The sequence below is a fragment of the Prevotella sp. E15-22 genome (genome assembly GCF_023204875.1).
Taxonomy (GTDB): Bacteria; Bacteroidota; Bacteroidia; order Bacteroidales; family Bacteroidaceae; genus Prevotella.
Genome location: NZ_CP096247.1, coordinates 2,364,248 through 2,421,918, shown reverse-complemented (window position 1 = coordinate 2,421,918; position 57,671 = coordinate 2,364,248). Strand labels below are relative to the sequence as shown.

The window sequence follows — 57,671 nt, the reverse complement described above, 5'->3', positions numbered from 1 at the left end:
AGCCATGTGCTTCCCATGGCATTAGCCAGTTTTTCCAACTGATCTTCTTTCTGAGTTGATTTGTCATTCTCAATATATACGACCTTTCCTCGCGAGATTCCTGCGAGTCTGCCGAGTGAAGCCTGATCATAATTGTGGGCTTCACGGTATTTCTTGATGATATATCCTATTCTGATTTTCATTTGTTTTGCAAAGTTACACTTGTTTGACTGTTTGATTGTGCGCACAAAATCGACACTTGTCGGTATTTTCGACTTTCGTGTCTTTTACCGAAAATCAGGATAGAAGGTGAGTGGTTATGCAAAAAAGAAAAGACTTCCATAGCATGACTGCCATAGAAGTCTCTTCTTATTGTTTGATTATTCTTATCAATACCGTTATATACTACATAAGTTTCTTTTTTTATTGGATTATGGTATGAAGCTGAACTGGAAGTGTAATTGTATGTCTATGCAGGAGATTAAGTATATAAGTCTTCCTGGCAGACTTCGTTTTGGATATCTACAACGTATGCTTGGAGTACTCTGAACATATGGCATGTACACGAATGGAAATGGCAAAAAGTTTTACATTTCATCAATGAATTTTAGCAGAAAATCCTCCAGGCCAATGTAATAGATGCCGTTCTCATCATAGTAAGGTAGGTGCAAATCACGCTGAACGACAATCCGCTGGTATGAGTCACCTATACGCCTGAGCGAGTTTGTTTCCTGCTCGCGTTTCTCGTTATCGGGAATGGCGAACGCCGATTGGATGTAGTAACGCAGGTTGGTCTTGTTGACGACGAAATCCACCTCCACTTGTCTGCGCTTACTTTTGCCCTCCTCATCTTTATAGTTGTATTCCACAATACCTACATCGACACTGAAGCCGCGAACGCACAGTTCGTTGAAGATGATGTTCTCCATCAGGTGATTCTCTTCGCTTTGACGAAAATTCAGCAGAGCATTTCTCAGGCCGACATCGGTGAAGTAATACTTCAGTGGCGTACCGATGTATTTCCTACCTTTAATGTCATACCTGAAGGCTTTCTTTATCAGATAAGCTTCCTCACAATAGTCAAGATAGCGACTGATGGTGTCATCGGTGAGCTTCTGCTGCCTCACACTCTGGAAGGTCTGCTCCAGTTTTTTGGGATTAGTCAACGACCCCACACTGCTTGCCACTACAAGTAGCATCTCCCTGAGCAGCGACTCGTCTTTCTGTATCTTGTTCCTCTCCACGACATCGCGCAGGTAGGTTCTCGCCATCAGGTCTTGCAGATAGGCGGTTCGGTCTTCATCTGTGGCCTCTGTTGCAACTTTGGGTAGTCCGCCAAAAGTGCAGAATGCTCCCCATGCGTCTCTCCTCTCGCCTTGATATGAGCTATAGAATTCCCTATAGGTCAAGGGATTCACATGTATTTCATCGCCACGGTCTCTGAACTGCGTCATGACATCCTTTGAAAGCATCCTCGAATTGCTGCCCGTCACATAGACATCCACGTTCTTCTTGTTCATCAGCCCAATCAGAACATCCACAAAGGTAATCTTCGCTTCCTTGTTGTCCGGCAGCCACGGATTCTGTATCGGCTCGACCTCCTGTATCTCGTCTATCAGCACATAGAGCTGTGACCTCTTCCTGCCAATTCTTTTATGCAGATAGTTATCTAGGTTCATGGGGTTTCGATACTCTGCATTGACCTTTTCATCCAGATGGACTTCTATAATCTGATTGTCTTTGATGCCCGTTTTCTTCAGGTACTCCTTGTAGATGTCGAAAAGCAATACGGACTTGCCACAACGGCGTATGCCGGTGATAACTTTTACACGACCATTGTCCCGCCGTGCAATCAATTTTTGTAAATATGAATTCCTTTCTATTAGCATGACTTTCGATATTTTTGTTTTAATACGCATTTTTGTCGAGTGCAAATATAGATATTTTTCTTTGTATAGCAAAATAATATCTCGATTTTTTTGCGTCTAACCGCAATTTTGTCGAAAATATCGACTTGGTTTAGTTTTGTATTCCATTAACATGTGCGGAATCCCATAATTAAGGTCTTACCCAAAAGTCTCAGAGACCAACTCGAAATGTGGGATAAACCATAAACCAGCGGAAACATTTGTTTTTTATGAGTTTCCGCATGTTTATGGTTAGTGATTGTCGGTTATTCCAAACTTGTGTTGATTGTATCATTGCTGTAATCAAGTGTAACACATGTAACACACATCTATTTCCGCTGAAGTCTCGAAAAACATACGTTCAGTCGGCTTCAAACCGTTAAAAATGCATGTTTCCCGCCATCGTTTGCGTTTTTTAAGCAATTTCTTTTGGTGGTCTGTTCATTTTTGTGTAATTTTGTACCCACGTAAGAAGACTACTGCGGTAGTCAAGTCGTGGTCAAAACGACTAACAGAAACGTGTTACATTTTGTGTTACGCAAGATATTGGCTGATTGCCAACTAAATGATAATGAGTGGGATTCAAAAACTGGTTCAAAAACCTCTCCCTCCGCTTAAAAATAATATAGTTGAATATCAGTTAGTTATAAGTCTCAAAAAAGACTCTTGGTGACAAAAGTGTTACAGAGATATTAAAGTAGAGATTAACGAGACTGGTAATCAACGTTTTAGGAGGATGGTTCACAATCCTCTCTCTCCGCTGAGAAACGCAATCGTTTGATATCAAATGGTTGCGTTTTCTTGTAAATGATAAGTACTTGAATTGGATGAGATCGACCTATTTTAGAATTCTCGTCGCGTTGCTGCTGACGTTTGTAGTGTCCTTTGACTGTTGGGCAGAGGATAGTACGGTGGTTGTCGCTGCCAACGTTGACATGAATTATTCTTCGAAAGATACTGTTTCGTCGGACTTGGTAGAACTTGACAGGATGAGGAAACAGAATGAGCAATTACAACAGCGTTCGCGGTTTACAACTGGTGGCGTGACTATGATTTTGGGTATCGTGGCGATGCTCGTGTTCCTTGTGGCTAATAACCGATGGCGCCATCGACTGGAGATAAAAAACCGACAACTGGAGCGCGAACGCAATGTGGTGGTGGCACAGAATAAACAACTGGCCATAGAACGTGACCGTGCCGAGTCGGCCTTAAAGGCGAAAACGGCTTTCTTGCGGGGTATCACTCATGAGGTGCGTACACCTCTGAATGCTATAGGTGGTTTTAGTCAGGTGCTTACTATGTCGGGGGTTGATTTGCCAGACTCGGAGCGCTTGGATTATAGTCAGCGTATTCAGGAGAATATTCGCTTGCTGACAAATATCCTTGACGACCTGATTCTGATTTCTAATGTGGAGAGTAGTACGGAACTGCCTCCTGCGGAAGAGTGTATTGCCTCTGGACTCCTGGAGGTGGCTAAAGAACAGGTGCGTCCGCAGTTGCCCTCGTCTGTGGCAATGACAACGCGATGTGATATTCCTGACAGTCGGGTACTCCTATCGTATCCGCGTATGATACAGCTTGTTCTCTCGCGACTTCTGGATAATGCGGCAAAGTTTACGAAGAAGGGAAGTGTTGTGCTGAGTCTCTGTCAGGAGGAAGATTGTTTACACTTCTCGGTTGTTGATTCTGGACCTGGTATACCTGAAGATAAGAGTGAGTTTATTTTTGAACGCTTTGCCAAACTGGATAGTTTTGTTCAGGGTGCAGGTCTGGGGTTAGCTATCGCACGTATGGTGGCAGAACGCCTGGGTGGAACACTGACTCTTGATACCAGCTATCATGGTGGAGCAAAGTTTGATTTTGTGATCCCTTTTAGTCAGCAAGCATGAAAGAACGTTTACTGTCACTCGTGGGCTTCTCGATGCAGCGAGATAGCTTGAAGACCGAAATAGAATCGGGTTTTACTACTTTTTTGACGATGGTTTATATCCTGGCGTTGATGCCGGTGATGTTTGAACCTTTAAGAGAACAGGGCTTTCCTGTGGATTCGATTTTTACGGCAACAGCCTTGGCTGCAGCTGTAGGTACATTGCTCATGGCCTTTATCGCCAAGAAACCGTTTGGCCTGGCGCCAGGATTGACGCTTAATGCTTTCTTTGTTGAGACTGTTTGCGTGTCCTTGGGTTATCCGTGGCAGTTTGCGCTTACGGCCGTTCTTGTTGAGGGCTTGCTGTTTGTGTTTCTTTGTGTGACAAACATTCGACAGATGATCTTCGAGATGGTGCCAACATCGCTGAAGTATGCTTTTGCAGCTGGCATAGGATTCTTTATTGCGATGATTGGATTCAAGAATAACGGACTGTTGGCGGAAGGAACAGTCTTTAATCATATGGAGACGCTGGTGACGCCTAATTCATTGCTTTTCATTCTGGGAATGGTGCTGACAACGGTGTTTACTATTATGCGTTTGAAGGGTGGGCTGCTGTTGGGCATCCTTATTGTAACGGTAGTCGGTGTACCTTTGGGCGTGACTGTGATGCCGGACGATTTTATTAAAATGCCTTCCTCAGCGGCACCGCTATTCTGTCGGTTCTCTTTCGACTACCTTTTGTTGCCCGACTTCTGGGTTTGTGTGGTGACCATGTTGTTTTTTGATGTGCTCGATAGCCTAGGTACCGTTGTTGGTGTGATGGCTTGTTCTGGTATTATCAGAAAGGATGGTCGTATTCCTCATATGCGTCGTATCATGCTCAGTGATGCGCTTGCCACTGTGACGGGAGCTTGTCTGGGATGTAGTACGGTGACAACCTATGTTGAGAGTGCCACGGGCTTTGCGGAAGGTGGTCGCACGGGACTGTCATCCTTTGTCGTATCACTTTGTTTTATGGCAAGTCTTTTTCTGGCTCCTGTGTTCCTGGCAATACCAGCGGCTGCTACTGCCCCCGTCATGGTGATGGCCGGCTTCTATCTTTTGGGAGTGGTTCGACATATTAATCTTTCTGATCCCACTGAGGCCATGCCTGCATTCCTGACTATCTTGTTGATGCCTGTAACTGGGAGTATTACAGATGGCATCCTTGCAGGACTTTTCTCTTATATCGTTCTGTCTTTGTTGAAGGGACGTATAACAGCGAAAACCAACGTTTCTAATAAATGATAAAGAAAAAGGGCGAATCCTATGCGATTCGCCCTTTATTTGTTATATCACCTCGATGCCTTGCTGTTTGCAGAGCTCGAGACTCATTTCTTTCAGTTTGAATTTCTGAATCTTGCCAGAACCGGTAAGTGGGAACTGGTCGATGAAGAAGACGTACTTGGGGATCTTGTAGCGGGCAATCTTGCCGCGGCAGAACAACTGCACGTCTTCGGCAGTCATCTTGGCACCTTCCTCAAGAATGATGAAGGCACCAACGGCCTCGCCGTATTTCTTTGAGGGCACAGCGGCCACCTGTACGTCGCGGATGCCTGGCATGTGGTAGAGGAACTCCTCAATCTCGCGAGGATAGATATTCTCGCCACCACGGATAATCATGTCCTTGATACGTCCTGTTATCTTATAAAAGCCTTGCTCGTCTTTTACGCCCAAGTCGCCAGAATGGAGATAGCCGTTCTTGTCGATGACCTCAGCCGTTGCGGTGGGGTTCTTATAATAGCCCTTCATCACGTTGAAGCCCTTGCAGCACATTTCGCCCTGCACACCAACGGGACATTCCTCGCCGGTCTCTGGGTCGAGCACCTTGACATCTACGAATGGGAAGTCGCGACCAACAGTGGTGCAGCGCTGCTCGAAGGTGTCGTTCAAACAGGTCTGTGTCATGCCAGGTGAAGACTCGGTGAGTCCGTAAACGCTGGTGATGGTCATAAACATTTTCTCTGATACCTGCTTCATCAGTTCCACGGGACAGAGACTGCCTGCCATGATGCCTGTGCGCAGGCAGCTGAGGTCGAACATGTTGAACATGGGGTGGTTGAGCTCGGCAATGAACATGGTGGGCACTCCATATAGGGCCGTGCAGCGCTCTTTATGAATAGAGGCCAGTACCACCAGGGGATCGAACTTCTCGACCATGACCTCGGTACAACCGTGGGTCAGGCAGTTCATTGTGGCCAGCACCACGCCGAAACAGTGGAATAAGGGCACGCAGACGCACAGTTTGTCGTCGGCAGTGAAGCCCATGTTCTCGCCTGTGAAGTAGCCATCATTGGCGATTCCGTAGTGGGTTAACATGACGCCTTTAGGGAAGCCAGTGGTGCCACTGGTGTACTGCATGTTGCATACGTCGTAGCAGCTGACCTGTTTTTTCATCTCGTTCAGTGTCTCGTCTTCGATGTTCTGACCCAGAAGTAATAATTCGGCTGTATTGTACATGCCGCGATATTTCTCCATGCCGATGTAGACAACGTCCTTCAGATGTGGGAAACGTTCACTGTTCAGATGTCCGCGCTCACAGGTCTTCAGTTCGGGTAGCATGGTGTAGGTCATATCAACGTAGTTACAGTCCCAAGTACCATCGGTGATGCAGAGAACCTCCATATCGGAGTCTTTGCAAAGGTATTCTAGCTCGTTTTGCTTATAGTTGGTGTTAACGGTTACGAGTACGGCGCCAATCTTAGCGGTTGCATATAGAAACGTAAGCCAATCGGGTACGTTAGTGGCCCAGATGCCTACATTGGACCCTTTCTTGACGCCAATGGAGATGAGGCCTTTGGCTAAGTTGTCTACGCGTTCATTGAACTGGCTCCAGGTGAAGCGCAGGTCTCTGTCTGAGTATACGATATATTCTTTATCGGGCGTCGTCTCGGCCCAGTATTCGAGCCATTGTCCCAATGTGCGCTCCCACAAGTGGTAGCCTTCGCTTCCGGTCTCTGCGGGATATGTTCTGTTGGGCAATGGGCGGCCTGCCATATCAAGTTTTGCCATTCTTTCTTTTTTTTTCGTTATCACGTTTATTTAAAATGGAATATATACAACGGCAAGAATCTTGGCGGCCTTGCCTGGAGCACCGTGTACATGGTGATTCACAATGCTATCATAGAAAATGGAATCGCCCTCTTTCAGGTTGTATGTCTCCTTGCCATAGACAATCTCGACTTCGCCCTGCATCACATAGATAAACTCTTCGCCTTCGTGCGCTGAGAGTTGGAAATCGGGATTCTCTTCGGGGTTGATGTCGATGACGAATGGCTCCATGTGTCGACCTGCCTTCTGCTGTGCCAAAGGATGGTATTCCATGTGTTTGCGGGCATCGGATGCACCGTTGCTGAAACTGATGCTGCTGTCTTTCTCGCGGTCGGCTGCACGACAAACAATGGGACCGAGGGCATCGCTGTCGTCAAGGAATGTTCCCAAACGTACACCTAAGGCGCGTGCAATCTTAATCAGCGGTCCTAGTGAGGGGAGGTTCTGATCTGTTTCTATGGAGTTGATTTGCTCAGTGGAGAGGCCACTGCGCTCTGATACTTCTTCGATGGAGATGTTCTTTGATTCGCGGATTCCTTTGATTTTGGAACCAACAAATGAATGATGTGTTGTCATAATTGTTACAGTTTTTATCTTTTCGAGTCGCAAAAGTACGAAATTAAATCGAAATCATTGAAAAAAGTTATAAGATTAATACTTTTGAATGTTTTCTCATGATTTATATCAACTTTTATTTGCTTTTTTGCATGAAAGGTAGTATGGCAGCCTGCTCGTACATAATTTTTGCCATAGCCTTATTCTCGGTTTGACGACCATTGAGGGTATCGAAAATGAGTTGGATGCCTTCCTGACCTTCGCCTCGTTTAAGTGTCTCAACAATGCACAGGTTCTGCAGACCGATGCTCTCGGAGATAATGTCGATGTCGGTAAAGGCCAATTGTGACAAGGCCAGTTGGTAGGCTGCATCGCTGTTTTCCTCGATGAAATGTTGTACGTCTCCCAGCGTTTTCATTTCGAAATGTTCGAGTATGGGTAGGAACGACATGAGCGGATAGGGTAGTATCTCGGCCTGGTTGGAAGCGGCAATGCGCTGGTTGAGTTTTTTGAATGGTGTCATGTCCAGGTAGTTGCGGAAGGTACTGGGGTTAAGGGGAACCTCGGTCAGTTGGCCACTGGCTACAAGGGCTTGCATTTGGCGGCGATAATCAGTCATCGTGGTGCGCAGACGACTGAACTCGTCGTCGATAAGCTCCAGCATACCGGCCAGTCGACTGAACTGGCGTCTGTACTCGGGGAGTATCTTGATGCTGCCTTTATAGCCAATGTCGTGCTCAATGGTACTCCACACATGTTGCAGGGCTGTGCGCATTTGAATCTCAAAGCGGATTTCATTGAGCTGAGGTGTTTCAGGGTCGTTGGCAAGCGACTTGGGTAATCGGCAGATATAATGAAGTGAGTTGTAACCAAAACTGGTTAGTTCGTGTGCTTTTCGTTTGTCTACCGATTCGTCCCAGTCAACATCAAACGTGCGTTTGACGAGTGCTGCAACCTTGTCAACATCGTCTGTATAGAAGGTGATGATGCGCATGCCGAAGAGATCGGTGATATCGTTGATGGATGCGTATTTTCCACCTTTTAGTTCCAGTTTTCCTGCCAATGACTTCTCTGTTTTTATGCGATGCTCCATGCTGCTAAGAGAGATACCCAACTCTTTAATTACATGCTGGATGGCTTGCAAGGCTACTTCTTCTATCTTCTGATAGATGGGTAGGTTTTTTCGGTATTGTTCTAACAGCTCCTGACTGTGCGGATTTAAACTGTATTCCATATTATGCGTCTTGTTAATGATTGTCTCTTGCAAAGGTAAGAAATAATTTCTACATTCCGAAGCGAATTTTGGAAAAAATCAAATAATGCTAAAAGTTTTGGAGGTATCAGAAATAATGTGTACCTTTGCAGCTTGATTAATATTTTAATTAAATAAGGTAATGAATAACACATTTAAGACTGGAACGGACGGTGGCAGACTGGGCGTTATCCTCGCAGCAGGTATGGCTAAGCGCCTGCGCCCGTTGACAGATAAATGTCCTAAGTGCTTGCTTGAAGTGGGTGAGCGCACGCTTTTACAGCGCACTGTGGATGCTATGCTGCAGGCGGGTATCAATGAGTTGGTTGTTGTCACAGGCTATAAGGCCGAGATGATACGTGACTTCTTGACGGCGCATTATCCTTCACTGACCATCCACTTTATAGATAACTCCGACTATGCTCATAATAACAACATCTTCTCGTTGTGGCTTACTCGTCCCTTTACTGAAGGCCGTGAGTTCCTGCTGTCGGATAGTGATATCTTGTTTGATCCTCAGATTATTCCTGCTGTTTTAAATGTGGAAGGCAGTGCACTGGCTGTGAATCGTCATGAGTTGGGCGAGGAGGAGATGAAGGTCGTTGTGAACGAGAATAACAATATTGTAGAGATCAGTAAGGTTTGTTCTGTTGAGAAGGCTATTGGTGAGAGCGTTGGCTTTGAAAAAATGACAGCAGACTACAGTAAGGCACTTTTCAAGGAACTGGAGCAGATGATTGAACATGAGGGATTGATTGATATCTTCTATGAACGTGCTTTCGAACGACTCATTCCCCAAGGCTTTACCTTTACGGTGGTTGATACCACAAAGTACTTCTCGATAGAACTTGATACGCCTGAGGATTTCGAGAATGCTAAGAAATTGATTCCTGAAGAACTTTATTAACCGATAAATATAATAGCAGCTAATTATGAACTTTCTTGATAGAAATGAATTTAATTTTGAGCCCAGCCAGAAGGTGGTAGAGGCTATTAAGAATTTTGATCCGAAGGATCTGTGCTTCTATACTCGCATCTACGATCAGGGTAAGAAAAGTGTTATCAGCGTGCGCGTTGGTGAGATTTATGGTGTGCCTGAAGAACAGGTGCTGCTGACCTATGGCGGTGAGGATATGCTGAAGAATGCTATTCATTATTTCCTGTCAATCAACAGTCAGGAGGTGAATGGCACACCAAACACAAAGATTCTTATACCTGAGTTTTCTTGGTGGTATTACAATAAGGTGGCTCAGGAGTGTGGTGGTACCTTCGAGATGTATCCTCTGCACGAGAAGGAGGATACCTTTGCTTACGATATTGATGAGGTGATTGAATATACCAATCGTGTTCATCCTCGCATGCTGTTGCTGGCATCACCCAACAACCCCACGGGTAACGGTCTGACTCCCGAGGAGACTGCTCGTATCTTGGAAAATATTCCCTCAGATACAATCGTTCTGATTGACGAGGCATATGCTAGTTTTATTTCTAAGGATACGGCTTATATCGCTCCACTGGTAAACAAATACAGTAACCTGATTATCTCGCGTACTCTGTCTAAGTTCTATGGTTTGCCTGGCTTGCGTTGTGGTTTTGGCTTCATTGGTAAGGGACATGATCAGTTCCTGAGCTATGTGAACAAGTATCTGGGTTACAATCGCTTCTCTGAGGCTGTGGCTCTGGCCGCACTTGATAGTGATGAGCACTATCGCCATGTAGCTGATGATATGGAATGGGGACGTCAGTTGTATAAGAAGGAACTGGGTAGTTTGCCTGGCTTCAAGGTATATAAGAGTGTGGCTAACTTTATCCTGATTAAGTATCCTATTGAGATTAAGGATAAGCTGATGGAGGAACTGAAGGCTCAGGATTACAAGATTAAGTTCATGACCGATAAGGGACTGGAGTCGTGCCTGCGTATCACGCTGGGTCGTAAGGAACAGACACAGGTAGTATGCGATACTATCAAGCGTGTTTTTAATAACAAATAATAAGGTATGAACGAGAAATTCAGAGCAACACTGAAATCGTCTGAGACGGAAGACTGGCTTGACTTGCATGTCATCCGTCCTTTCTGCTATTACTGCGCAGTGTTCTTCGCAAAGTTTGACGTGCACCCAAATACCATTACTATCTGGTCGATGATTATTGGTGCTGCCAGTGCGTGGTTCTTTGCACAGGGCAGTTTCTTCTATGGTGGCACACTGGGACTGGTGTATAACATCGTAGCTATCTTCCTGCTGATGTGGGGTGATATTTTCGATTGTACAGATGGGCAGTTGGCGCGCATGACGGGCAAGAAGAGTCGTCTGGGACGTATCCTTGATGGTCTGGCTGGCTTTACTTGGTTCTTTCCTATCTATGTAGCTTTGGTATGGCGATTCTATCTGCATCATGACCGTGAGTTTGCATGGCTTGGTATAGATAACAACGAGCAGAATACGCTTATTGCCACTGGTGTGGTGTTTGTGTTGGCTCTGATTTCTGGTTTATGGGGGCTTCAAGGACAACAGCGCCTGGCTGACTATTATATTCAAGTACATTTGTTCTTCCTGAAGGGCGAGAAGGGGTCAGAGTTGGATAACTCTGTGCGTCAGAAAGAAATCTATGAGCAGATGCCCAAGGAAACGCCTTTCTATGAGCGCTGGTTCCAGAAATCGTATATCGAATATACGAAGAAACAGGAGGATGTGACGCCTGAGTTCCAGAGACTTCTGGCTGCGTTGCGTGAGAAATATGGTAGCTTGGATAATGTTCCTCAGGAGGTGCGTGATGATATTCATCGTGAGTCGTTGCCTTTGATGAAGTGGAATGGACTGCTGACCTTTAACTTCCGCGAGTTTTGGCTGTTCCTCTTTTGCTTGCTTGATTTCCCCGTGGGCAACTTCTTGTGGGAGATTGTAGGTATGGGACTTATCTATTGGTATGTCAACCATCGTCACGAATCATTCTGCAAGCGCATTGCACAAGGCCTGTAACTCATGAAATGGACTAAGCAACGCTTAAACAACCTGTTTTTTATAGTCGGTATTGTAGCTGTGGTGGCTATGATGCTGACTTTTGATGTGAGCTTTGTTGAACTATGGCAGCATCTGTGTAAGGCTGGTTATTGGCTGATACCTATATTGGGTATTTGGTTCCTAGTCTATGGACTGAATGCTTGGGCATGGCAAAGTATTATTAGTTATAATACGGAGGAGGATACGCAGAAGGTGAGCTTCTGGCGTATCTATCGACTCACTATTACGGGTTATGCGCTGAACTATGCAACGCCAGTGGGTGGACTTGGTGGCGAGCCTTATCGTATTATGGAGTTGTCGAAGAATATCGGTAATGAACGCGCTACTTCGTCGGTCATTCTATATGCTATGATGCACTTCTTTGCGCATTTCTGGCTGTGGTTTACCTCTATCTTTCTTTATCTGGCATTGGCTGTTATTGATTATGTGCCTCTTACGCCGGCTATTGGGGCTTGTATGGCTGCGGCCATTGTCTTCTGTCTGTTGGCTTTTTATGTATTCTCAAAAGGATATAAGAATGGCATGGTAGTGAAACTTATCCGTTGGATAGGTAAGATTCCTGGATTGAAAGGCTGGAGTGTGCGCTTTCAGGAGAAACATGCTGAGACGTTGAGGAATATTGATGCTCAGATTGCTTCGCTTCATAAGCAGGACAAACGTGCTTTCTACAGTAGTTTATTGTTAGAGTATGCATCGCGTATTGTTCAGGCACTGGAAATCCTGTTCATGCTCTTGCTCTTTGGTATTGACTGCGGTGGTGGCTTTCAAGGGCTTTTCTTTACCTTTCTTTATTCTGTTCTAATTCTGTCGTTTACCACGCTTTTTGCAAATCTGATAGGTTTCCTGCCTATGCAGTTGGGTGTGCAGGAGGGTGGCTTTATGTTGTCCATTGCACTTATTGGCATGTCGACAAAGCTGGGAAGCAATGTCGACTCGGCAGCACTTGGTATTTTCGTGAGTATTATCTGTCGTGTAAGAGAGATTCTGTGGATTTTTGCTGGTATCCTTCTGATGAAGATTGATGATTTCTGTCGCTCGTCTAAGGTGGCTATGCTCATGTTGCTTGTTGCAGTCGGCGTTTTCTCTTCTTGCAGTAAGGATGATGATGGTCAAAGCAGACCATGGAAAGAAAGTAGGGCTCAACGTACCGTGTTGGTGTATATGGCCGGTGAGAATGATTTGGGGCAGAGAGGATATATGCAAGAGGACTTGAAGGAGTTGATTCGCGGCTCCCGACAACTTTCCGACCATCAGCGCTTGCTGGTATTTGTCGATAGCGCAAGCTACGATGCTCAGAATAGTGCTCCGTATATCCTGGAGTTGCATGGTGGGTCGGCTGAGGTGGTGAAACGCTACGAGTCGAATTTCTTGTCCAGTGATCCTGATTGTTTTCGCGAGGTGTTGAAGACTATGATAGGGGCAGCCGAAGCTGATAGTTATGGCTTGGTGCTTTGGGGACATGCCAGCGGTTGGATAATTACGCCTGATAGCGTGGAAGAAAAAGGTGGTATGTTTCGCGCATATGGGATAGACAGAAGCTATGACGACAGCAGTATGGGAGAGAAATGGATGAATGTCACGCAGATGGCACGCGCCTTTTCGGATCTGCCTAAGTTCGCTTATATCATGGCAGACTGCTGTAACATGATGTGTGTGGAGGTTGGCTATGAGCTTCAGCATGCTACTGACTATCTGATAGGGTCGCCTGCGGAGATTCCTGGGGCGGGTGCTCCATATTCGCTTATTATGCCTTTTTTGTATAAGGATGATGCGGAGCTTTATCAAGGTTTGATAGATACCTATTATAATTATTATAAGGAGGCGTATAAGAATAATCAAAGTTTGGCGGGCTATAGTTTGCCTATGTCGGTGATTGATACCCGTTATGTGGGACAGTTGGCTGCGGCAACGCATGATATTATGGATGCTTTTATGATGGACTATGTCTATCCGGGAACAATCAATGTTCATAGGAATGGGACTTCTTCCGTGACGTTTTATTGGTATTATGGAGTACCAATATTCTATGATATGAGGGAGTTCTTGAAGACAAATTCGCCTGCTGCGGCTTTTAATGCGTGGGATGAGATATTTAAGAAAGCCGTTCCATATCATGTAACATCGGCGCAATGGATGACTTCAAGTCTGAATTTGGAGAATAGTTTTAGCTTGTTTGATGCAACGCAGGCAGATTGTGGTTGCGTCAGTATGTATATTCCTGTGCGAAAGGGTATTAGCGGTAAAACGGATTATCTGAGTTCTGCCTATATGAATATGGGGTGGGGGCGCGTGGTTGACTGGACTCGTTATGGTTGGCTTCTGCCGCAATATGAACCATACGCCAATATGACTCATATGCTTTCTTAAAAGAAAAGATTCTATCTCTTTAATTCTATGCGGAACGTGGTGCCGCGTCCTACTTCTGATTCCTTGACGTAGATGCGCCCCTTGTGGTATTCTTCAACAATACGTTTGGCCAATGATAAGCCTAAACCCCAGCCACGTTTTTTGGTGGTAAAGCCTGGGCGGAATACATTGCTGATATTCTTCTTCTTAATACCTTTACCCGTGTCAACCACCTCCACAGCCACGATGTCGTCTTCTTCTAAAAGCCATAAGTCAATCTTGCCGGCATCACCCTCCATGGCATCTACGGCATTCTTGCATAGGTTTTCAATAACCCATTCGAATAGTGACGCGTTGGTTTTTACCATTACAGCATGGTCAGGATAATGTCCTTTGATGCTGATTTTCTGTGATGTACGCTTGTCCATGTATTCTATAACACGGTCTAGGAGTTCTTTCATCTCGGTGTCAACGGGCTCGGGCATTGAGCCAATCTTAGAGAATCGCTCTGCAATTCGTTCCAGTCGCTTGACGTCCTTTTCCATCTCTGGAATGAGCTCATCGTCAGGGTGGGTCTCTTTGAGAACTTCTACCCATGCCATCAAACTTGAAATAGGGGTGCCTAACTGATGGGCTGTTTCCTTGGATAGGCCTACCCATACCTTGTTCTGTTCTGCTCGTTTGGCCGTGAGTATGGCAAATACGGCCACAATGGCAAAGATGAGAACAACGGCTAGCGCCCAGTAGGGATAGTAGGTAAGACGCTTTAGCATGATAGACTCGTCGTAGCATACTTGCTGGTAGTCGCCGCCAAGTTCAATTCTTATTACGTTACCCGCCTGTTTCATTCGCATGGCATACGTTGCAACGTTGGACGAGTCTTCAATATTACGATAGTCCATTACGTGGTCTTTTGAGTCAAGTACAATGACTGGAATCGTGTTGTTGCCCTCCATTACTTGGGCTACCAAGAGCAGGTATGACATCTCGTCCTCTTGGTTTAATGCCTCCATGGCCTTTGCCCAAACCTCCATCTTGTTGCGCTCTTCTGTTTGAAGATCGCGCACCAAATAATGTGAGGCCAGAAGCGCCGCTCCTGCAATGAGGATTGCTACTGCCACCAGCCATATTTTTACTTGTCTAATCTTATCAGTCCACTGCATTGTATAGACTATTTGTCGGCAAAAATACGTAATTATTCTGAAAAAATAGCAAGAAAGTGATGAAAAATTGAATGAATTAGAAAAAAATGTTGTACCTTTGCACCCGCTAAAAGAGTGTATATGTGTAACTTAGAGCGATTTGATATTGATTTAAAGGCACTTACGGACGAGAATACCTCTCTTTCGTGGGAGTTGGATAGTCAGTTTTTTCAGTCACTCGAGGGTGCTCAGGTGCAGGATGGTTCTTTGCACGTGTCGGGGTCTATACGCAAGGCCGTCGGCTTTTTTGAACTACAGCTGCATACTGACGGCACAGTTCGCATTCCCTGCGATCGCTGCTTAGAGATGATGGATCAGCCCATTGAGACCGACCTCCGCTTGGTGGTGAAACTGGGATGCGAATACCAAGAGAATGATGACATCATTACCATCGATGAGAATGAAGGCGTTCTTCATTTGGCATGGTTCATCTATGAGTCTATCATACTGGCGGTACCCATCCAGCACGTTCATCAACCTGGCGATTGTAACGATGCTATGATGCGGGTGCTCAACGAGCATTCGGCTGCCCGAAGCAGCGATGCGGACGCTAAGGAGATTGACCCTCGTTGGGAAGCTCTGAAAAATTTAAAGGTTTAAAAATTAAAAATATTAAAGAATTATGGCACATCCTAAAAGAAGACAATCAAACACTCGTACCGCTAAGCGTCGTACTCACGACAAGGCTGTAGCTCCTACGCTGGCAGTATGCCCCAATTGTGGCGCTTACTATGTGTATCACACCGTATGCCCCACTTGTGGTTACTATCGTGGCAAGGTTGCTATCAAGATGGACGAAGAGGTAGCTGAATAATGGGAAAGATTAACGCGATCATCACCGGCATTGGAGGTTATGTGCCCGACTATGTCCTCACTAATGAGGAACTGTCGCGCATGGTCGACACCAACGATGAATGGATTATGACGCGTGTCGGAATCAAGGAGCGCCGAATCCTCACAGAAGAGGGTCTCGGCACTTCTTATATGGCGCGCAAGGCAGCCAAGCAGTTGATGCAGAAAACGGGTGCTGACCCCGATTCTATCGATGCAGTTATCGTTGCTACATCAACGGCCGACTATCATTTTCCTTCAACAGCCAGCATCGTAATCGGCAAGTTAGGTCTGAAGAATGCTATGGCATTCGACTTCTGGGCTGCTTGCTGCGGATTCCTCTATTCGCTCGACGTTGCTTCGTCAATGATTCAAAGCGGTCGTTATAAGAGAATTATCCTGATTGGTGCTGACAAAATGTCGTCTGCAACAGACTATAAGGATCGTAATACTTGTCCGCTCTTTGGTGACGGTGCAGCAGCAGTAATGCTTGAGGGTACTGAGGAGGAGAACATCGGTTTGATGGATTCTTATCTGCGTACCGATGGTCAGGGACTTCCCTTCCTTCATATGAAGGCGGGTGGTTCAGTTAGTCCTGCTAGTCACTTCACCGTTGATCATCGTATGCACTACTGCTATCAAGAGGGTCGTACGGTGTTCCGTTATGCTGTGACAAATATGAGCGACGACTGTGCCCTTATTGCCGAACGCAATGGCTTGAGCAAGGATAACATCAATTGGGTGGTGCCTCATCAGGCAAATATGCGTATCATTGAGGCTGTGGCCAAGCGTTTGGAGTTGCCTATGGACCAGGTAATGGTTAATATTGAGCACTTCGGTAATACGTCGGCTGCAACTATTCCTTTGGCTCTCTGGGAGTATGAGTCCAGACTGAAGAAGGGTGACAATATCATTATGACTGCCTTCGGAGCAGGTTTCGTTCATGGAGCCAACTATCTCCGTTGGGCTTATGATGGCAAATAATTTTTATACAAATATTCTAAGGAGCGAAGCACTAGGATAAAGTGCTTCGCTTTTTTTATGTCTAAATGTTAATGTTGCTTAACAAGTGGCTGGCTCTGTTTTACTTTTATTCTTTCAAAACGTCAAAAGGTCGAAACATTTTTTAATAACTAAATAATAACCTATGAAACAGCTATTTTTGTTTGTGGCAGCAGCCCTTTTTTCAATGACGGCATCTGCTCAGTTTGGCGGTCAGAGAGGAAATCAGAAAGTTCCTTCTGTCGTTGCCGGTGTTGAGGATTTTAAACCTGCATCCAGTAACCAGGATAATAAACAGTATCCCATGGTTAACTCAGAGCGTATGGTTCGTGCCCAGATTTCGGCTCCCGATGCTAAGGAGGTCGGTCTCGATATTGGTGGCAAGATTTATTTGATGACAAAAGATGAGAATGGTGTGTGGACAGGCACTTCGGCTCCCCAGGATGAGGGCTTCCACTACTATCAGTTGAATATCGATGGAGCTTCTGTTCCCGATCCAGGTAGTCTTTACTATTATGGTGCCAGTCGTTGGGGTAGCGGTATTGAGATTCCTTCGGCTGATCAGGATTTTTGGCAAGTGAAGAATGTGCCTCAGGGTTCAGTGAGCGAAGTGTTCTATTGGTCAACCTATACTGAGAAGATGCGTCGTTGTCATGTATATCTGCCTGCTGAGTATTATACGAATCCCACTAAGAAGTTCCCTGTTCTGTATCTGCAGCATGGTATGGGAGAGAATGAGTATGGTTGGGCAGAGCAGGGCCATACTGCTCAGATTTTAGATAATCTGATTGCAGAGAAGAAGGCCGTTCCTTGTATCATCGTGATGGATAATGGACTGAACGCCAATCGTCCTGGTGAGCAAGGTGGATTCGGAAGCGGTCAACGTCCACAGCGTCCTCAGGGCGCTCAGGGTGCCGCACCTCGTGGCCAGCGTCCACAAGGAGCTCCTGGACAGGCTGGTCCCCGTCGTGGTGGATTTGGCGGTTTTGGTGGCTTCTCAGAGGGCTTTAAGAACGTGCTGTTCAATGATATTATCCCGATGGTCGAGAAGAATTATCGCGTGATTGCTGATCCTCAGCATCGTGCTTATGCAGGCCTTTCTATGGGTGGTATGCAGGCTCGTGAGATTACACTTGCTAACCCTGAGAAATTTGCTTATGTTGGTTCTTTCAGTAGTGGCGCGTGGAGCGTTGACCAGGTGAAGGAGTCTAATGGCTTTACCAAGAACGTTAAACTGCTCTTTATGAGTGGTGGTGGTAAGGAGAATATGGGCTGCGTTGAGGCAGCAAAGAATATCCATGACCAGCTTGGTATGAACGCTGTTGGTTATGAGTCTCCTGGAACAGCCCATGAATGGCACACCTGGCGTCGTAGCCTATATCAGTTTGCACAACTCATTTTTAAATAATTAATTGTTCTTAGTACTGGGAATCCGGATGGCTTGGGTCGTCCGGATTCTTTTTTTTGTTTCGTAAAAGTTTGGCAGTCTCAGGAAAAATACCGAAATTTGCAGCACAAATAAAAAACACATGAAACATAAAGCAGGATTCGTAAATATCGTGGGCAATCCCAATGTGGGAAAGTCTACATTGATGAACCAATTGGTGGGCGAGCGTATCTCTATTGCCACCTTCAAGGCTCAGACTACTCGTCATCGCATCATGGGTATTGTTAATACCGACGATATGCAAATTGTTTTTAGTGATACCCCAGGTGTACTGAAGCCTAATTATAAACTACAGGAATCGATGCTGGCATTCTCTGAGTCGGCACTGACAGATGCGGACGTTCTTCTTTATGTTACCGATGTTGTGGAGACCCCTGAGAAGAATATGGAGTTCTTGGAGAAGGTTCAGAGAATGACAATTCCAGTACTTCTCTTGATTAATAAGATTGACGAGAGTGACCAGAAAACGTTGGGGGATATTGTTGAAAAGTGGCATGCGCTTTTGCCAAAAGCAGAGATTCTGCCTATTTCTGCCAAGAATAAGTTTGGTACAGATATCTTGTTAAAACGTATTCAGGAACTGTTGCCCGAGAGCCCGGCATTTTTTGATAAGGATCAGTTGACAGACAAACCTGCTCGCTTCTTTGTTTCGGAGATTATCCGCGAGAAGATACTCCTTTTCTATGATAAAGAAATTCCTTATTCCGTAGAAGTAGTCGTGGAGCAATTTAAGGAAGATGATCGGCAGATTCATATCAACGCTGTTATCTATGTAGAACGCGACTCTCAGAAAGGTATCATTATTGGTCATCAGGGCGTGGCTTTGAAAAAGGTGTCTACAGAAGCTCGTAAAGCTCTTGAAAAATTTTTCGATAAGCATATTTATCTGGAGATTTTCGTCAAGGTTGACAAAGATTGGCGCTCGTCCCAGAAGGAACTGGATAACTTTGGATACAATCCTGATTGAGTATAAAAAAGAACTGAAACGTTGTTCGTTTCAGTTCTTTTTTGTAACTTTGCACCCAAATAATACGTATTATGGGTAATTTAGTAGCTATCGTGGGCCGCCCCAATGTGGGCAAGTCCACCTTATTCAACCGTCTGACAAACTCTCGTCAGGCTATTGTGAGCGACGAGGCTGGAACCACCCGTGACCGCCAATATGGCAAGTGTGAATGGTGTGGTAACGAGTTCTCGGTGGTCGATACTGGTGGCTGGGTAGTCAACAGTGACGATATCTTTGAGGAGGAAATTCGTAAGCAGGTGATTATTGCTACAGAGGAGGCTGACTTGGTTCTTTTTCTCTGCGATATTAAGAATGGTGTGACCGATTGGGATATGGATGTGGCGCAGATTCTGCGTCGTGCCAAACTGCCTGTGTTGTTGGTAGCTAATAAGGCTGACGATAACAAGGATACCTATGGGCAGTATGAGTTTTATAAACTTGGCCTAGGTGATCCTTTCTGTATCAGTGCAGCCACAGGAAGTGGTACGGGTGACCTGCTTGACAAGGTTGTTGAGACTCTGCCTAAGAAAGATAAAGATAATCTTGAGGATGGTATACCCCGTTTTGCAGTGGTAGGTCGTCCTAACGCTGGTAAGTCGAGCCTGATTAATGCTTTTATCGGTGAGGATCGTAACATCGTGACTGATATCGCTGGCACTACGCGTGATAGTATTTATACACGCTACGATAAGTTTGGCTTTGACTTCTATCTGGTCGACACTGCAGGTATCCGTCGTAAGAACAAGGTTTCAGAGGATCTGGAGTTCTATAGTGTGATGCGCTCTATCCGTGCTATCGAGAATAGTGATGTGTGTGTGCTGATGATTGACGCCACCCGTGGTATCGAGGCGCAGGATATGAATATCTTCCAACTGATTCAGAAGAACAATAAATCGCTGGTGGTAGTTGTGAACAAATGGGATCTGGTAGAGGATAAGTCGCAGATTGTCATTAAGACTTTCGAGGAAGCTATTCGCAAACGTATGGCTCCTTTTGTGGATTTCCCCATTATCTTCGCTTCAGCACTGACCAAACAGCGTATCTTTAAGGTGCTTGAGACTGCCAAGGAGGTGTATTTGAATCGTAAGGCTCGCATTGGCACTAATAAGCTTAACGAGGTGATGTTGCCTATCATTGAGGCTACACCGCCCCCCTCAATCAAGGGTAAGTATATTAAGATTAAATACGTCTCGCAGGTGCCTGACACGCAGATTCCTACATTTGTGTTCTATGCTAACCTGCCACAGTATATTAAGGAGCCTTATCGCCGTTTCCTGGAGAACCAGATTCGTCAGCATTGGACACTGACGGGTTCGCCAATCAACGTGTTTATTCGTCAGAAGTAATGAGGCGTATCCTACTTTTACTGATGGCTATTGGATTGGTGTCCTGTGGTGGTGCTGAATCACCAGAAGAGGCTGCCATGAAAGCTGCCGAGGAGTACTATAATGGTCTAAAGGATGGCGACTATGAGGCTTTCTTGGCAGGACGTGCTGATATGGAGGGCATGCCAGCCTCATTTAATGAACAGTTGTTGGTGGCTTATAAACAGTTTGTCCGTCAGCAGGAAGAGGCGCATGTTGGTATTACTTCTTTCACGGCCTCTCGTGCCCAAATGGACTCGGCTCTCCAAATGATGCAGGTTTTCCTAATGGTTAACTATGCTGATAGTACACAAGAGGAAATCGTTGTTCCAATGGTGGAATGTCAAGGTGAATGGAAAATGAAATAATAAAAAGAATGAGGTAGATGATAAGTCTGCCTCATTCTTTTTATGTTGTTATAGAAATTTATTTCCTGATTGCCTCACGCATCTCTTTTAATAAGTCGCTTGCAAAGATAAAGTCGGTGAGTCGTTGGTTGGTGCTGTTCATGATCTCTGATGAAACACCCTGCCATTCCTTATGACCTTCAAAGATAAAGATAATATTCTCACCAATGCCCATCACAGAGTTCATGTCGTGGGTGTTGATGATAGTGGTCATGTTAAATTCCTGTGTGATGCTGTGAAGCAATTCGTCAATGACAAGTGATGTCTTTGGGTCAAGACCTGAGTTTGGCTCGTCGCAGAATAGGTATTTGGGGTTTAGTGATATGGCACGGGCAATGGCCACACGCTTCTGCATGCCACCCGAAATCTCGCCAGGATACTTTTTTTCGGCACCCACCAGGTTCACTCTGTCCAAGCAGTACATGGCTCGTTCCTTGCGTTCTCGATAGGTCATGTTTGAGAACATGTCCAAGGGAAACATCACATTTTCAAGTACTGAGAGTGAATCAAAGAGAGCAGCGCTTTGGAAAATCATACCCATCTCACGGCGCATCATCACTTTCTCCTGCTTTGACATCTGTACAAAGTCGCGCCCGTCGTAAAGCACTTGTCCGCTTGTGGGCTCAAAGAGTCCTACGAGGTTCTTCATCAGTACGGTCTTTCCTGATCCGCTTTGTCCGATAATCAAGTTGGTCTTGCCGTCTTCAAACACGGTGGAGATACCCTTTAGCACCTCTCTGTCGTCAAAACTTTTATGTAGGTCTTTTACTTCAATCATGACAATAACTGTGTTAGGAAGACATCAGAGAATAGAATAAGCACACTTGATGATACAACGGCATCTGTAGAAGCTTTGCCAACGTTGACGGAACCACCCTCGACGGTATAGCCGAAGAAGGCAGGTACGCTGCTGATGATAAAGGCAAAGAACTGGCTCTTGATGATGCTCATCCATAGGAACCAAGGCACGAAGTCGTGCTGCAAACCCAGTGTCAAATCGTCAGGAGGCATGATATGGCCGATATAGGCGGTGCCGTAAGCGCCCACAATACCCATTGAACTTGAAAAGATGACTAATATGGGCATCAGTGTAAGCATGCCGAGTATCTTGGGTAGGATGAGGTAGCTGGCCGAGTTGACACCCATAATTTCAAGCGCGTCAATCTGTTGAGTTACGCGCATTGTGCCTATTTCAGAAGCGATGTTCGAACCAACTTTGCCAGCCAATATCAGACACATAATACTGCTCGAAAACTCCAATAGCATGATTTCGCGAGTGGTGTAGCCAGCCACCCAACGTGGCATCCATGGACTCTCGATGTTGACCTTCATCTGGATGCAGATAACGGCACCGATGAAAAACGAGATGAGTAGCACGATGCCAATGGAGTTGATGCCCAATTGCTGCATCTCCTTGACATACTGCTTCCAAAACATTCTCATCCTCTCGGGCATTGAGAATGTGCGTCCCATCAGTATGATATATCGGCCGAACGTGGTCAGCCAGCGGTGTATTAGCATGTTACTTTTATATCATTAAAAACCCGTGCAAAGTTAGCAAGTTTTTCTTAAATCGCCAACTTTTTACCAATATATAGACGTAAATTTAAAAAATATTTTTGTTATGTGTCTGGCTTTTCGTACCTTTGCATGCAAAATCGATAAAGATGGAAGAACAGATTGAACTGAGAGCTGAGGGCTTGGTGAAACGGTATGGCAAACGCACGGTGGTGAACGATGTGTCGTTCAACGTGCGCCAGGGAGAAATTGTGGGATTGCTGGGACCTAACGGTGCAGGAAAGACCACATCGTTCTATATGACCACAGGACTGGTGCTGCCCAACGGCGGACATATCTATCTGGGAGACGACGAGGTGACGGACTTTCCTGTGTATAAGCGTGCTCGCTTGGGTATCGGTTACTTGGCTCAGGAGGCATCTGTGTTCCGCAAGATGTCGGTGGAGGACAATATCCTCTCGGTGCTCGAGATGACAGGTAAGCCTCGCGAGTATCAGCTGGAGAAGTTGGAGAGCCTGATCAAGGAGTTCCGACTGCAGAAGGTGCGCAAGAACAAGGGCGACCAGTTGTCTGGTGGCGAGCGTCGTCGCTGCGAGATTGCCCGTTGTCTGGCCATCGAACCTAAGTTCATTATGCTCGACGAGCCATTCGCAGGTGTGGACCCCATCGCCGTAGAGGATATCCAGTTTATCGTGTGGAAGTTGAAGGACCGCAACATCGGTATCCTGATTACAGACCACAATGTGGAGGATACCCTTTGTATCACGGACCGTGCCTATCTGCTGTTTGAGGGCCGCATTCTGTTTCATGGTACGCCTGAGGAGTTGGCTGCCAACCAGATTGTGCGCAAGAACTACCTTACCGACTCGTTTGTGTTGCGTCAGAAAGATTTCCAGAAACTGGAGGAAGAGCGCAATAAGGCCGGCATTTGATGATGAAGAAGAGACGATTTGAGTAGTTAAAAAAACGTAAACATGCTGATTTTACGTCAATAATGTGTAATTTTGCACCCCAAATCGAAAATAATAATATAAATAAGGTATAAAAAGAGATGAATATCAAATTTGAAAGTGCCGATAAGATTAATGGTTTGATGACTATTACCATTGAGCAGGCCGACTATCAGGAAGCAGTTGACAAGAAGTTGAAGGAGTATCGCAAGAAGGCTCAGGTGCCTGGTTTCCGTCCTGGAATGGTACCTATGGGTCTGATTAAGAAGCAGTATGGCACAGCCGTGAAGGTTGACGAGGTAAACCGCATTCTTGGTGAAAAACTCTACGACTATGTTCGTGAGAACAAGATTCAGATGTTGGGCGAGCCTATGCCCAACGAGAAGAAGCAGCAGCCTCAGGATTTGCAGGGCGATGGTCCCTTCGAATTCGTATTCGATATTGCTGTAGCTCCCGAGTTTAAGGCTACTTTGAATGGAAAAGATAAGATTGATTATTACACCATCAAGGTTGACGATAAGCTGATTGACGATCAGGTGCAGATGTATGCTTCGCAGGCAGGTGAGTTCGTTGAGGCTCAGGAGTGGAGCGGTAACGATACCTTGAAGGGCGACTTGCGTCAGCTTGATGCCAATGGTAATACACTGGAAGGTGGTGTTACCACCGAGGGTGGCATGATCATGCCTTCATATATTAAGGGTGAGGATGAGAAGAAGAAGTTCGAAGGCTGCAAGCCTGGCGACATCATTACCTTCAACCCCAAAAAGGCTTATCCCGATAATGATGCTGAGGTGGCTGCCCTGCTTAAGGTAGATAAGGAGCAGGTGAAGGACTTGGAGAGCGATTTTAGCTTCCAGGTGACCGAGATTCGTCATTACCAGCCCGCGGCTGTTGATGCTAAGCTCTTCGAGAAGGTGTTTGGCGAGGGCGTTAAGGATGAGGCAGACTTCCGTCAGCGCATTGCTGATAACGCTAAGGTTCAGTTGGCTGCCAACAGCGATTATAAGTTCCTGCAGGATGTTCGTAAACATGTCGAAAAGAAAGTTGGTGAGCTTCAGTTCCCCGAGGCTCTTCTGAAGCGTGTAATGCTGAATAATAATAAGGATAAAGGTGAGGAGTTTGTTGAAAAGAACTTCAAGGCTTCTATCGACGAACTGAAGTGGCACCTTATCAAGGAACAGTTGGTTGCTGCTGCTGAAATTAAGGTCGAGGAGGCTGATTTGAAGGCTGTGGCTAAGGATGCTATCCGTGCTCAGTTCGCTCAGTATGGCATGACTAATGTTCCTGATGATATCTTGGAGAACTATGCAGCTGAGCAGATGAAGAAGCGTGAGAACGTAGATAACCTTGTTGATCGCGCTGTTGATGTGAAGCTTACTGCAGCCCTGAAGGGTATTGTTAAGCTGAATGAGAAGGAGGTTACTCTGGATGAATTTAATAAGATGATGCAGGAGGCGTAAAGGCCCCATATTATAATTCTTTAACCAAAAAAAAAGAGTCGGGATGATATTCATCTCGACTTTTTTTTGTAATTTTGTATTTAGAATTTGAAAAAACGAAGAAAACGATGAACGATTTTAGAAAGTATGCAACTCGGCATTTGGGCGTTAACGGTCAGGTGCTGGATGATGTGATGGCAGCTCAGGCACAGTATATGAATCCGTATATTTTGGAAGAGCGCCAGCTGAATGTAACGCAGATGGATGTTTTCTCACGATTGATGATGGACCGCGTGATTTTTCTCGGTACAGAGGTCAACGACTATACAGCTAATGTTTTGCAGGCCCAGTTGCTCTATCTGGATGCAACCGATCCTGGTAAGGATATTAATCTTTATATCAATTCTCCTGGTGGTAGCGTCTATGCCGGACTGGGAATCTATGATACAATGCAGTTTATCAGTAGCGATGTGGCTACTATCTGCACTGGTATGGCAGCTTCTATGGCTGCAGTGCTACTGGTAGCCGGCCAGGAGGGTAAACGTTCTGCTCTGACTCACAGCCGGGTAATGATTCATCAGCCTCTGGGTGGCGTGCAGGGACAGGCTTCGGATATTGAGATCGAGGCTCGCGAGATTCAGAAACTGAAGAAAGAACTCTATACCATTATTGCTGAGCACTCGCACACGGATTATGATAAGGTGTGGAGCGATTCCGACCGCAACTATTGGATGACGGCTGAGGAAGCGAAGGCTTATGGTATGATTGATCAGGTGCTGACTAAGAAATGAAGAAAGAATGTAATTTCTGCGGACGTAGTGAGCGTCAGGTAAGACTGCTCATTACGGGTCTTAATGGCTATATCTGTGAGGATTGTGCCAAGCAGGCATTTCAAATTGTTAAGGAGTCGGGATTAGATAGTGCTGCTTCTCAGGGAAAGAAAGGAAAGTTTGAACCTAAGAGCAATGTGCCTAAGCCCCGCGAGATTAAGGAATATTTGGATCAGTATGTCATCGGACAGGATGAGGCCAAGCGCTTTCTTTCTGTTGCGGTGTATAACCATTATAAGCGTTTGCAGCAGCCTGTAGACGAGAAAGATGGTGTAGAGATTGAGAAGTCTAATATTATAATGGTGGGTTCAACAGGTACTGGTAAGACTTTGTTAGCTCGCACCATTGCCAAACAATTGGACGTACCCTTTACCATTGTGGATGCAACGGTTCTGACCGAAGCTGGTTACGTGGGTGAGGATGTTGAGAGCATCTTGAGTCGACTGCTGCAAGTGGCAGACTTCGATGTGAAGGCGGCTGAGCGTGGTATTGTATTCATTGACGAGATTGATAAAATTGCCCGTAAGAGCGATAACCCCAGTATTACTCGTGATGTGAGTGGTGAAGGTGTTCAGCAAGGACTTCTGAAACTACTTGAGGGGACGATAGTAAACGTGCCGCCCAAGGGTGGACGAAAGCATCCTGACCAGGATTATATTCACGTTGATACGCGAAATATCTTGTTTGTTTGTGGTGGTGCCTTCGATGGTATAGAGCGTAAGATTGCTCAGCGTTTGAATACACATACAGTGGGATATAATTCTGTTCAAAACGTACGCAAAATAGATAAGGATGACCTTATTAAATATGTGCAACCACAAGATTTGAAGGCTTTTGGATTGATTCCAGAAATTATCGGCCGTCTGCCTGTGCTGACCTACCTAAATCCTCTGGATCGGGCAGCGTTAGAGAAGATCTTGACGGAACCAAAGAATTCTATCGTTAAGCAATATATGAAATTGTTTGAAATGGACGGCGTAAAACTGTCATTCGCTCCAGAGGCACTTTCTTATATTGTGGATAAGGCAGTCGAATATAAATTGGGTGCCCGTGGACTTCGATCTATTGTGGAGGCTATCATGATGGATGCAATGTTCGAGGTTCCATCGAAAAAACTGAAGACATTCGAGGTGACTGTTGATTATGCAAAGGAACAACTTGAAAAAAGTGTGGCTTTAGGCAAATAAGACATGTAGAAGAAGCCTATGACAAAAGAAAAAGATAATCTGAATGAAGCCCTCCGTCGCTATTTTGGTTTTGATATGTTCAAAGGCGATCAAGAGGCAATCATTCGCAATGTGTTGGATGGACATGACACTTTTGTGCTAATGCCTACAGGCGGTGGTAAGTCACTGTGCTATCAGTTGCCTTCTCTGCTCATGGATGGTGTGGCCATTGTTATCTCGCCACTCATCGCATTGATGAAAAATCAGGTAGACTTTATTACGCATCTGAGTGAGCATGAGGGAACGGCACATTTTCTGAACTCATCGCTCAACAAAGCGGCTATAGATCAGGTGAAGACGGATATTCGTGAGGGTAGAACGAAGTTACTCTATGTGGCACCTGAATCATTAACGAAGGAAGATAATGTTGAGTTCCTGAAAACGGTAAAGATCTCGTTCTATGCAGTAGATGAGGCACACTGTATATCGGAGTGGGGACATGACTTCCGTCCAGAATATCGTCGCATTCGTCCGATTATTAACGATATAGGTAAAGCTCCGATTATTGCTTTGACAGCAACGGCTACTGATAAGGTACGCACGGACATTAAGAAAAATCTGGGTATTGTAGATGCTACGGAGTTTAAGAGTTCGTTTAATCGTCCGAACCTGTATTATGAAGTACGACAGAAAACAAAGGATATTGATAAGGACATCGTGCGCTTCATTAAACAGCATTCTGGCAAGAGCGGAATTATCTATTGTCTCTCGCGTAAGAAGGTCGAGGACTTGGCTGATGTACTTCGTGCTAATGATATCAAAGCTGCTGCTTATCATGCTGGTTTGGATTCGGCAACACGCTCTCAGACGCAAGACGATTTCTTGATGGAACGTATTGACGTGATTGTGGCTACTATCGCCTTTGGTATGGGTATTGATAAACCTGATGTTCGTTTTGTTATTCACTACGATATACCAAAGTCTTTGGAGGGCTATTATCAAGAAACGGGACGTGCTGGTCGTGATGGTGGTGAGGGCATCTGCCTGGCTTTCTATAGTTATAAAGATCTGCAGAAACTGGAAAAGTTTATGGAGGGGAAACCCGTGGCTGAACAGGATATTGGTCGTCAGTTGCTGCAGGAGACGGCTGCCTATGCGGAAACGTCTGTATGCCGCAGAAAGATGCTGTTACACTATTTTGGAGAGCAGTATGATAAGGATAACTGCGAGAACTGCGATAACTGTCTGCACCCAGGAACGAAACTTGATGCACAAAACCAATTGGTGATTGCCTTAAAAGCTATTCTTGCTATCAAAGAGAACTTTCGAAGTGATTATGTAATTGATTTTATCACTGGTCGCGATACAAATGAGATTGTGGCTCATAAGCATCAAGATCTCGATGAGTTCGGATCTGGTGAGGATGAAGATCCTAAAATCTGGAATCCTGTGATCAGACAAGCTCTTATAGCGGGTTATCTAAGAAAAGAAGTGGAGAACTATGGTTTGTTGAAAGTGACCAGTTCTGGAAAAAGATTCATTAAAAACCCAACAACGTTTATGGTCGTTGAGGATCATGAGTTTGGTGAGGATGAAGAACCTGCAGGGCAAGAGAATGGTGCAGGTGCATTAGATCCCACTCTTTCCGCAATGTTACATGACTTGCGTAAGAAATGGTCGAATAAACTGGAACGTCCACCTTATGTTATCTTTCAGGATGTGTCAATCGAACAGATGGCCACCGATTATCCTATTACACTTGAGGAATTGAAAGGTATTCAGGGTGTGGGTGATGGTAAAACGCGTCAACCTTATGCCAAGGATTTCGTAGATTTGATTAAGAGATACTGCGAAGAAAACGATATTGAACGTCAGTCAGACTTGCGCGTCCGTACTAAACCAAAGGATTCTATGCGCAAACTGAAGATTCTGCAAAATATTGACCGTCGCATTGCCTTGGATGATATTGCCAATGCATTAGGTATTGAATTCGAGGAACTCTTGGACGAGTTGGAAGGAATCGTACTTTATAGCGGTAATAAGATTAATATCGATTACTTCCTTGATGAGATTATGGACCCGGAGGATATTAATGATATCCTTGATTATTTCTCTGAACAGGAACAAGATGACTTGGCTGCTGCGTTTGAGGAGTTCGGTCCCGACTTTTCTGAAAACGAAATCCGCTTGGTTCGCATCAAGTTTATCTCGGATATGGCAAACTAACAGTTAACAAGTTAGAATTAAGAGTTAAGAATTAAGAAAAATGCTTGTCATGAGCAAATTTCTTAATTCTTAATTTTTATATCTTGATAAAAATGAGTATCTTTGCACGCAATAAAATTTAAAGGTACCATATTATGTCATCATTTATTGCAGATAAAATTGTGATGGACGGCCTGACTTTTGACGACGTCCTGTTGATTCCCGCTTATTCTGAAGTACTGCCCAAGACTGTTGAGTTGCAGACACGCTTCTCACGTAACATCGTGTTGAATGTTCCGTTTGTAACGGCTGCTATGGACACCGTAACCGAGAGCCAGATGGCTATAGCTATCGCTCGTGAAGGTGGTATTGGCGTGATTCATAAGAATATGTCTATCGAGAATCAGGCGCGTGAGGTGGCCATTGTTAAGCGTGCAGAGAACGGTATGATCTATGATCCTGTGACCATCCGTCGTGGTTCTACAGTAGCTCAGGCTCTGGAAATTATGTCTGAGTATCATATTGGTGGTATTCCTGTTGTCGACGATGAAAACCATTTGGTTGGTATCGTTACAAACCGTGATTTGCGTTTTGAACGCCGCTTGGATCGTCCTGTTGATGAGGTTATGTCAAAAGAGAACTTGGTAACTACTCATCAGCAGACTGACTTGGCTGCTGCTGCACAGATTCTGCAGGAGAACAAGATTGAGAAACTGCCCGTGGTGGATAAGGATAACCACCTGGTAGGATTGATAACATATAAGGATATCACCAAGGCTAAGGATAAGCCCATGGCTTGTAAGGATGAGAAGGGACGTCTGCGTGTAGCCGCAGGTGTTGGCGTTACTGTTGATACTCTCGATCGTATGCAAGCGCTAGTGAATGCTGGTGCCGATGCTATTGTTATTGATACGGCTCATGGCCATTCAAAGGGTGTTATTGATAAGTTGAAGGAAGCAAAGAATGCCTTTAAGAATATTGATATCGTTGTAGGTAATATTGCTACAGGTGCTGCTGCACGTATGTTAGTGGAGAATGGCGCAGATGCCGTGAAGGTTGGTATTGGCCCGGGCTCTATTTGTACTACTCGTGTAGTGGCTGGTGTAGGTGTTCCTCAGTTGAGTGCCGTATATGATGTGTATTCTGCCTTGAAGGGTACAGGTGTTCCTTTGATTGCTGATGGTGGTCTGCGCTACTCTGGTGACATCGTGAAGGCGTTGGCTGCTGGTGGATCGTCAGTTATGATTGGCTCCTTGGTGGCTGGTACAGAGGAAAGTCCTGGCGATACTATTATCTATAATGGACGTAAGTTTAAGAGCTATCGTGGTATGGGCTCGTTGGAGGCTATGGAGCATGGTTCAAAGGATCGCTACTTCCAGGCTGACACGAAAGACGTGAAGAAACTGGTTCCCGAGGGTATTGCTGGTCGTGTACCTTACAAGGGCACTGTTCAGGAGGTTATCTACCAGTTGACTGGTGGTCTGCGTTCTGGTATGGGCTATTGTGGCGCAGCTAGCATTGATCGCCTGCATGATGCTAAATTTACCCGCATCACCAATGCAGGTGTGATGGAGAGTCATCCTCATGATATCACTATTACGAGTGAGGCTCCCAACTATTCAAGACCAAACGACTAAAAATAATATGAAACTGAAAATTCTTTTTGCTGCTCTGACTGTGTGCGGAACTATGAGTGCACAGACGGACGATCCTATTGTGATGGTGGTTAATGGTGACCCTGTCACTCGTTCGGAGTTTGAATATTCTTTTAATAAGAATAACTCGGAAGGTGTCATTGATAAGAAAAGTGTTGAGGAGTATGTAGACCTCTTTATTAATTACAAGTTGAAGGTGGCTGCTGCCCTTGATGCTAAATACGATACACTGACATCATTTAAAACGGAGTTCGCCCAGTATCGTGATCAGCAGGTTCGTCCAGCGTTCGTAACGGATGCTGATATGGAAGCTGAGGCACATAAAATCTATAACCAAACGGTAGAGCAAATCGGACCAGATGGTTTGATTCGTGTGGCTCATATCTTGATAAGAGCTCAACAGCAGGCACCTCAGTCGGAGTGGGATGCGGCTAAGGTTCGTATCGACTCCATTTATCAGGCTCTGAAGAATGGTGCTGATTTTGAGGAACTGGCAAAACGCGTATCTCAGGATCCGGGCTCTGCTCGCCAGGGAGGTCTGCTTCCTTTCGTTCAGCGCGGACAACTGGTAAAGGAGTTTGAGAATGCTGCTTATGCCCTTCAACCAGGTGAGATGTCTGGTGTTGTGCAGTCACCCTATGGATATCACGTTATTCTGATGAAGGAGCGCAAGATGTTGGAGCCGTTCGAATATCATCATGATGCAATCGTTCGCTATATGGATCAGCGTAATGTGCGCGATCAGATAGCTTCTCAAAAGGTAAAGCAGATGGTGAAGGATGGTAATGGCCAGGTGACTGAGGCTGAACTGATGGAAAGGAAGGCTGCAGAATTGTCTGCTCAAGATTCGGATATGAAATATCTGATTAAAGAGTATCACGATGGATTGCTGCTCTATGAGATAAGTAACCAGTTGGTATGGGACAAGGCTGCTAAGGATGAGGCTGGATTAGCTAATTTCTTTAAGAAGCACAAAAAGAATTATGCATGGGATACGCCTCGCTATAAAGGTATGGCATATCACGTAAAGACACAGGGCGATGTGAAAGCTGTACGTGACTGCGTAAAGAAACTGGCGTTCGATAAATGGGCAGAGACTTTGCGTACAACCTTTAATGCCGACTCTGTAATTCGCATTCGTGTGGAGAAAGGTATCTTTAAGAAGGGAGACAATGCCTTGGTTGATAGTCTTGTCTTTAAGAAGGATACAACGGTGACGCATTTGAAGGATTATCCTATTGATGCTGTTTATGGCAAACTTTTGAAGAAGGGACCTGAAGACTACAATGATGTACGTGGTCTGGTGGTGGCCGACTATCAGGAGGCTCTGGAAAAAGAGTGGGTGGCAGACTTGCGCCGTAAATATGCTGTTAAAGTCAATGATGAGGTGTTGAAAACTGTCAATAAGCATTAATGAAGAAATATATTGTTGTTATAGCTGGACTTCTGAGCCTGTTGCCAGTCTGTGCACAGCAGGATGATAAGTCGGGATCGGTGGTCGATGAGGTCATCTGGGTTGTTGGCGACGAACCTATTCTGAGAAGTGAGGTGGAAGCCAACCGAATGATGTCTGCTATGGAAGGCATTCGATGGAATGGAGATCCTGATTGTGCCATCCCAGAACAGTTAGCTGTTCAGAAGTTGTTCTTGCATCAGGCTGCTATCGATAGTATTGAAGTCAAGGAAAGTGAGATTTCCTCTGGTATTGAACAACGTATCGAAGAGTGGATTCAGCAAATTGGCTCTCGCGAGAAATTGGAAGAGTACAAGAAACAGACTCTTAGTCAGATACGCGAGTCTATGCACGATGAATACCGTGATCAGTTATTGATTCGTCGTATGAAGGAGCGCTTGGTGAAGGATATCACTGTGACACCTGCTGAGGTCCGTCGCTATTTCCGTAATCTCCCTCAGGATAGTATTCCATACGTGCCTACTGAGGTGGAGGTGCAGATTCTTACAATGACACCACGCATCTCTACAGAAGAGATTAACCGTGTAAAGGACGAATTGCGTGATTATACCGACCGAGTAAATCGTGGCGAGACTTCTTTCCAGACATTAGCACGCTTGTATTCTGAGGATCCTGGATCAAGACGTATGGGTGGTGAACTGCCTTTTATGGGACGTGCTGAACTGGACCCGGCTTTTGCTGCTGCAGCATTTAACCTAACTGATCCAAAGAAAATCTCAAAGATTGTTGAGTCTGAATTTGGAATGCATATTATACAGTTGGTAGAAAAGCGTGGCGACAAAGTGAAAGTACGTCATATCCTGCGTAAGCCCTTAGTCGCTGATTCGACTGTGAATGCCGCTCTAGCACGTTTGGATTCAATAGGTGACGATATACGTAATAACGTCTTCACTTTCGAGGATGGTGCAACCGTTATTTCGGATGATAAGGATACGCGTGCCAACAAAGGACTGATGGCTAAGAAATCGCAGTATGGTCAGACCTTGTCTTCGCGATTCCAATTGCAAGACTTGCCGCCAGAGATTGCAAGGGTTGTGGATACCCTGCAAGTGGGACAGGTTTCAAAGGCCTTTACGATGATTAATAACCGTGATAAAACGGTGTGTGTCATTGCAAAGTTGAAAAACAGAATAGAAGGTCACAAAGCAACGATTACAGAAGACTTCCAAGTGATGAAGGAAGTTGTATTGAATAAACGACAAGAAGAAAAATTGCATGACTGGGTGGTTCAGAAAATCAAAAGCACTTATGTGCGTCTGAATGATGACTATAAGAACTGCCACTTCGAATATGAAGGTTGGAACCGATAATAAAAATACTCATAGAAGCATCGTTATGGTGCTTCTATGTGCGCTATGCGTATTAGTGTATGGTGTCACGCTCCCTTCGCGTCCTAACAAGACCGCGAGTGAAAAACGTGTTTATCTGGTGCATGCAGATGAGCTGTGGTATGATCGCTGGCAAAATAATGATGCTCAGGTTCTCCGAGGAAAAGTGGAATTTGAGCACGATGGCGCTCATCTTTATTGTGATAGTGCAAACTTCTTCGAGGCTAGTAACTCGTTTGAGGCATGGGGGCATGTACGTATGATACAGGGCGATACGTTGTCGCTGACCAGTGATTATGGTTATTACGACGGTAATAACAAGTCAATGGAGGCAAAGATTTTTAGTTCTGACAGACAGGTAGTGCTGCGTAATCGTGCTACGACTCTCTATACGGATACTCTTTATTTTGACCGTATTGATAATATGGGATATTATAATGAGGGAGGAAAGTTGGTCGATAAAACCACAACACTGACATCTGTTCATGGTGAGTATCATACAGACACCAAAGATGCATTCTTTACGGAAAACGTGAAGATGGTTGATAAGAACTCTACGCTTCTCACTGATACTTTGGCATATAATACGCGTTCAAAGATTGCTAATATCCTTGGCCCGTCAAATATCTATTCAGGAACGAGTCATATTTATTCTGAGTTAGGTTATTATAATACTGATAAGGAACAGGCTCAATTGTTAAAACGTTCGAGATTGCAGAATGAAGGTCGTACGCTGGTTGGTGATAGTATTTGGTATGATGGAAAAACCGGTGTCAGTGAGGCGTTCGTGAATGTAGTCTATGAAGACTCAGTTAACCATAATGGTCTGTTGTGTAACTATGGCTATTATGATGATGTCAATGGCTATGCAATGTCTACTGATAGTGCGGTGGCAATGGATTTCTCGCAACGTGATACTTTATATATTCATGCAGATACATTCAAGGTATATACATTTAATATAAATACCGATTCTGTTTACAGAGAGATGCATGCATATAATAAGGTGCGCGCATATCGTGCAGATGTGCAAGCGGTGTGCGACTCAATGGTGTATGTGTCGAAAGATTCTTGTTTGACGATGTATCGTGATCCTATCGTATGGAATCTTAATCAACAACTGTTGGGTGAGGTGATTCAGGTCTTTATGAAAGATTCTGTTGTGGATCATGCTTATGTCCATAATCAGGCTTTCTCTGCGGAGAAACTGTCTGAAAAGGACCTGTTCAATCAGGTTTCGTCAAAGGATATGTTTGCCTTCTTCCAGAAAGGCGAGATACATGAAGCACGAGCAGTGGACAATGTCTTGGTTGTTTATTATCCAGTCGACGAGTCGGATAGTACTTACCAAGGGCTCATTAGTTTAGAAACGAGTGAATTACGAATGCTGATGGAGAATCGTAAGTTGAGTAGTATTTGGGCCCCCAAGTCTGATGGTGTGATGTATCCTATGTCACAGATACCTCCTCAGAAACGATTCTTGGAAGGTTTTTATTGGTTCGAAGATGTCCGTCCCACTTCTAAAGATGATATCTTTATATGGCGTCCAAAGAAGCCAGGAACAGAACTTAAAACCCAAAAACGAAAGGTTTCATTGAAAGATAAAGGAAAATCCTTATGAGCGATGTAATACAACTTCTGCCCGATTCGGTAGCTAACCAGATTGCTGCAGGTGAGGTTATTCAGCGTCCGGCTTCTGTCATCAAGGAACTGGTAGAGAATGCTGTTGATGCAGGTGCTCAGAATGTCAAGGTGCTGGTAGTGGATGCTGGACGAACATCGATCCAGGTCATTGATGATGGTTGTGGAATGTCCGAGACGGATGCTCGTTTGGCTTTTGAACGTCATGCCACTTCGAAGATTCGTCAGGCAGATGATTTGTTCTCTCTTCATACAATGGGCTTCCGAGGTGAGGCATTGCCTTCTGTCGCTGCTGTATCACAAGTAGAACTTATTACTCGTATGGCCGGTGAGGATGTTGGTATTCACCTGACTTTGCAGGGCTCTAAACTTGTAGGCCATGAGCCAGCAGCATGTCCTGTGGGGAGTAATTTTAAGGTAGATAACCTTTTCTTTAATGTGCCGGCTCGTAGGAAGTTCTTGAAAACGAATGCAACGGAATTAAATAATATTTTGGCTGCTTTCGAACGGATAGTCTTAGTCTATCCGGAGATTGGCTTTACGCTTTATAGTAACGGACAGGAACTAATGAATTTGAAGTCTGGAAGTTTAAAGCAGCGTATTACCGATGTCTTTGGCAGGAAGAGTGTCCAGGAGATGCTACCGATAGACGTTGAGACGGCCCTGTGTCGTATAACAGGTTTCGTGGGTAAACCAGAGTCTGCTCGAAAGAAGGGTGCACATAATTATTTCTTCGTGAATGGTCGTTTTATGAAGCATGCCTATTTTCATAAGGCAGTATGCAGTGCTTTCGAGCGACTTGTTCCTGTGGGAATGCAGGTTCCTTATTTTATCTACTTTGATGTGAACCCTGCAGATATCGATGTGAACATCCATCCTACAAAGACCGAAATTAAATTTGAGAATGAACAGAGCATCTGGCAGATTCTAGTAGCAGCAGTTAAGGATGCTATTGGAAAGTTCTGTGATGTGCCTACTATCGACTTTGATACAGAGGGACGTCCGGATATTCCCGTATTCAATCCTGGCAGCGAACCAATGGAAATGCCAAAAGTTAGCTATAATCCATCGTACAATCCTTTTGCATCGTCGTCCTCAAAGCCAACACCAGTCACTGAGTTTCATGGAAAGACTGTTGCAACACCAGATGCTTGGCAACAGTTATATGAAATACCGCCAACCCCCGTGTTCACAGAAGAAAGTCTTTTTAAAGAAGAGCAGGGTAGGGAGCGTGCAGAGAATGTTATCTCAGAAAAATCGCCTATACATTATCAATATAAGGGAAAGTATATCATGACGGCGGTCAAGTCTGGCCTGATGATTATTGATCAGCAGCGTGCAGATATCCGAATTCGTTATGAGCGATATATGGCTACTGTTGGACAACGGACAGCCAACTCGCAGCGTGTTCTTTTCCCCGAGGTGATAGAGTTTTCTCCGTCAGATAGCGTGGCAGTTCAGAAGTTTCTGCCAGAATTGACAAACATGGGGTTCGATATAAATCATTTAGGAGGAGGTAGTTTCGTGATAAACGGCATACCATCTGGTCTTGAGGGACTGGATCCTGTGTATCTTGTACGTAATATTGTGGCCGATGTTTTAGAGAATGGCGTGAGCGATGTGGAGAGTATTCATGCGTCACTTGCTGTCGGATTGGCCCGCCATGCTGCCATTCCTTATGGCCAGGTACTGAGTAATGATGAGATGGAGCGTATTGTTAATGAGTTGTTCTCATGCTCTAACGTAAACTACACGCCAGATGGTCGTACAATCCTCACAATTCTGCCTCAGAAAGATATTGAACAGCTATTTGGCTGAAAAACTACTAAAAAAGCCTAAAAATACCCTTTTTTGGCTATTTTTAATGTTAAAAGTGCATTTTATTGCTTAAAATGTTGGAAGTTTAAAATAATTTATCTACTTTTGCACCAAATTTTTGATATTATTGTTTTTATAAAATACTAAAATTGTATGAAAAAGTTTTTAATGGTGCTGGCTCTTGCTAGCGTTTCTGTAGCCGGAATGGCACAGGATGAATTGACTGAAAAGTACAGCGTTGCAACCAACTCTTTCTGGAGTAACTGGTTTGTACAGGCTAATGTTGCTGGTACTGCTTTTTATAGCAGCCAGGAAAGAGATCTTGATTTGTCAAAGAGCCCTCTGAAGGACTTCCGTAACAATTTGGGTCTTTCTGTTGCTATCGGTAAGTGGTTTACTCCTGGTCTCGGTCTTCGTACTAAGGTGAACGGTATCTGGGGTCGCACTGTTGATGGTGATAACGCTAAGGATAATGCAAGCAAGTATTGGCAGGCTAACGAGCAGGTTCTGTTCAACCTGAGCAATATGCTGTGTGGTTACAACCCCGACCGTGTTTGGAACTTCATTCCTTATGCTGGTGCTGGCATCGCTCGTAACATGTCTTACAATACTTATGCTATGGGTCTCCAGGCTGGTTTGCTGAACGAGTTCCGTCTGAGCCGTAAGTTCGCTTTGAACCTCGATCTGTCTTATGGTATCCATGAGCCTGATTTCGATGGCAATGGCTTCACTACTGGTAATGGCAAGCCTTCTATAAAGAGCAAGGACCGCGACCTCAACGTTGAGATCGGTTTGACCTACAACTTGGGTAAGGCTACTTGGAACAAGGTTCCCGATGTTGACGCTATCAGAGCTCTCCATCAGAGCCAGATTGACGCTCTTAACGCTCAGCTCAATGACGCTAACGCAGAGAACGCTCGTCTGAACAACCTGATTAAGAACCACAAGTGCCCCGAGGCTACTGCTCCTGTAACTGTTAAGGAAGTTGCTGCTGCTCCCGTATCAGTATTCTTCAACATTGGCAAGGCTAAGGTTGCTTCTAAGAAGGATCTGGTTAACCTGAAGGCTCTGGCTGAGGTTGCTAAGGACAACGACAAGACTCTCGTTGTTACTGGTTATGCTGATTCTAAGACTGGTAGCGCTAACTACAACAAGTCTCTGTCTCAGAAGCGTGCTGAGACCGTTAAGAAGGAGCTCGTTAAGCTGGGTGTTGCTGAGAACAAGATTGAAGTTGTTGCCGCTGGTGGCGTAAACGACATTACTCCTGTATCTTACAACCGTCGTGCTGTTGTTACTGTTAAGTAATAGAGTTTAGCAACTAAACATATAAAAGATCGGTGGGTTTTGCTCACCGGTCTTTTTTTTTGCCGTATTTTTAATTGGTTTACCCTTTTTTGCCATATTTTTGGTTGATTTGCCCTTTTTTGCAACTTTTTTCGAGAAAATTTGAAAAAAGTTCGAAAAACATTTGGTGGTTTCAAAAAAAGTCCGTACCTTTGCACCCGCTTACAAGAACAAGATAGCACACAAAGCTACAACAGTTCAAGAAGGGCGTTTAGCTCAGTTGGTTTAGAGCATCTGCCTTACAAGCAGAGGGTCGGCGGTTCGAATCCGTCAACGCCCACAAACAAAAGGATTGCAATGAGAATTGCAATCCTTTTTTGTTTTCATGTTAAATATCAAAAAAAATAGTGTTTGCTACAAAATTATTATTAATTATCCGTGGCAGATTATATTTTATTTCGTACCTTTGCACTCACATTAAAAGAAATTAAAAGAAAGAACTATATATAGTATATATTTAAGGTATTAAGAACAAGCAATGGAACTGGACGTACTGACCGCTATCTCGCCTATTGATGGCCGTTACAGAAACAAAACCGAAGAACTGGCAGGCTATTTTTCTGAGTATGCTTTGATTCGCTATCGTGTGAGAGTCGAAATTGAATACTTTATTGCACTCTGCGAATTGCCTTTGCCACAATTGGAGAACTTTGACCATAGTCTCTTCGAGTCACTTCGCAACATTTATCTTAATTTTAGCGAGCAGGATGCTGCCCGTGTGAAAGAGATTGAGTCTGTGACCAATCACGATGTGAAGGCTGTGGAGTATTTCATTAAAGAGAAGATTGACGCAATTGCTGAAAGCAAGTCTGTTGATCTGAAAGCCTTTAAAGAGTTTATTCACTTTGGACTGACATCTCAGGATATCAACAATACCAGTGTGCCCCTTTCAATTAAGGAGGCTCTGGAACAGGTATATATTCCTTTGATAGAGGAGTTGGTTGAGCAGTTGCACGACTATGCCGAGGAATGGAAGAATGTGGCCATGCTGGCAAAGACTCATGGTCAGCCAGCTTCGCCTACACGTTTGGGTAAAGAGATTATGGTTTATGTCTATCGTCTTGAAGAGCAATTGAATGCTTTGAAGGATGTGCCCGTAACAGCCAAGTTTGGTGGAGCTACTGGAAACTACAATGCTCATCATGTAGCTTATCCTCAGTACGACTGGCGTGAGTTTGGTAATAAGTTCGTTAGCGAGAAGCTGGGTTTGGAGCGCGAGCAGTATACCACTCAGATCTCAAATTACGACTGGCTTGCAGCCATCTTTGATGCCATGAAGCGTATTAATACAATCGTTATCGATTTGGATCGCGACTTCTGGATGTACATCTCAATGGACTATTTCAAGCAAAAGATTAAGAAGGGTGAGGTGGGCTCAAGCGCAATGCCCCATAAGGTCAATCCTATTGACTATGAGAACTCAGAGGGTAATCTTGGTATGGCGAATGCCATCCTGGCCTTCCTGTCTCAGAAGTTGCCTATTAGTCGTCTGCAGCGCGATTTGACCGATTCTACTGTGCTGCGTAATGTAGGTGTGCCAATGGGTCATGCACTCATTGCTTTCCAGAGCACACTGAAAGGATTACGCAAGTTGATTCTCAACGAGGATAAGTTGCACGAAGACTTGGAGAATACTTGGGCTGTTGTTGCCGAGGCCATTCAAACCATTCTTCGTCGTGAAGCCTATCCCAATCCTTACGAGACGCTGAAGGCGTTGACACGTACCAACAAGAAAATGGATGAACAGACTATTCATGAGTTTATTCAGACCTTGGAAGTGAGTGATGAGGTTAAGCAAGAGCTGATGGCAATCACTCCTTGGAACTATACTGGAATTTAATTAAATAATTAGTTAAGCCGTGAGGCATAAATATCAACCTTTTTAAAGTAAAAACAATTATGGATTTCGAAAACGAAAAGAAACAAGAAGAACAGCAGATGGACAGCAGTGCTAGCCGCGAGGGCTACCAGAAGGAATTTCGTCCTGTAGGACGTTCTCCTCGTCCACGTATTCACACAACTCAGCGCGCTGTGAACGCCTATGAGCGCCCTGGTTACAACAAGCATTCTCAGGACGATGAGGGTGGATTCCGCCCCGAGGGTTTTGGTGCTGGTTTACAGAGTCAGGCACCTCAGCGTCCCTATCGTCCTCGTACAAATAACGGCTATAATAACGGCGGCTATCAGCCTCGTCCTCAGGGCGAGTATGGTCAGCAGGGTGGCTATCAGCAGCGTGGCGGTTATCAGTCACGTCCTCAGCAGGGTGGCTATCAGCAGCGTGGTGGTTATGGTCAGCGTCCTCAGCAGGGTGGCTATCGTCCTCGTTATAATCAGGATGGCGACGAGCAGGGTTACCAGCCTCGTCAGCAGGGTGGCTACCAGCAGCGCGGCGGTTATGGTCAGCGTCCTCAGCAGGGAGGCTACCAGCAGCGTGGCGGTTATGGCCAGCGTCCTCAGCAGGGAGGCTATCAGCAGCGTGGTGGTTATGGTCAGCGTCCTCAGCAGGGTGGCTTCCGTCCTCGTACTGCCGATTATGATCCCAATGCTAAGTACTCAATGAAAAAGCGTATTGAGTATAAGGAAGTGAATTTCGATCCCAATGAGCCCATTCGTCTGAACAAGTTCCTCGCTAATGCTGGTGTATGCAGCCGTCGTGAGGCCGATGAGTTTATCCAGGCAGGTGTGGTCACCGTTAATGGTGAGGTCGTTACTGAGTTGGGAACCAAGGTGATGCGTACTGATATCGTGAAGTTCCACGATGATCCTGTGTCACTGGAGAAGAAAGTGTATGTGTTGCTTAATAAGCCCAAGGACTATGTGACCACAAGTGATGATCCTCAGCAGCGTAAGACCGTGATGGACCTCGTGAAGAATGCATGTCCTGAGCGCATCTATCCTGTAGGTCGTCTGGACCGCAATACCACTGGCGTGCTGTTGCTTACCAATGATGGTGATTTGGCTTCTAAACTGACACATCCCAAGTATCTGAAGAAGAAGATTTATCATGTTTACTTGGATCGCAACGTCACTGCTCATGACATTCAGCAGATTGCTGAGGGTATCACCTTGGAGGATGGTGATATCAAGGCCGATGCTATTGAGTATGCCGATCCCGTAGACAAGAAGCAAGTTGGTATTGAGATCCACTCTGGTAAGAATCGCATTGTGCGTCGTATCTTCGAGAGCTTTGGCTATAAAGTGTTGAAGTTGGATCGCGTGCAGTTTGCTGGTCTCACCAAGAAGAACCTGCGTCGCGGTGACTGGCGTTACCTCACAGAGGAAGAGGTTGACCGTCTGCGCATGGGCGCTTATGAGTAAGGTGCAGTGTGTCGCTGTGGTTTAGCGACAAACAAAACAAGATGAATTAATGAAAAGAACAAAGATCATTGACGTGCTGAAGAGCACGGAATACGGAAAGGAAGTATGTGTGAAGGGTTGGGTGCGTACCCATCGCTCTTCTAAGGCAGTCGACTTTATTGCTTTGAACGATGGTTCTACCATCAATAACGTTCAGATTGTTGTTGATCCCACAAAGTTTGACGAGCAGTTGCTTAAAGATATCACAACAGGTGCTTGTATTTGTGCGGAAGGAACACTCGTTGAGAGTCAGGGAGCAGGTCAGAGTAGCGAGATTCAGGCAACGAACCTTATTGTCTATGGACTCTGTGGCAACGACTACCCCATGCAGAAAAAAGGTCAGAGCTTTGAGGCTATGCGTAAGAATGCCCATATGCGTCTTCGCACAAACACCTTTGGTGCAGTGATGCGCATTCGCCACAATATGGCAATGGCCATTCATACCTATTTCCATGAGCATGGCTTCTATTATTTCCATACCCCGTTAATCACGGCATCCGACTGTGAGGGTGCTGGAAACATGTTCCAGGTTACTACCAAGAACCTCTACGACCTGAAGAAGGACGAGAACGGCAAGATTATCTATGACGACGACTTCTTTGGTGAACAGACCTCGTTGACCGTATCTGGACAGTTGGAGGGTGAGCTTGGTGCCACAGCACTGGGTTCTATCTATACCTTTGGTCCCACTTTCCGTGCAGAGAATTCGAACACCCCACGCCACTTGGCTGAGTTCTGGATGGTAGAACCTGAGGTAGCCTTCCTCGATCAGGAAGAGCTGATGGACCTGGAGGAAGATTTTATCAAGTACTGCGTGAAGTGGGCTCTTGACAACTGTAAGGACGACCTGGCGTTCCTCAATAAGATGATTGATAAGACCCTTATCGAGCGTCTGGAAGGTGTTCTCAAGGAGACTTTCGTTCGCCTGCCCTATACTGAGGGTATCAACATTCTGCAGGAGGCCATCAAGAACGGTAAGAAGTTTGAGTTCCCCTGCAACTGGGGCGACGACCTGGCTAGTGAGCATGAGCGTTATCTGGTTGAGGAGCACTTCAAGAAGCCAGTTATCATGACCGACTATCCACGTGCATTCAAGTCGTTCTATATGAAGCAGAACCAAGATACTGCTGATGGTGGTTCTGTAGGTTATAAGGGTGCAGTTGCCCCTGGTCCAACCATGCAGGGTACTGACGTGCTCTTCCCACAGATTGGCGAGATTATCGGCGGATCTGTACGTGAGGAGAACTACGACAAGCTGATGGGCGAGATTGAGCGCCGTCAGATGGACCAGACCCACCTCTGGTGGTATATCGACACCCGTCGTTGGGGTTCATGTCCTCACGCAGGTTTCGGACTTGGTTTCGAGCGTCTTATCTTGTTCGTAACAGGTATGCAGAACATTCGCGACGTGATTCCTTTCCCACGTACGCCGAAGAGTGCTGAGTTCTAAGAAAACACAATATCTAAAACGAGTTCCGATAATTCGGAACTCGTTTTTTTGTCCCCATACCACTTTTGTATTTAAAAATTTGGCATATTGCAAAATATTGTTTAATTTTGCCCCAAATAGTATTAACCCAAAAAACAATCATGGTATGAAGAAATTATTGTTGTTGAGTTGCATGATGCTTGGTTTGACAGCATCTGCGCAGATTCCTTTGATTGAACACGTAGGTGGAAGTGTAGGTGTGGGTACCACAGGCATCACCGTTGATGTGGCGGCGCGTATTACTGATTTGTTTGGTGTGCGTGCAGGTGTGGATATCATGCCACAGATTAAGATTAACAAGGACCTGAACCTGGGAGTAGACGACCATTCATTGTCTATTCAGCAGATGTCTACTTATATCGATCAGTTGAACCAGTATCTCCCGGCAGACAAGCAGATTGATAAGTCTATTCTTCCTAGTGGTGAACTTCCCAGGAAGTTGGATATCCAGGGCAAGTTAAGTAATACCACGGGTCACGTTCTGATAGACGTATATCCCTTTGGTGCCAAGAACAGTTTCCATGCTACAGTGGGTGCCTATTTTGGCGGCAAGAAGGTGGTGAAGGTCTATAATCGAGAAGAAGGTGCTCTGACTGTTGTAAACCAGTGGAACAACGCTATGATAGAAGCGCAGGAACATCCTGGTGGCTCTCTGAATCAGGAAGTGGTTCAGAAATTTAATCTGAAGATGATTGGCGCTGAGTTAGGCGATTATTTTGTTACCCCTGATCCTGCTGACAATGGTAATGTGGAGGCTAGCATCCAGGTAAGTGGTTTCCGTCCATATGTTGGTATTGGTTTTGGCAGTTGTGTGCCCAAGAAACGTATTGGCTGTCAGGTTGATTTAGGTGTGCAGTTCTGGAACACCCCCAAGATCTATGCACCGACCTACGATAAGAGTACAAAAACCTTTGTTGGCGAGAGCAAGTTGGACGAGTCGAAAGTAGGAGGCGATGGCAGTGATGTGATTAAGACCATCACCAAGATTTCTGTTTATCCTTCACTCACCGTCCGCCTTACTGGTAAGATCTTCTAAGAACAGAAAGAACGATATAAAACGAAAAATGGGATTCGCTAAGCCAGCTGAATCCCATTTTCTGTGATAACGATAAGTCGTCGGCGATACAGGTCGCCGATGGCTTTTTTGTATATCTTCTTCGACACACCGAAACAGGCAGCAATCTCCTCGGCAGGACTCTTGTCGCCCAATTCGCAGTGTCCGTCATGTTCGTAGAGATAGCACAGCAACACCTCGGCAAAATCAAGACTACGCTCGTAGCCAGTTTTCTTCTGGTATCTCTCCACCTTGGCCGTAGCCATCAGACGATGCGTCTGCTCGTCCTCCATCACATAGACATAATAGCTTTTGCCCATCTCCATGCGTTGCTTCTGTTCGCGGAAAGGGCAGAAGAGGTCCTTCATCAGTCCCCATTTCAGGAATGCGCCATATTCGTTCACCCATGCACACTCCATCCATGCAAACTCGCCCACTTTGGCCAATGGATGTTCCGTCGTGGCAATCAGTCGCTCGTCCTGATCCAGATAGATAAACACCTCCAGGGTCTGTCCAATCTTTGCACCCTCAGGAATATAGCGGTTGGGCAACAAGATGTCGCCACTCTGTTCGTCGCCCTCCAGATAGAGGCCCTGATCAGCGCGACGGAGGATCGTCAGGGTATTGTAATCGCCAAGTTTAATCATGCTTCAGAATTTGTATTAGTGATTATAAGGTTATCCGACTCATTGGCTGTAGGAGTTACTGCAGGCACCTCCAGCAGACCGTCACGCATATGGATGGTGCGGTCGGTAATCGTGGCCAGCGTCTCGTCGTGAGTGACGATGACAAACGTCTGGCCGAATTTGTCTCGCAAGTCGAAGAACAGCTGATGCAGTTCCTCTTTATTTTTTGAGTCGAGAGAGCCACTAGGCTCGTCGGCCAATATGACGGCAGGGTTGTTCACCAAGGCACGTGCCACGGCAATACGCTGCTTCTCGCCGCCACTGAGTTCGTTTGGCTTGTGACTGGCACGATCTGTCAGTCCCATAAACTGTAACAGTTCCTTCGCCCTTTCTTTGGCCGCCTTTTGCGATGTGCCAGCAATAAAAGCAGGTATCATGATGTTCTCGATAGCCGTGAACTCAGGCAGCAACTGATGAAACTGAAACACAAAGCCCAGATGACGGTTGCGGAAGTCGGCCAAAGCCTTCTGAGATAGGGTAGTGGTGTCGATACCGTCGACAAATACAGAACCCGTGTCAGGCTTGTCCAGTGTACCAATGATTTGCAGTAGGGTTGTCTTGCCAGCACCGCTTGGTCCAACGATGCTCACCACCTCACCCTTGTCTATGTGGAGGTCAATGCCTTTAAGTACTTGTAACGAGCCGAAGCTCTTCGTAATATTCTTAATGTCAATCATGTCTTTTCGTTGACTTACACTTTTTTAAACTCTTTTCTTATTAATCCAGTTCATCAGCGTATCATAGATACTGTTCTCCTCGTGGTGCTGAGCCTCCGTGAAGCTCATCTTCTCCTCCTTCGTATTGCCATACTGGTCAGGGAAGATAATCATGAGATTAGTGCCAGAGAAGTATTTTGTGAGTTCATCGGGCAGACGGTCGAGCGCCGCCTTATAACTGATGGTACCCTTACGTGCTGTAACCACCACCAGTAGATTGTCCGTGCCGATGTGACTGGCCAACTGAGGCAGCTCGTTCCAATGCGCCATATATGTATATTCTGCACGCACGCTAGGGTGCTGGTTGTTCACATATTGCTCTATCAGCGTGAGCGACTCGTGGCGCCCATGAAACTGAATGCGACAGTCCAACTGACAAGCAAATCTGCACAGACGTTCCAGCCAGCGGTTGAATCCAGGTTCAAACTCAGCCCTGCTGGGCACGGCCACCTGAATACGTCGTAAGGTGCTTAGCGGCTGGGTGAATCGCATGAGAAGAATCTGGCGGTTCAGACCGTTGTATAGGCTCTGAATAAACTCACCCCAGAACTTCTTGGTCACCTCAGTATGCACGTGCATACCCATGACAATCTCAGAGCAGCCACTCTCGCGGAACGCATGCTTAATGCCGTTGGCAATGTTGGTAGCCAGTCGCACCTGCGTCTGCACCTGCATCTCCGAAGCGCTAGCCTGTCGCTGCAGTTGCTCCAGCAGTCGCATGCCCTGCTCGCGCTCATGGGCACTGTTCTCGCCGTCGTACACCACGTTGAGTGCCACCAACTCGCGTTTCAGTTTCTGGTTCCTTGTCAGTTGTGCCAACTCCAGCAGCTGTGGTGCAATCTCTGGATATTTCACACACACCATAATCTTCTCGTCGTCCTGCTGTGGCTTCTTCATGTCAGGCACGGCACGCTCGCTGAAGACAATCTCCTTGCTAGCCTTCTCCGTCATCATCGTTGAGATGATACACGTAACCAGAATCATGATAACCACGCCATTCAGCATGTTGTCGTCGGCCAGTGCCGTTCCGTCGTCCATCAGCAGGCGTCGGCCCACCATAACCATGGCAATGGCACCAGCAGCATGAGCCGATGTCAGTCCAAACATCATGTGCCCCTCCGCCTTGGTTAGTTTAAACAGTAGGGCAGAGATATAGGCCGCCAAAGCCTTGCCAAAGGTGCCGATGAAAGCAATGAGTAATACGATGCCCCATATCTCGGCTCCGTCGGCCAGCGTGTTCAGGTTGATCAGCATGCCCACGCCAATCAGGAAATAAGGAATGAAGATGGCGTTGCCAATGAACTCCGTACGGTTCATCAGCGGCGACACATGTGGGATGTATCTGTTGAGAATCAGTCCTGAGAAGAACGCGCCGAAGATGCCCTCCAGTCCAATGAATGCCGACAAGGCCGCGCTGAGGAACATCACAGAGATAACGAAGATATACTGCATCACCGCGTCACTATATCGACGCAGAAAATAGCGAGCCAGACGAGGAATCAGCAAGATGCTGCCTGCACAGAACACAGCAATCTTGAATAGGAAGAACACCCAGAACAGAAAGCCGCTGTCAGGACTGAACGAACCCACCAGGCCGGCCAGCATAACCAGGGCCATGAAGAGCGACAGCATGGACGAGCCCACGCTGATCATCACACTGGAGTTCTGTTGCAGTCCGTAGCGCCCAATGATAGGGTAGGCCACCAGTGTGTTTGAAGCCATGATGCAGCCCAGCAGGAACGAAGCCTGCCCACTGTATCCCAGGATGGATATCGACATCAGATAGGTCAGCACCAATGGCACAATACAAGTGAGAAGTCCAAAGATAAGCAGTCTTTTCGAGTTCTTCTTAACGCTCTCCATATCCATCTCCAGGCCAGCCAGGAACATGATGTAGTAAAGGCCCACCTGTCCGAAAACCTCAAACGAGATGTCACGCTGCAGCAAGTTGAGTCCATGTTCGCCAATGAGCACACCAGCCAGAACCATGCCGATGATATGCGGAATACGCAGCTTACTCATCACAATAGGTGCGAGGAGAATAATGAGAAGTACCACGAAGAATATCAGCGTGGGGTCCTTTATCAGTGGCTCTATGACAACCTGTGCTTCCATAATGCTTTATAAAGCGTCCTGATTGGCAGGATGCTGGAATAAATCATGAATATGTATCAATTTGTTTGCAAATTTACAACTTTTTCTGTAATAATGCCACGATAAAAGAAAGTTTTTTGTAATTTTGCAGACCAAATGGTATAATTAATATCGTATATAGAATGAAAGTAGCAATTGTTGGCGCTTCAGGCGCTGTAGGACAGGAGTTTTTACGCCTGCTTGACGAGAGAAATTTCCCCATGGACGAATTGGTGTTGTTTGGTTCTGAGCGTTCTGCTGGTACCAAGTATACCTTTAAGGGTAAAGAACTGACCGTGAAACTCTTACAGCACAACGACGACTTCAAGGATATAGATATAGCCTTTACGTCGGCAGGTGCTGGCACCAGCAAAGAGTTTGCGGAGGACATTACGAAGTACGGCTGCGTGATGATCGACAACTCAAGCGCTTTCCGTATGGACGACGATGTGCCCTTGGTGGTGCCTGAGTGCAATGCCGAGGATGCTTTGCAGCGCCCTCGCGGCATCATTGCCAATCCCAACTGTACCACGATTATGATGGTGGTTGTTCTGCAGCCCCTCGAGAATATCAGTCACATCAAGCGCATCCATGTGTCATCTTATCAGAGTGCCTCAGGCGCAGGTGCAGCCGCCATGGCCGAGTTGCAGCAGCAGTATAAGGAGATAGTGGAGACAGGCGAGGTGAAGACCATCAAGAAGTTTGCCCACCAGTTGGCCTATAACGTGATTCCCCAGATTGATGTGTTCCAGCCCAACGGCTATACCAAGGAAGAGATGAAGATGTATAACGAGACTCGCAAGATTATGCATACCGATGCCAAGTGCTCGGCTATGTGTGTTCGTGTCAGTTCGTTACGTTCTCACTCGGAGTCTGTTTGGATTGAGACTGAGAAGCCCATCAGCGTGGAAGAGGCACAGAAAGCCATTGCAGCGGCTCCTGGTTGCACGCTCGTTGACGACCCTGCTAACCTGAAGTATCCCATGCCTCTCGAGACGGCTGGAAAGGACGATGTTTTTGTTGGTCGTGTGCGTAAGGACCTCACCGATGAGAACGGTCTGACCTTCTGGCTCTCAGGCGACCAGATTCGCAAGGGTGCTGCCTTGAATGCCGTGCAGATTGGCGAGTATCTGGTAGAGAAGAAGGCACTTCCCTGCTTCAAATAACATGGATTTTGTTTTACAATAGCCTCGCTGAGATTTAAAAATTCTGCACCAAAAAAATTTTTTGTGCGTACAGGCGAAACATGAACAAGTTTGTAAAGCGCTGAAAATGAAGTGGTTGCGAAATTGACGAGAAAAGTGTAAAGATTTAGAACGCAATCGAATATTCGTTTAGGTTGTAACGGAGCCTGAGTTACACTGCAACTCATGCTGTTTTGCATAGTAAAACAGCCTCCGTTAGGGTGTAAAACAGCCTCCGTTGCAAGGTGAAATCGATGGGGGTATGAAAAAAGGGAGTTTTTGCTCCCTTTTTTCGTTCTAGTTGGTGTTTTCTCAGACCCCCAGTTTTTTGTCACATATTTCAACATTATTTGTACACCTTTTGTCCTATATGGAGGTAATAATGTGCAATCTTCGCTTGTTGCTTGATTTTTTTTAAGAAAAAGTGTGGCTCATTAAAACTTTTTTTGTATTTTTGCATCCGCAAATTAATATATTAATTTATCTAACTAATTTTACTAACTTTACTACAAATGAAAAGATTATCACTTATGGTGGTGAGTGCAATGATGTCGATATCATTGTTTGCACAGGAAGATGTGACTCACTACATCAGTAATGCCGGGTTCGATCAGGATCTGACATGGCAGGCTGACGGCTCCAAGAAGGAGATTATCGACACAAAGAATCTGAGTGACCGTTCTATCGCAGCTATTGCAGCCGATAGCACTGTTTATGCCACTGTAAATCCATCAACTCCAAAGAGTCGTGGCGACGGTCGTACACTGGAGGCTACCAACGGTTTTATTGGTCGTATCCAGGGTTGGCAGATTGAGACCAACCAGCCATTCCCCAAGTGCGAGTGGGTATACTTTGGCTCACTGCCCTATGCCCTCGGCGCTGCAGCCATTCCTGTGGCCGACGATGGCTCTACCTACATCACCGTTCCTGAGAAGCCCGCTGAGGCTGCAGGTGCCGACAACCTGGGCTTTGCCTATATGCGTGCCGGTTGGGGTGGTCGTGCTGTTTACAAGCAGACCGTTAAGTTGCCCTGCGCCAAGTATCGCTTGGAGTACTGGGCTGTTAACCTGAACCCCAGTGGTACCAAGGGTAAGAACCTGTCAAAGGTAACCTGCCGTAAGGACACCTGGAACGACGAGACTGGCTTCTCTGACACAGAGTGGACCAAGCACATCATTGAGTTCACACCTACAGCTGAGTTCTCAATGGAGTTCGGTTTCGAGTCAGAAGGCGGTTCTGGCAGCAACCCATTCCTTTGCTTGGATGGTATCAAGCTTTACAAGATTGGTGAGGCCGACCGTGCCGAGTTGCTCGCTGCCGACATCAACGATTTGGCTGAGGAGTGTGATGAGCTCTCAAAGACAGCTTCAGGTGCAGGCTATGTAGGTCTGGCCAGCGAACTGACCGACTACTCAATGGAAATCAGCGACATGACTTCTAGTGGCGATGCCGACGAGATGGAAGCATTCTTGGCCGAGGCTAACGCCCGTATGGTACAGATTCGTGCCGCCATCGAGGAGATGAAGAAGATTGATGCCGTTTTGGCTAAGATGGACAATCTGCTGAAGAACACCAACTATGCTGGAAAGGAAGCTTTCGACGCTGCCTACCTCAAGATTCTTGGTTACAAGCAGAACGAGCCTGCTGAAGACGTTGATGTGGTGGCTCAGCTCCTGGGCGCTGTTGCCGAGGCTAATGCCGCTATCAAGGCCTACTACCTGTCGCAGGAGGCTTCAGAGACTAATCCTGCCGACTATACCATCTTCGTTCAGCATCCTTGGTTCATCAATGAGGAGGCCGAGCCCGTATTGGTAGACGGTATCTGGGAGTTCCCCTTGCGCTATGACGCTGAGACTGGCGAGGACCGCTATGTAGAAGGTAGCGCTTCAAGTCCCGATCTGAACGCTGGCGGCTGGACCAACAACGGTATTAAGGATGGTGACCATCGCCTGAACTGGCAGCGCGGACGCAGCTGCTGGAACGCATGGTACAGCAACTTCACAGGCGTGGTGTCTGTAGGTCAGACTATCACCGATCTGCCCAACGGCTACTACACTGTTTCTGCCGACCTGATTACACAGTCTGGTTGCGCAACCGATCAGCACGTATATGCTCAGAGCACATCTGACAAGAAGATCTCTACTGCTACCCTGACTGAAGAGGGATGGGACGAGAGCGTATGGCAGAATGTTAGCATGACTGCCGACGACAAGGTACTCGTGGTTGATGGTAAGTTGACCATCGGTGCCGAGGGTACTGGTTCTGGCAACGGTTCTGCCGGCTGGTTCTGTGCCACCAATTTCAAGCTCTACTATCTGGGTGCTGCCAGCGATGCCGACGTGAAGGCTGCTGTAAAGGCTACCTACGACGCTAAGCTCGCTGAAGCTATGGAGTATGCCGATGCTATGCACCTGGCTGCCGACAAGAAGACCCTGAACGACTCTATCAACAAGTGCACTGATATTAATGGTGATCCCGCTGTTGACTATATGCTGAACAGCATCGAGGTGCTGAATGCCGCTCTTACTGAGGCTAAGAACAGTGAGGCTAAGTACGTGAGTTACTTCCCCACTCAGGAGACACTCGACGAGAATCCTGATATCGTTAAGGATAAGGTGATGTTGTGGGTGAAGGCCCTGCTCGATGGCCAGGAGGTTGACGGTCGCGAGGCCTTCGGCGTTTCTGCTCCTATCGCTCAGTTCGCTTACGACTATGTGATGGGTTGGGTGGCTTCAGCCGAGGCAACCTACACCAAGATGGATGCTACTGTTGAGCTGCTGAACAACTATGTGAACAGCTACGCTCCTGTTTATCGCAGTGCCGACGAGGTGGCTGCTGCCTCTAAGGAGACTGGTAAGAAGATCCTGCAGGATATGATGGCCAGCCATGTGGCTACCCTCACTGCTCAGATGCAGACAAAGACTGTTGTCGATGCACTGGTGAAGGAGTTGAACGCTGCTGTTGCTACTGTGAAGAAGCAGAATATCTACGAGGATGCTGATGCTTCAGACTACACCGCTTATATCTCTAACCCCAACGCTGAGGCTATCGACGGCTGGGATATCGTACTGGGTAATGGCGATGGCAACGGTCAGAAGAGCGGTCAGTGGTTCGACGGCTCTAACACCCGTTACTTCGACTCATACCACTCTCAGGATGTGAACAACGATGAGACTGGCGAGACCACTCACATTGGCTTGATTGGCTTCAAGGCCTCTCAGTTGGTGAAGGATCTGCCCAACGGTACTTATAAGGTAGGCGTGTACACACGTACACCTGCCGAGGGCGCTTACATCTTCGCTGGTGTGACTGATACCACCTTCGTTGAGATTCCTTTGAACTACTACAATGACGAGGCTACTGGCGAGCAGATTATTGCCAGCGATAAGTTCGGTCCTATCTGGGAAGAGGCTAAGACAGCTGTGGAGAACGACAACTACACCGACCTGCAGTACAGCATCTATAATGCTAACGGTGCTCAGGGCCGCGGTTGGAAGCATCAGGAGATCGAGGACGTTGTGGTGACCAACCACGAGTTGTTCATCGGTACCATGTGTGGCACTGCTGCCAGCAAGACTCCAAAGGTGTTCGACGGCAACTGGTATTCTGTGGGTGGCTGGACGCTGACCCTCGTGACCAAGGGCGACAACGCTGGATGGGAAGGTCCTGTGGCTGGTGTCGATACTGTAGAGACCGAGAAGAACGTGGCCAATGGCATCTACACCATTACTGGTGTTAAGGTGAGCAAGCTGCAGCGTGGCATGAACATCGTGGTGCGCAATGGCAAGGCTCAGAAGATTCTTGTGAAATAACGCTATCAAAAATAGCCCTGTGCTCTCTAAACGGGAGCGCAGGGCTTTACAACAAAATCATTCCAAAAACAAAAAAAATACTGGCCGTCCGAAAGGATAGCCCACCTAAAGAGAAAAAAATGAGAGCACACCTTATATATATAAGCGCACGCGCGAAGAAGATGAGCTCCACCATATATGAATTACAACCGATAACAGTATATAAAACAATTAATAACTTAAAAATGTATGAATAACCGCATTACTGATCTGGCGAAGAAAATGTGTGTAGCATTTTCAGTTGCCATGCTTTGTGGGGGATTCACGGCCTGTACGGACGATTACGATCTTGACGATGAGGGTAATTATCCTTCATGGTTGGGTGGTAGTATCTACGAGGCTTTGAAGAATCCTGGGTCCCTGCAAAAGGGAGATGAGGTCATCCTCTCAGGTACGTACAACAACTACCTGCGACTGATTGACGACCTCGGCTACGCAGAGACCTTGTCGAAAACTGGTTCAAAAACCGTGTTTGTGGCTAACGATGAGGCTTTCGAGCGCTTCTATGCCGACAACCAATGGGGTGTCAAGTCGTACGACGACCTGACCATTGCCATGAAGAAGCAGTTGCTTTATGCTTCTATGCTCGACAATGCCCTGCTGGTTGAGATGCTTTCGAACATCTCGGGCAACTCTGTTGACCCCATTGTTCAGGGCATGGCTCTTAAGCACATCACCAGTGCAAATGTCGTTGACACCATCACTCACATGGCAGGCGAGGCCGACATGCCTCTCAACAATGACTACTGGAAGAAGTACTACAACAAGGGCATCTATCTGGTGATGGACAACACTCGTCCTATGATGGTTCACTTCACCGAGGAGCAGATGACCACCAATGGCATCACAACCCGTGGCGCCGACAGTGACTTTGAGGTTGTTACTGGTACTCCTTACGATCCTGATAAGCACTCTGCTTACATCTATCGTAATAAGATTGTGAGTGCCGATATTACTTGTAAGAATGGTTATATCCACCAGATGTCGGATGTGTTGGTGCCTCCTGGCAACATGGCTCAGGTGATTCGCAACAACGGCGAGTCGTCTCTGTTCAGTCGTATGCTCGACCGCTTCAGCGCACCTTTCTATGATGGCGGAACAACTCGTAACTATAATGACTATGCTCAGGCTAATGGTCTGCCACAGATTGACAGTATCTTCCAGATGCGTTATATCAGTAACTACTCTCAGGGTGCTTCGCTGATGAAGGATCCTAACGGTGTGACGCAGGAGTATGGACTGACCTACGATCCAGGTTGGAACAACTATGATAATGGTACTGGCGAGGATCCTTACTGTGACGTGGCTGCCATGTTTGTGCCCACCGACTCGGCCTTGGCAGAGTTCTTTATCAATGGCGAGGGTAAGTTCCTGATGGAGGAGTTTGGCGTGAAAAAGGGCGGCGTTGCTTTGAACGACCGTGAGCACCTGAAGCAGAACATCGACTCTATCCCCTTGCAGAACGTGCAGCAGTTGGTCGACAACCTGATGAAGCGCTCGTTCGTGGGTACTGTTCCTTCGAAGTTCGGACAGGTGATGGACGAGGCTAACGACCCAATGGGTATCTCTTTGCAGGTGCTCGATCGCAAGAACGATCAGTATAATGTGAAGATTGCCAACAATGGTGTTATCTATATGCTGAACAAGATGTTCGCTCCTCCCTCGCTGGTGGCTGTATCGGCTCCTGTAACCCTGAAGAGCAACATGCGCATCATGAACGTGGCTGTGAACGATGGTAAGAAGTCTAAGCCTCTGGACTTGAACCTGAACTACTATGCTTATCTGTTGGCCATGAGTGCTAACTACGCATTCTTCATTCCCACCGACGATGCTTTCGAGCGTTACTATGTCGATCCTTCTTCACTGGCCGACGCTGAGCCTCGTGCCCTGAAGTTCTACTATCAGAACAAGTCGCCATTCGTTTATTGCTCTTCTTGGCAGTGTCTGAAGAATGCTGACGGACAGTGGGAGATTGGCGACTCTATCGGTCGTGTAACGGCTAGCGCCTTTAAGTCGCAGTTCCAGGATATCCTGAACTACCACACCATCGTGCTGGCTGAGGGTGAGTCTCTGGGCTCTAATGGCAACAAGTATTATAAGACCAAGCACGGCGGCGAGATTAAGTTTGAGAATGGCGTCGTGAAGAGTGGTGCTCAGATTGAGGGCAGTGTTCCCGTTTCTAGCGTGACTCAGGTATACAACCAGAAGAACGGTAAGGCCTATGCCATCGATCATGTAATCCAGGCTCCTCAGCGCTCAGTGCTGGCTGTGCTGGAAGAGGACACCGCTACCACTGCTCGTTTCTCTGAGTTCCTGGCTCTCTGTTCTGACCTTGATATGGACGAGCTGATGATGTTTGCCAGCGACCGTCTGGCCGAGAAGAATGATGTGACCAAGAAGTTCCGTTACGAGGCATATCATGCCTTTGCCAACAAGAATGGCTTGACTGATAATGTGAATTATTTCAACTCATATAACTATACGGTTTATGCTCCCGATAACGAAGCCATGCAGAAAGCTTACGCTCAGGGCCTGCCCACATGGAACGACATCAAGGCTCTCTATGAGCCTGTGAAGGAGCAGTATGAGGCCGAGAAGAGCGCTAAGGCTATCAGTCCTGAGATTCAGGCTGTGCGCGACAAGGCTCTGGCTATGGTCGAGACCATCAACGACTTTATCCGTTATCACTTCCAGGACAACTCTGTCTATGCTGATAATGTGATTGACGAAGGTATTTATGCTACTGCATGTACTGATACGCTGGGTATTCGTCAGCGTCTGACTGTTAGTGGTGCTAATGGCCGTCTTACTGTAACAGACCGTTCTGGTCAGACTGTTACTGTCGACGCTACCAGCACTTCTAAACTCGTGAATGTAATGACACGCGACTATGAGCTGAACAAGAAGTCGCATGTTATTAATAGCTCTTCGTTTGCTGTGGTTCATCAGATCAGCACTCCGCTGTATCCTTATACCGCAGCTTCTCGCCGTTATGACAACCGCTGGACTGGTGCTAATGCAAGAGCACGTCTGGCTGCATACCGCAAACAGTTTGAAAGTCGCTACTACAAACGTTATGATGGGACTATAAAATATTAAAAACAGAAAGAATTATGAAACTAAGAAATATTTTAATACTTGCATTTTTTAATATTTTCTTGTTCACATTAGGTGCACAAGCACAGCAGGTGCGTATCTCTGGTACCGTGAGCGATGCCATGGGCCCCATCATGATGTGTAACGTATCGGAAATCGATAACAACAACCGTATCGTGTCTAACACACAGACCGACTTCAACGGTAACTTCTCGATGACCATCAAGAATGCAAAGAATAAGTTGAAGATTTCGTTTGTGGGCTATCGTCAGGTTATCCTGCCTATTGGCACACGTACTAAGTTTAATGTCACCCTGAAGGATGATACTACAATTCCTGAGATTACCGTTACCAAGAAGAGAAAGTTCAGCCAAGGTGGTCTGTCTATTCCTGAGCGAGAGGTTTCTGTCGCAGCACAGACGTTCAACATGAGCGAGGTGGAAGGTCTGGCCTTCACATCGGCCGATGAGGCTCTGCAGGGACAGATTGCTGGTCTGGATATTATCTCTAACTCTGGTAACCTTGGTTCTGGTACTACCATGCGTCTGCGTGGTGTTACCTCTATCAATGGTAACTCTAACCCTCTGATCGTTGTTGACGATAATATCTTCGACAACCCTGACGAGAACTTCGACTTCCAGAACGCCAACGAGGAAACCTATGCTTCGCTGTTGTCAGTGAACCCTTCTGATATCGAGGATATCCAGGTGTTGAAGGATGCTGCCGCAACAGCTATCTGGGGTTCGCGTGGTGCTAACGGTGTTATCTCTATTCGCACAAAGCGTGGTGCGCGTGGTGATGTGAAGGTTGACTATTCTCTTCGTGTGCAGGCCAGCTGGCAGCCTAAGGGCTATAATTTGCTGAATGGTGACGACTACACCATGATGATGAAGGAGATGTATTACAACCCCACTCAGAGTGCTAACGCTACGACGAACATCAACGAGATTAACTACAACCGTTCATGGGCTGAGTTCGAGAATTGGAACAACAATACCGACTGGGTCGACGAGGTTACTCAGACGGCTTGGAGCCAGTATCACTATGTGACAATCTCTGGTGGTGGTGAGAAGGCCAACTTCCGCGTTTCTGCCGGCTATGACCATCAGAATGGTACGATTATCAAGCAGAGCCTCGACCGTTTCACTACGAAACTGGCTCTGGACTATTTCGTGAGTGACCGTATTAAGTTCAGCACCACCTTCCCGCTGACTTATACTTCTAACAACCGTAACTACGACGATAACATCCTGGGACGTGCCCAGCAGATGGCTCCTAATATGAGCGTTTATCGTCAGAATGCCGACGGTAGTGACACTGACGAGTTTTATGCTATGTTGCCTCTGGGCGCCAGCGATGCTGCCGGCTCTTCTGTTGCTGGTACTTCTTCTAACCAGTTGAAGAATATCCGTGACCTGGGCAACCCTGTTGCTATTGCTAACCTGGCTTGGCGTAAGGA

Annotated in this window: 43 protein-coding genes and 1 tRNA gene (2 of these 44 running past the window's edge); 33 read left to right on the top strand and 11 right to left on the bottom strand. The window is 46.2% G+C overall.

Features of this window, described 5'->3' with window-relative positions:
- Both M1D30_RS09840 and M1D30_RS09835 read right to left on the bottom strand, forming a co-directional pair.
- Positions 1-182, bottom strand: partial view of a helix-turn-helix transcriptional regulator gene (locus M1D30_RS09840; RefSeq protein WP_248503517.1) — the beginning only. It extends 235 nt beyond the left edge of the window; the window shows 182 of its 417 coding nt (coding positions 1-182); its start codon is at positions 180-182; its stop codon lies beyond the left edge, outside the window.
- 384 nt (positions 183-566) lie between these two features.
- The gene (locus M1D30_RS09835; protein ID WP_248507811.1) at positions 567-1,868 is read right to left on the bottom strand and encodes an ATP-binding protein; all 1,302 of its coding nucleotides are present in this window, start codon (positions 1,866-1,868) and stop codon (positions 567-569) included.
- Between the two features lie 845 nt (positions 1,869-2,713).
- On the opposite strand from M1D30_RS09835, the gene M1D30_RS09830 reads away from it, so the two are divergent.
- On the top strand, positions 2,714-3,775 hold the full coding sequence (locus M1D30_RS09830) for a sensor histidine kinase KdpD (protein WP_248503516.1): 1,062 nt from the start codon (positions 2,714-2,716) through the stop codon (positions 3,773-3,775).
- On the top strand, positions 3,772-5,043 hold the full coding sequence (locus M1D30_RS09825; RefSeq protein WP_248503513.1) for an NCS2 family permease: 1,272 nt from the start codon (positions 3,772-3,774) through the stop codon (positions 5,041-5,043). Before M1D30_RS09830 ends, M1D30_RS09825 begins: the two co-directional genes overlap by 4 nt.
- Before the next feature lie 42 nt (positions 5,044-5,085).
- On the opposite strand, the gene M1D30_RS09820 is transcribed toward M1D30_RS09825, so the two are convergent.
- From M1D30_RS09820 to M1D30_RS09810, 3 genes are all read right to left on the bottom strand, one after another.
- Positions 5,086-6,807: an AMP-binding protein gene (locus M1D30_RS09820; protein WP_371874071.1), complete on the bottom strand. Its 1,722-nt coding sequence runs from the start codon at positions 6,805-6,807 to the stop codon at positions 5,086-5,088.
- 30 nt (positions 6,808-6,837) lie between these two features.
- On the bottom strand, positions 6,838-7,422 hold the full coding sequence (locus tag M1D30_RS09815) for a helix-turn-helix domain-containing protein (protein ID WP_248503512.1): 585 nt from the start codon (positions 7,420-7,422) through the stop codon (positions 6,838-6,840).
- Between the two features lie 115 nt (positions 7,423-7,537).
- Entirely contained in the window at positions 7,538-8,635 is a 1,098-nt protein-coding gene (locus M1D30_RS09810; RefSeq protein ID WP_248503508.1) for a GTP pyrophosphokinase family protein, read from the bottom strand.
- 160 nt (positions 8,636-8,795) lie between these two features.
- Between M1D30_RS09810 and M1D30_RS09805 the strand changes: the two genes are divergently transcribed.
- Genes M1D30_RS09805 through M1D30_RS09790 form a run of 4 tightly spaced genes read left to right on the top strand, consistent with a single transcriptional unit; the run spans position 8,796 to position 14,040 of the window.
- Positions 8,796-9,560, top strand: a complete 765-nt coding sequence (locus M1D30_RS09805) for an NTP transferase domain-containing protein (RefSeq protein ID WP_248503506.1) — start codon at positions 8,796-8,798, stop codon at positions 9,558-9,560.
- 25 nt (positions 9,561-9,585) lie between these two features.
- Positions 9,586-10,644, top strand: coding sequence for a histidinol-phosphate transaminase (locus tag M1D30_RS09800; protein WP_248503505.1), 1,059 nt, complete (start codon positions 9,586-9,588; stop codon positions 10,642-10,644).
- Between the two features lie 6 nt (positions 10,645-10,650).
- Positions 10,651-11,631 (top strand): CDP-alcohol phosphatidyltransferase family protein, encoded by a 981-nt coding sequence (locus M1D30_RS09795; RefSeq protein WP_248503503.1) that lies wholly within the window; start codon positions 10,651-10,653, stop codon positions 11,629-11,631.
- Positions 11,632-11,634: 3 nt separating this feature from the next.
- The gene (locus tag M1D30_RS09790; protein WP_248503501.1) at positions 11,635-14,040 is read left to right on the top strand and encodes a clostripain-related cysteine peptidase; all 2,406 of its coding nucleotides are present in this window, start codon (positions 11,635-11,637) and stop codon (positions 14,038-14,040) included.
- Between the two features lie 11 nt (positions 14,041-14,051).
- Here M1D30_RS09790 and M1D30_RS09785 read toward each other — a convergent pair whose 3' ends face one another.
- Positions 14,052-15,182: a HAMP domain-containing sensor histidine kinase gene (locus M1D30_RS09785; RefSeq protein WP_248503498.1), complete on the bottom strand. Its 1,131-nt coding sequence runs from the start codon at positions 15,180-15,182 to the stop codon at positions 14,052-14,054.
- A gap of 120 nt (positions 15,183-15,302) precedes the next feature.
- On the opposite strand from M1D30_RS09785, the gene M1D30_RS09780 reads away from it, so the two are divergent.
- The 7 genes from M1D30_RS09780 to M1D30_RS09750 all read left to right on the top strand — a co-directional run bounded on the left by M1D30_RS09780 (position 15,303) and on the right by M1D30_RS09750 (position 21,239).
- A complete protein-coding gene (locus M1D30_RS09780) occupies positions 15,303-15,821 on the top strand; it encodes a DUF177 domain-containing protein (protein WP_248503496.1) in 519 nt (172 codons plus the stop codon).
- A gap of 22 nt (positions 15,822-15,843) precedes the next feature.
- On the top strand, positions 15,844-16,035 hold the full coding sequence (gene rpmF / locus M1D30_RS09775) for a 50S ribosomal protein L32 (protein ID WP_081778395.1): 192 nt from the start codon (positions 15,844-15,846) through the stop codon (positions 16,033-16,035).
- Positions 16,035-17,036 carry a beta-ketoacyl-ACP synthase III gene (locus M1D30_RS09770; protein ID WP_248503494.1) on the top strand — a complete coding sequence of 334 codons (1,002 nt, stop codon included), beginning with the start codon at positions 16,035-16,037 and terminating at the stop codon, positions 17,034-17,036. Before rpmF ends, M1D30_RS09770 begins: the two co-directional genes overlap by 1 nt.
- Before the next feature lie 163 nt (positions 17,037-17,199).
- On the top strand, positions 17,200-18,462 hold the full coding sequence (locus tag M1D30_RS09765) for an esterase family protein (protein ID WP_248503492.1): 1,263 nt from the start codon (positions 17,200-17,202) through the stop codon (positions 18,460-18,462).
- Positions 18,463-18,583: 121 nt separating this feature from the next.
- Positions 18,584-19,468 carry a GTPase Era gene (era, locus tag M1D30_RS09760; protein WP_248503489.1) on the top strand — a complete coding sequence of 295 codons (885 nt, stop codon included), beginning with the start codon at positions 18,584-18,586 and terminating at the stop codon, positions 19,466-19,468.
- A 71-nt stretch (positions 19,469-19,539) separates the two neighbouring features.
- Entirely contained in the window at positions 19,540-20,853 is a 1,314-nt protein-coding gene (gene der / locus M1D30_RS09755; RefSeq protein WP_248503487.1) for a ribosome biogenesis GTPase Der, read from the top strand.
- Positions 20,853-21,239 carry a hypothetical protein gene (locus M1D30_RS09750; RefSeq protein WP_248503485.1) on the top strand — a complete coding sequence of 129 codons (387 nt, stop codon included), beginning with the start codon at positions 20,853-20,855 and terminating at the stop codon, positions 21,237-21,239. The genes der and M1D30_RS09750 overlap by 1 nt, the downstream gene beginning before the upstream one ends.
- A 58-nt stretch (positions 21,240-21,297) precedes the next feature.
- On the opposite strand, the gene M1D30_RS09745 is transcribed toward M1D30_RS09750, so the two are convergent.
- Positions 21,298-22,056 carry an ABC transporter ATP-binding protein gene (locus M1D30_RS09745; RefSeq protein WP_248503483.1) on the bottom strand — a complete coding sequence of 253 codons (759 nt, stop codon included), beginning with the start codon at positions 22,054-22,056 and terminating at the stop codon, positions 21,298-21,300.
- Positions 22,053-22,799, bottom strand: a complete 747-nt coding sequence (locus M1D30_RS09740) for an ABC transporter permease (protein WP_248503481.1) — start codon at positions 22,797-22,799, stop codon at positions 22,053-22,055. The genes M1D30_RS09745 and M1D30_RS09740 overlap by 4 nt, the downstream gene beginning before the upstream one ends.
- Positions 22,800-22,945: 146 nt before the next feature.
- Here M1D30_RS09740 and lptB point away from each other — a divergent pair, with 146 nt between their 5' ends.
- The 16 genes from lptB (at position 22,946) to M1D30_RS09660 (ending at position 44,528) form a co-directional block, all read left to right on the top strand.
- Positions 22,946-23,728, top strand: a complete 783-nt coding sequence (gene lptB, locus M1D30_RS09735) for an LPS export ABC transporter ATP-binding protein (RefSeq protein ID WP_248503479.1) — start codon at positions 22,946-22,948, stop codon at positions 23,726-23,728.
- Positions 23,729-23,847: 119 nt separating this feature from the next.
- The gene (tig, locus tag M1D30_RS09730; protein ID WP_248503477.1) at positions 23,848-25,206 is read left to right on the top strand and encodes a trigger factor; all 1,359 of its coding nucleotides are present in this window, start codon (positions 23,848-23,850) and stop codon (positions 25,204-25,206) included.
- 107 nt (positions 25,207-25,313) lie between these two features.
- Complete coding sequence (gene clpP, locus M1D30_RS09725) at positions 25,314-25,976, top strand: ATP-dependent Clp endopeptidase proteolytic subunit ClpP (protein ID WP_248503476.1); 663 nt, start codon at positions 25,314-25,316, stop codon at positions 25,974-25,976.
- Positions 25,973-27,202, top strand: coding sequence for an ATP-dependent Clp protease ATP-binding subunit ClpX (clpX, locus tag M1D30_RS09720; protein ID WP_248503475.1), 1,230 nt, complete (start codon positions 25,973-25,975; stop codon positions 27,200-27,202). The genes clpP and clpX overlap by 4 nt, the downstream gene beginning before the upstream one ends.
- A gap of 18 nt (positions 27,203-27,220) precedes the next feature.
- Entirely contained in the window at positions 27,221-29,407 is a 2,187-nt protein-coding gene (recQ, locus tag M1D30_RS09715; RefSeq protein ID WP_248503474.1) for a DNA helicase RecQ, read from the top strand.
- Positions 29,408-29,541: 134 nt separating this feature from the next.
- Positions 29,542-31,023, top strand: a complete 1,482-nt coding sequence (gene guaB, locus M1D30_RS09710) for an IMP dehydrogenase (RefSeq protein WP_248503472.1) — start codon at positions 29,542-29,544, stop codon at positions 31,021-31,023.
- 7 nt (positions 31,024-31,030) lie between these two features.
- Positions 31,031-32,455, top strand: coding sequence for a peptidylprolyl isomerase (locus M1D30_RS09705; RefSeq protein ID WP_248503470.1), 1,425 nt, complete (start codon positions 31,031-31,033; stop codon positions 32,453-32,455).
- The gene (locus M1D30_RS09700) at positions 32,455-33,825 is read left to right on the top strand and encodes a peptidylprolyl isomerase (RefSeq protein ID WP_248503468.1); all 1,371 of its coding nucleotides are present in this window, start codon (positions 32,455-32,457) and stop codon (positions 33,823-33,825) included. Before M1D30_RS09705 ends, M1D30_RS09700 begins: the two co-directional genes overlap by 1 nt.
- Positions 33,776-35,464, top strand: coding sequence for an OstA-like protein (locus tag M1D30_RS09695; protein WP_248503466.1), 1,689 nt, complete (start codon positions 33,776-33,778; stop codon positions 35,462-35,464). Before M1D30_RS09700 ends, M1D30_RS09695 begins: the two co-directional genes overlap by 50 nt.
- Entirely contained in the window at positions 35,461-37,302 is a 1,842-nt protein-coding gene (mutL, locus tag M1D30_RS09690) for a DNA mismatch repair endonuclease MutL (RefSeq protein ID WP_248503464.1), read from the top strand. The genes M1D30_RS09695 and mutL overlap by 4 nt, the downstream gene beginning before the upstream one ends.
- Before the next feature lie 153 nt (positions 37,303-37,455).
- On the top strand, positions 37,456-38,607 hold the full coding sequence (locus M1D30_RS09685) for an OmpA family protein (RefSeq protein WP_248503462.1): 1,152 nt from the start codon (positions 37,456-37,458) through the stop codon (positions 38,605-38,607).
- A gap of 244 nt (positions 38,608-38,851) precedes the next feature.
- Positions 38,852-38,926: transfer RNA gene (locus M1D30_RS09680), tRNA-Val, on the top strand.
- A gap of 198 nt (positions 38,927-39,124) precedes the next feature.
- Positions 39,125-40,486: an adenylosuccinate lyase gene (purB, locus tag M1D30_RS09675; protein WP_248503460.1), complete on the top strand. Its 1,362-nt coding sequence runs from the start codon at positions 39,125-39,127 to the stop codon at positions 40,484-40,486.
- A gap of 59 nt (positions 40,487-40,545) precedes the next feature.
- Entirely contained in the window at positions 40,546-41,964 is a 1,419-nt protein-coding gene (locus tag M1D30_RS09670) for a pseudouridine synthase (protein ID WP_248503458.1), read from the top strand.
- Positions 41,965-42,013: 49 nt separating this feature from the next.
- Complete coding sequence (asnS, locus tag M1D30_RS09665; protein WP_248503456.1) at positions 42,014-43,453, top strand: asparagine--tRNA ligase; 1,440 nt, start codon at positions 42,014-42,016, stop codon at positions 43,451-43,453.
- A 145-nt stretch (positions 43,454-43,598) separates the two neighbouring features.
- Positions 43,599-44,528 (top strand): hypothetical protein, encoded by a 930-nt coding sequence (locus tag M1D30_RS09660; RefSeq protein ID WP_248503454.1) that lies wholly within the window; start codon positions 43,599-43,601, stop codon positions 44,526-44,528.
- Between the two features lie 38 nt (positions 44,529-44,566).
- Here the strand turns inward: M1D30_RS09660 and M1D30_RS09655 are convergent, their stop codons facing one another.
- The 3 genes from M1D30_RS09655 to M1D30_RS09645 are packed head-to-tail and all read right to left on the bottom strand — an operon-like array spanning position 44,567 to position 48,063.
- On the bottom strand, positions 44,567-45,193 hold the full coding sequence (locus M1D30_RS09655; protein ID WP_248503452.1) for a S1 RNA-binding domain-containing protein: 627 nt from the start codon (positions 45,191-45,193) through the stop codon (positions 44,567-44,569).
- Positions 45,190-45,909: an ABC transporter ATP-binding protein gene (locus M1D30_RS09650; protein ID WP_248503450.1), complete on the bottom strand. Its 720-nt coding sequence runs from the start codon at positions 45,907-45,909 to the stop codon at positions 45,190-45,192. Before M1D30_RS09650 ends, M1D30_RS09655 begins: the two co-directional genes overlap by 4 nt.
- Before the next feature lie 24 nt (positions 45,910-45,933).
- A complete protein-coding gene (locus tag M1D30_RS09645; RefSeq protein WP_248503448.1) occupies positions 45,934-48,063 on the bottom strand; it encodes a cation:proton antiporter in 2,130 nt (709 codons plus the stop codon).
- Positions 48,064-48,224: 161 nt separating this feature from the next.
- On the opposite strand from M1D30_RS09645, the gene M1D30_RS09640 reads away from it, so the two are divergent.
- The 4 genes from M1D30_RS09640 to M1D30_RS09625 all read left to right on the top strand — a co-directional run.
- Positions 48,225-49,247, top strand: a complete 1,023-nt coding sequence (locus tag M1D30_RS09640) for an aspartate-semialdehyde dehydrogenase (protein ID WP_248503446.1) — start codon at positions 48,225-48,227, stop codon at positions 49,245-49,247.
- 530 nt (positions 49,248-49,777) lie between these two features.
- The gene (locus tag M1D30_RS09635) at positions 49,778-53,077 is read left to right on the top strand and encodes a hypothetical protein (RefSeq protein ID WP_248503437.1); all 3,300 of its coding nucleotides are present in this window, start codon (positions 49,778-49,780) and stop codon (positions 53,075-53,077) included.
- A gap of 228 nt (positions 53,078-53,305) precedes the next feature.
- Positions 53,306-56,215 (top strand): fasciclin domain-containing protein, encoded by a 2,910-nt coding sequence (locus M1D30_RS09630; protein ID WP_248503435.1) that lies wholly within the window; start codon positions 53,306-53,308, stop codon positions 56,213-56,215.
- A gap of 14 nt (positions 56,216-56,229) precedes the next feature.
- Positions 56,230-57,671, top strand: partial view of a SusC/RagA family TonB-linked outer membrane protein gene (locus M1D30_RS09625; RefSeq protein WP_248503428.1) — the 5' portion only. Its footprint extends 1,951 nt past the window's final position; the window shows 1,442 of its 3,393 coding nt (coding positions 1-1,442); the start codon lies at positions 56,230-56,232; its stop codon lies off the right edge, out of view.

Bases quoted from the DNA above. Each gene is read 5' to 3' on its own strand.
- M1D30_RS09795 (WP_248503503.1), top strand. From the start codon at position 10,651: ATGAACGAGAAATTCAGAGCAACACTGAAATCGTCTGAGACGGAAGAC.
- M1D30_RS09770 (WP_248503494.1), top strand. From the start codon at position 16,035: ATGGGAAAGATTAACGCGATCATCACCGGCATTGGAGGTTATGTGCCC.
- M1D30_RS09660 (WP_248503454.1), top strand. From the start codon at position 43,599: ATGAAGAAATTATTGTTGTTGAGTTGCATGATGCTTGGTTTGACAGCA.
- recQ (WP_248503474.1), top strand. From the start codon at position 27,221: ATGACAAAAGAAAAAGATAATCTGAATGAAGCCCTCCGTCGCTATTTT.
- M1D30_RS09635 (WP_248503437.1), top strand. From the start codon at position 49,778: ATGAAAAGATTATCACTTATGGTGGTGAGTGCAATGATGTCGATATCA.
- clpP (WP_248503476.1), top strand. From the start codon at position 25,314: ATGAACGATTTTAGAAAGTATGCAACTCGGCATTTGGGCGTTAACGGT.
- guaB (WP_248503472.1), top strand. From the start codon at position 29,542: ATGTCATCATTTATTGCAGATAAAATTGTGATGGACGGCCTGACTTTT.
- rpmF (WP_081778395.1), top strand. From the start codon at position 15,844: ATGGCACATCCTAAAAGAAGACAATCAAACACTCGTACCGCTAAGCGT.
- M1D30_RS09745 (WP_248503483.1), bottom strand. From the start codon at position 22,056: ATGATTGAAGTAAAAGACCTACATAAAAGTTTTGACGACAGAGAGGTG.
- M1D30_RS09825 (WP_248503513.1), top strand. From the start codon at position 3,772: ATGAAAGAACGTTTACTGTCACTCGTGGGCTTCTCGATGCAGCGAGAT.
- lptB (WP_248503479.1), top strand. From the start codon at position 22,946: ATGGAAGAACAGATTGAACTGAGAGCTGAGGGCTTGGTGAAACGGTAT.
- M1D30_RS09750 (WP_248503485.1), top strand. From the start codon at position 20,853: ATGAGGCGTATCCTACTTTTACTGATGGCTATTGGATTGGTGTCCTGT.
- asnS (WP_248503456.1), top strand. From the start codon at position 42,014: ATGAAAAGAACAAAGATCATTGACGTGCTGAAGAGCACGGAATACGGA.
- M1D30_RS09740 (WP_248503481.1), bottom strand. From the start codon at position 22,799: ATGCTAATACACCGCTGGCTGACCACGTTCGGCCGATATATCATACTG.
- M1D30_RS09640 (WP_248503446.1), top strand. From the start codon at position 48,225: ATGAAAGTAGCAATTGTTGGCGCTTCAGGCGCTGTAGGACAGGAGTTT.
- M1D30_RS09835 (WP_248507811.1), bottom strand. From the start codon at position 1,868: ATGCTAATAGAAAGGAATTCATATTTACAAAAATTGATTGCACGGCGG.
- M1D30_RS09700 (WP_248503468.1), top strand. From the start codon at position 32,455: ATGAAGAAATATATTGTTGTTATAGCTGGACTTCTGAGCCTGTTGCCA.
- M1D30_RS09820 (WP_371874071.1), bottom strand. From the start codon at position 6,807: ATGGCAAAACTTGATATGGCAGGCCGCCCATTGCCCAACAGAACATAT.
- tig (WP_248503477.1), top strand. From the start codon at position 23,848: ATGAATATCAAATTTGAAAGTGCCGATAAGATTAATGGTTTGATGACT.
- M1D30_RS09645 (WP_248503448.1), bottom strand. From the start codon at position 48,063: ATGGAAGCACAGGTTGTCATAGAGCCACTGATAAAGGACCCCACGCTG.
- M1D30_RS09685 (WP_248503462.1), top strand. From the start codon at position 37,456: ATGAAAAAGTTTTTAATGGTGCTGGCTCTTGCTAGCGTTTCTGTAGCC.
- M1D30_RS09705 (WP_248503470.1), top strand. From the start codon at position 31,031: ATGAAACTGAAAATTCTTTTTGCTGCTCTGACTGTGTGCGGAACTATG.
- M1D30_RS09630 (WP_248503435.1), top strand. From the start codon at position 53,306: ATGAATAACCGCATTACTGATCTGGCGAAGAAAATGTGTGTAGCATTT.
- M1D30_RS09805 (WP_248503506.1), top strand. From the start codon at position 8,796: ATGAATAACACATTTAAGACTGGAACGGACGGTGGCAGACTGGGCGTT.
- M1D30_RS09670 (WP_248503458.1), top strand. From the start codon at position 40,546: ATGGATTTCGAAAACGAAAAGAAACAAGAAGAACAGCAGATGGACAGC.
- der (WP_248503487.1), top strand. From the start codon at position 19,540: ATGGGTAATTTAGTAGCTATCGTGGGCCGCCCCAATGTGGGCAAGTCC.
- M1D30_RS09830 (WP_248503516.1), top strand. From the start codon at position 2,714: ATGAGATCGACCTATTTTAGAATTCTCGTCGCGTTGCTGCTGACGTTT.
- M1D30_RS09780 (WP_248503496.1), top strand. From the start codon at position 15,303: ATGTGTAACTTAGAGCGATTTGATATTGATTTAAAGGCACTTACGGAC.
- M1D30_RS09810 (WP_248503508.1), bottom strand. From the start codon at position 8,635: ATGGAATACAGTTTAAATCCGCACAGTCAGGAGCTGTTAGAACAATAC.
- M1D30_RS09765 (WP_248503492.1), top strand. From the start codon at position 17,200: ATGAAACAGCTATTTTTGTTTGTGGCAGCAGCCCTTTTTTCAATGACG.
- mutL (WP_248503464.1), top strand. From the start codon at position 35,461: ATGAGCGATGTAATACAACTTCTGCCCGATTCGGTAGCTAACCAGATT.
- clpX (WP_248503475.1), top strand. From the start codon at position 25,973: ATGAAGAAAGAATGTAATTTCTGCGGACGTAGTGAGCGTCAGGTAAGA.
- purB (WP_248503460.1), top strand. From the start codon at position 39,125: ATGGAACTGGACGTACTGACCGCTATCTCGCCTATTGATGGCCGTTAC.
- M1D30_RS09655 (WP_248503452.1), bottom strand. From the start codon at position 45,193: ATGATTAAACTTGGCGATTACAATACCCTGACGATCCTCCGTCGCGCT.
- M1D30_RS09815 (WP_248503512.1), bottom strand. From the start codon at position 7,422: ATGACAACACATCATTCATTTGTTGGTTCCAAAATCAAAGGAATCCGC.
- M1D30_RS09650 (WP_248503450.1), bottom strand. From the start codon at position 45,909: ATGATTGACATTAAGAATATTACGAAGAGCTTCGGCTCGTTACAAGTA.
- M1D30_RS09785 (WP_248503498.1), bottom strand. From the start codon at position 15,182: ATGCAGTGGACTGATAAGATTAGACAAGTAAAAATATGGCTGGTGGCA.
- M1D30_RS09800 (WP_248503505.1), top strand. From the start codon at position 9,586: ATGAACTTTCTTGATAGAAATGAATTTAATTTTGAGCCCAGCCAGAAG.
- M1D30_RS09790 (WP_248503501.1), top strand. From the start codon at position 11,635: ATGAAATGGACTAAGCAACGCTTAAACAACCTGTTTTTTATAGTCGGT.
- M1D30_RS09695 (WP_248503466.1), top strand. From the start codon at position 33,776: ATGATGACTATAAGAACTGCCACTTCGAATATGAAGGTTGGAACCGAT.
- era (WP_248503489.1), top strand. From the start codon at position 18,584: ATGAAACATAAAGCAGGATTCGTAAATATCGTGGGCAATCCCAATGTG.